This is a genomic window from Bradyrhizobium sp. IC3195, assembly GCF_020193585.1.
Lineage (GTDB): Bacteria > Pseudomonadota > Alphaproteobacteria > Rhizobiales > Xanthobacteraceae > Bradyrhizobium > Bradyrhizobium yuanmingense.
The window spans coordinates 1-57,671 of the sequence record NZ_JADYVG010000010.1 but is presented as its reverse complement, the minus strand read 5'-3'; the positions used below and the strand labels follow the sequence as shown (position 1 = coordinate 57,671).

45 protein-coding genes, 1 tRNA gene and 1 pseudogene (1 of these 47 running past the window's edge) are annotated in these 57,671 nt (G+C 65.1%); 15 read left to right on the top strand and 32 right to left on the bottom strand.

Going from position 1 to position 57,671, the window contains the following annotated elements:
• The 4 genes in view from I6F09_RS20265 to I6F09_RS20250 are tightly spaced (at most 37 nt apart) and all read right to left on the bottom strand, a layout consistent with a single transcriptional unit that may run on beyond the window.
• Positions 1–821, bottom strand: the start of a protein-coding gene (locus I6F09_RS20265) for an efflux RND transporter permease subunit (protein WP_225188876.1). It extends 2,281 nt beyond the left edge of the window; 821 of the gene's 3,102 nt are visible here — the first part of the coding sequence; its start codon is at positions 819–821; the stop codon falls past the left edge of the window.
• On the bottom strand, positions 821–3,970 hold the full coding sequence (locus tag I6F09_RS20260) for an efflux RND transporter permease subunit (RefSeq protein WP_225125456.1): 3,150 nt from the start codon (positions 3,968–3,970) through the stop codon (positions 821–823). Before I6F09_RS20260 ends, I6F09_RS20265 begins: the two co-directional genes overlap by 1 nt.
• A gap of 37 nt (positions 3,971–4,007) precedes the next feature.
• Positions 4,008–5,411 carry an efflux RND transporter periplasmic adaptor subunit gene (locus I6F09_RS20255; RefSeq protein ID WP_225188875.1) on the bottom strand — a complete coding sequence of 468 codons (1,404 nt, stop codon included), beginning with the start codon at positions 5,409–5,411 and terminating at the stop codon, positions 4,008–4,010.
• Complete coding sequence (locus I6F09_RS20250; RefSeq protein WP_225188874.1) at positions 5,401–6,885, bottom strand: efflux transporter outer membrane subunit; 1,485 nt, start codon at positions 6,883–6,885, stop codon at positions 5,401–5,403. The genes I6F09_RS20255 and I6F09_RS20250 overlap by 11 nt, the downstream gene beginning before the upstream one ends.
• Positions 6,886–7,524: 639 nt before the next feature.
• Here I6F09_RS20250 and I6F09_RS20245 point away from each other — a divergent pair.
• Entirely contained in the window at positions 7,525–8,559 is a 1,035-nt protein-coding gene (locus I6F09_RS20245) for a cysteine synthase A (protein WP_035999544.1), read from the top strand.
• Between the two features lie 61 nt (positions 8,560–8,620).
• Here the strand turns inward: I6F09_RS20245 and I6F09_RS20240 are convergent, their stop codons facing one another.
• The 7 genes from I6F09_RS20240 to I6F09_RS20210 form a co-directional block, all read right to left on the bottom strand.
• Complete coding sequence (locus I6F09_RS20240; protein ID WP_225188873.1) at positions 8,621–10,858, bottom strand: tetratricopeptide repeat protein; 2,238 nt, start codon at positions 10,856–10,858, stop codon at positions 8,621–8,623.
• Between the two features lie 118 nt (positions 10,859–10,976).
• The gene (locus I6F09_RS20235) at positions 10,977–13,247 is read right to left on the bottom strand and encodes a tetratricopeptide repeat protein (RefSeq protein ID WP_225188872.1); all 2,271 of its coding nucleotides are present in this window, start codon (positions 13,245–13,247) and stop codon (positions 10,977–10,979) included.
• A 112-nt stretch (positions 13,248–13,359) separates the two neighbouring features.
• Positions 13,360–15,591 carry a tetratricopeptide repeat protein gene (locus I6F09_RS20230; RefSeq protein WP_225188871.1) on the bottom strand — a complete coding sequence of 744 codons (2,232 nt, stop codon included), beginning with the start codon at positions 15,589–15,591 and terminating at the stop codon, positions 13,360–13,362.
• Positions 15,592–15,683: 92 nt separating this feature from the next.
• The gene (locus I6F09_RS20225) at positions 15,684–16,421 is read right to left on the bottom strand and encodes an amino acid ABC transporter ATP-binding protein (protein WP_035999552.1); all 738 of its coding nucleotides are present in this window, start codon (positions 16,419–16,421) and stop codon (positions 15,684–15,686) included.
• Positions 16,422–16,432: 11 nt separating this feature from the next.
• Complete coding sequence (locus I6F09_RS20220) at positions 16,433–17,953, bottom strand: amino acid ABC transporter permease (protein ID WP_057029156.1); 1,521 nt, start codon at positions 17,951–17,953, stop codon at positions 16,433–16,435.
• The gene (locus I6F09_RS20215; RefSeq protein WP_225188870.1) at positions 17,950–19,155 is read right to left on the bottom strand and encodes an ABC transporter permease subunit; all 1,206 of its coding nucleotides are present in this window, start codon (positions 19,153–19,155) and stop codon (positions 17,950–17,952) included. Before I6F09_RS20215 ends, I6F09_RS20220 begins: the two co-directional genes overlap by 4 nt.
• Before the next feature lie 25 nt (positions 19,156–19,180).
• Positions 19,181–20,197: an amino acid ABC transporter substrate-binding protein gene (locus I6F09_RS20210; RefSeq protein ID WP_035999559.1), complete on the bottom strand. Its 1,017-nt coding sequence runs from the start codon at positions 20,195–20,197 to the stop codon at positions 19,181–19,183.
• A gap of 397 nt (positions 20,198–20,594) precedes the next feature.
• On the opposite strand from I6F09_RS20210, the gene metC reads away from it, so the two are divergent.
• Complete coding sequence (gene metC / locus I6F09_RS20205) at positions 20,595–21,779, top strand: cystathionine beta-lyase (protein WP_036039383.1); 1,185 nt, start codon at positions 20,595–20,597, stop codon at positions 21,777–21,779.
• A gap of 65 nt (positions 21,780–21,844) precedes the next feature.
• Here metC and I6F09_RS20200 read toward each other — a convergent pair whose 3' ends face one another.
• From I6F09_RS20200 to I6F09_RS20175, 6 genes are all read right to left on the bottom strand, one after another.
• Complete coding sequence (locus I6F09_RS20200) at positions 21,845–22,183, bottom strand: lipid-A-disaccharide synthase N-terminal domain-containing protein (protein ID WP_025036223.1); 339 nt, start codon at positions 22,181–22,183, stop codon at positions 21,845–21,847.
• Positions 22,180–22,917, bottom strand: a complete 738-nt coding sequence (locus tag I6F09_RS20195) for a glycosyltransferase family 2 protein (RefSeq protein ID WP_225136762.1) — start codon at positions 22,915–22,917, stop codon at positions 22,180–22,182. Before I6F09_RS20195 ends, I6F09_RS20200 begins: the two co-directional genes overlap by 4 nt.
• A gap of 64 nt (positions 22,918–22,981) precedes the next feature.
• Positions 22,982–23,827, bottom strand: a complete 846-nt coding sequence (locus I6F09_RS20190; RefSeq protein ID WP_225112825.1) for a phosphatase PAP2 family protein — start codon at positions 23,825–23,827, stop codon at positions 22,982–22,984.
• 1 nt (position 23,828) lies between these two features.
• The gene (locus I6F09_RS20185) at positions 23,829–25,571 is read right to left on the bottom strand and encodes a glycosyltransferase family 39 protein (protein WP_225140773.1); all 1,743 of its coding nucleotides are present in this window, start codon (positions 25,569–25,571) and stop codon (positions 23,829–23,831) included.
• A gap of 50 nt (positions 25,572–25,621) precedes the next feature.
• On the bottom strand, positions 25,622–27,793 hold the full coding sequence (gene pbpC, locus I6F09_RS20180) for a penicillin-binding protein 1C (RefSeq protein ID WP_225188869.1): 2,172 nt from the start codon (positions 27,791–27,793) through the stop codon (positions 25,622–25,624).
• A 5-nt stretch (positions 27,794–27,798) separates the two neighbouring features.
• Positions 27,799–32,994 carry an alpha-2-macroglobulin gene (locus I6F09_RS20175; RefSeq protein WP_225188868.1) on the bottom strand — a complete coding sequence of 1,732 codons (5,196 nt, stop codon included), beginning with the start codon at positions 32,992–32,994 and terminating at the stop codon, positions 27,799–27,801.
• 420 nt (positions 32,995–33,414) lie between these two features.
• On the opposite strand from I6F09_RS20175, the gene I6F09_RS20170 reads away from it, so the two are divergent.
• Positions 33,415–33,491: transfer RNA gene (locus tag I6F09_RS20170), tRNA-Arg, on the top strand.
• Positions 33,492–33,573: 82 nt separating this feature from the next.
• Here the strand turns inward: I6F09_RS20170 and I6F09_RS20165 are convergent.
• Positions 33,574–33,750 carry a hypothetical protein gene (locus I6F09_RS20165; protein ID WP_225188867.1) on the bottom strand — a complete coding sequence of 59 codons (177 nt, stop codon included), beginning with the start codon at positions 33,748–33,750 and terminating at the stop codon, positions 33,574–33,576.
• A gap of 60 nt (positions 33,751–33,810) precedes the next feature.
• Positions 33,811–35,157 (bottom strand): hypothetical protein, encoded by a 1,347-nt coding sequence (locus tag I6F09_RS20160; RefSeq protein WP_225188866.1) that lies wholly within the window; start codon positions 35,155–35,157, stop codon positions 33,811–33,813.
• 114 nt (positions 35,158–35,271) lie between these two features.
• On the opposite strand from I6F09_RS20160, the gene I6F09_RS20155 reads away from it, so the two are divergent.
• The gene (locus tag I6F09_RS20155; RefSeq protein ID WP_025036201.1) at positions 35,272–35,499 is read left to right on the top strand and encodes a DUF2171 domain-containing protein; all 228 of its coding nucleotides are present in this window, start codon (positions 35,272–35,274) and stop codon (positions 35,497–35,499) included.
• A 282-nt stretch (positions 35,500–35,781) separates the two neighbouring features.
• Here the strand turns inward: I6F09_RS20155 and I6F09_RS20150 are convergent, their stop codons facing one another.
• Positions 35,782–35,973 carry a hypothetical protein gene (locus I6F09_RS20150; RefSeq protein ID WP_081494453.1) on the bottom strand — a complete coding sequence of 64 codons (192 nt, stop codon included), beginning with the start codon at positions 35,971–35,973 and terminating at the stop codon, positions 35,782–35,784.
• Positions 35,974–36,136: 163 nt separating this feature from the next.
• Here I6F09_RS20150 and I6F09_RS20145 point away from each other — a divergent pair, with 163 nt between their 5' ends.
• Positions 36,137–36,298, top strand: coding sequence for a hypothetical protein (locus tag I6F09_RS20145; RefSeq protein ID WP_035999590.1), 162 nt, complete (start codon positions 36,137–36,139; stop codon positions 36,296–36,298).
• A 285-nt stretch (positions 36,299–36,583) separates the two neighbouring features.
• On the opposite strand, the gene I6F09_RS20140 is transcribed toward I6F09_RS20145, so the two are convergent.
• The 3 genes from I6F09_RS20140 to I6F09_RS20130 all read right to left on the bottom strand — a co-directional run bounded on the left by I6F09_RS20140 (position 36,584) and on the right by I6F09_RS20130 (position 38,067).
• Positions 36,584–37,345, bottom strand: coding sequence for a hypothetical protein (locus I6F09_RS20140; RefSeq protein WP_036028017.1), 762 nt, complete (start codon positions 37,343–37,345; stop codon positions 36,584–36,586).
• 172 nt (positions 37,346–37,517) lie between these two features.
• Positions 37,518–37,754, bottom strand: a complete 237-nt coding sequence (locus tag I6F09_RS20135; RefSeq protein WP_225112820.1) for a hypothetical protein — start codon at positions 37,752–37,754, stop codon at positions 37,518–37,520.
• Between the two features lie 76 nt (positions 37,755–37,830).
• Entirely contained in the window at positions 37,831–38,067 is a 237-nt protein-coding gene (locus I6F09_RS20130; RefSeq protein ID WP_128261777.1) for a hypothetical protein, read from the bottom strand.
• Positions 38,068–38,331: 264 nt separating this feature from the next.
• Here I6F09_RS20130 and I6F09_RS20125 point away from each other — a divergent pair, with 264 nt between their 5' ends.
• Positions 38,332–38,679, top strand: coding sequence for a DUF6481 family protein (locus I6F09_RS20125; RefSeq protein ID WP_036027966.1), 348 nt, complete (start codon positions 38,332–38,334; stop codon positions 38,677–38,679).
• A gap of 119 nt (positions 38,680–38,798) precedes the next feature.
• Here I6F09_RS20125 and I6F09_RS20120 read toward each other — a convergent pair whose 3' ends face one another.
• The gene (locus tag I6F09_RS20120) at positions 38,799–39,044 is read right to left on the bottom strand and encodes a pentapeptide MXKDX repeat protein (protein ID WP_225112819.1); all 246 of its coding nucleotides are present in this window, start codon (positions 39,042–39,044) and stop codon (positions 38,799–38,801) included.
• Positions 39,045–39,370: 326 nt separating this feature from the next.
• On the opposite strand from I6F09_RS20120, the gene dctP reads away from it, so the two are divergent.
• The 3 genes from dctP to I6F09_RS20105 are packed head-to-tail and all read left to right on the top strand — an operon-like array spanning position 39,371 to position 42,299.
• Positions 39,371–40,393 (top strand): TRAP transporter substrate-binding protein DctP, encoded by a 1,023-nt coding sequence (gene dctP, locus I6F09_RS20115; RefSeq protein WP_035999613.1) that lies wholly within the window; start codon positions 39,371–39,373, stop codon positions 40,391–40,393.
• A complete protein-coding gene (locus I6F09_RS20110; RefSeq protein WP_225188865.1) occupies positions 40,390–40,944 on the top strand; it encodes a TRAP transporter small permease in 555 nt (184 codons plus the stop codon). The genes dctP and I6F09_RS20110 overlap by 4 nt, the downstream gene beginning before the upstream one ends.
• Positions 40,941–42,299 (top strand): TRAP transporter large permease, encoded by a 1,359-nt coding sequence (locus I6F09_RS20105; RefSeq protein WP_036045577.1) that lies wholly within the window; start codon positions 40,941–40,943, stop codon positions 42,297–42,299. Before I6F09_RS20110 ends, I6F09_RS20105 begins: the two co-directional genes overlap by 4 nt.
• A gap of 103 nt (positions 42,300–42,402) precedes the next feature.
• On the opposite strand, the gene I6F09_RS20100 is transcribed toward I6F09_RS20105, so the two are convergent.
• Complete coding sequence (locus I6F09_RS20100) at positions 42,403–43,086, bottom strand: GntR family transcriptional regulator (protein WP_035999625.1); 684 nt, start codon at positions 43,084–43,086, stop codon at positions 42,403–42,405.
• A gap of 230 nt (positions 43,087–43,316) precedes the next feature.
• Here I6F09_RS20100 and I6F09_RS20095 point away from each other — a divergent pair, with 230 nt between their 5' ends.
• The 4 genes and pseudogenes from I6F09_RS20095 to I6F09_RS20080 all read left to right on the top strand — a co-directional run bounded on the left by I6F09_RS20095 (position 43,317) and on the right by I6F09_RS20080 (position 47,191).
• Positions 43,317–43,925: a TRAP transporter small permease gene (locus I6F09_RS20095; RefSeq protein WP_225151157.1), complete on the top strand. Its 609-nt coding sequence runs from the start codon at positions 43,317–43,319 to the stop codon at positions 43,923–43,925.
• Positions 43,925–45,190 carry a TRAP transporter large permease gene (locus I6F09_RS20090; RefSeq protein ID WP_225188864.1) on the top strand — a complete coding sequence of 422 codons (1,266 nt, stop codon included), beginning with the start codon at positions 43,925–43,927 and terminating at the stop codon, positions 45,188–45,190. Before I6F09_RS20095 ends, I6F09_RS20090 begins: the two co-directional genes overlap by 1 nt.
• An 18-nt stretch (positions 45,191–45,208) precedes the next feature.
• Positions 45,209–46,192 (top strand): TRAP transporter substrate-binding protein, encoded by a 984-nt coding sequence (locus tag I6F09_RS20085; RefSeq protein WP_225188863.1) that lies wholly within the window; start codon positions 45,209–45,211, stop codon positions 46,190–46,192.
• Positions 46,193–46,265: 73 nt separating this feature from the next.
• A pseudogene (locus I6F09_RS20080) lies at positions 46,266–47,191 on the top strand (dihydrodipicolinate synthase family protein).
• A 105-nt stretch (positions 47,192–47,296) separates the two neighbouring features.
• On the opposite strand, the gene I6F09_RS20075 reads toward I6F09_RS20080, so the two are convergent.
• The 4 genes from I6F09_RS20075 to I6F09_RS20060 are packed head-to-tail and all read right to left on the bottom strand — an operon-like array spanning position 47,297 to position 53,019.
• Complete coding sequence (locus I6F09_RS20075; RefSeq protein WP_225147919.1) at positions 47,297–48,208, bottom strand: hydroxymethylglutaryl-CoA lyase; 912 nt, start codon at positions 48,206–48,208, stop codon at positions 47,297–47,299.
• A gap of 1 nt (position 48,209) precedes the next feature.
• Positions 48,210–50,213 (bottom strand): acetyl/propionyl/methylcrotonyl-CoA carboxylase subunit alpha, encoded by a 2,004-nt coding sequence (locus I6F09_RS20070; protein WP_225188862.1) that lies wholly within the window; start codon positions 50,211–50,213, stop codon positions 48,210–48,212.
• 4 nt (positions 50,214–50,217) lie between these two features.
• Positions 50,218–51,822 (bottom strand): carboxyl transferase domain-containing protein, encoded by a 1,605-nt coding sequence (locus I6F09_RS20065; protein WP_225171183.1) that lies wholly within the window; start codon positions 51,820–51,822, stop codon positions 50,218–50,220.
• A 24-nt stretch (positions 51,823–51,846) separates the two neighbouring features.
• Positions 51,847–53,019, bottom strand: coding sequence for an isovaleryl-CoA dehydrogenase (locus I6F09_RS20060; protein WP_225186360.1), 1,173 nt, complete (start codon positions 53,017–53,019; stop codon positions 51,847–51,849).
• 111 nt (positions 53,020–53,130) lie between these two features.
• Between I6F09_RS20060 and I6F09_RS20055 the strand changes: the two genes are divergently transcribed.
• Entirely contained in the window at positions 53,131–54,159 is a 1,029-nt protein-coding gene (locus I6F09_RS20055; RefSeq protein ID WP_225188861.1) for an AraC family transcriptional regulator, read from the top strand.
• Positions 54,160–54,204: 45 nt separating this feature from the next.
• On the opposite strand, the gene I6F09_RS20050 is transcribed toward I6F09_RS20055, so the two are convergent.
• On the bottom strand, positions 54,205–54,699 hold the full coding sequence (locus I6F09_RS20050) for an Lrp/AsnC family transcriptional regulator (protein ID WP_035999653.1): 495 nt from the start codon (positions 54,697–54,699) through the stop codon (positions 54,205–54,207).
• Positions 54,700–54,912: 213 nt separating this feature from the next.
• Positions 54,913–55,218, bottom strand: coding sequence for an ETC complex I subunit (locus I6F09_RS20045; RefSeq protein ID WP_024337795.1), 306 nt, complete (start codon positions 55,216–55,218; stop codon positions 54,913–54,915).
• Positions 55,219–55,471: 253 nt separating this feature from the next.
• Here I6F09_RS20045 and I6F09_RS20040 point away from each other — a divergent pair, with 253 nt between their 5' ends.
• Complete coding sequence (locus tag I6F09_RS20040; protein WP_036027956.1) at positions 55,472–56,644, top strand: OpgC domain-containing protein; 1,173 nt, start codon at positions 55,472–55,474, stop codon at positions 56,642–56,644.
• Positions 56,645–56,656: 12 nt separating this feature from the next.
• Here the strand turns inward: I6F09_RS20040 and I6F09_RS20035 are convergent, their stop codons facing one another.
• Positions 56,657–56,851: a hypothetical protein gene (locus I6F09_RS20035; RefSeq protein ID WP_036027955.1), complete on the bottom strand. Its 195-nt coding sequence runs from the start codon at positions 56,849–56,851 to the stop codon at positions 56,657–56,659.
• Positions 56,852–57,671 lie beyond the last annotated feature (820 nt).

Genomic DNA, 57,671 nt, shown 5'->3' with positions numbered 1-57,671 from the left:
GCGATCGAGCGGACGTTGCGGACGGAATCCTCGATGTCGGCGACGTCCGACAGCCGCACGAAATTATTGCCCGAGCTCTTGATGACGATGTCGCGGAACTCCTTCGCCGTGCGCATCTGCTTGTTCAGCGACAGCGTCTCGCTCTGGCGCTCGCCTTCGAAGATGCCGACGGGGCCGAGCGCGTTGGCGGCGATGATCGCGGTTCGCACGTCGTCAGTGGCGATTCCAGCATTGGACAGCGCAACCGGGTTGAGCTGCACGCGCACGGCCGGCTGGTCGGCGCCGGAGATCGACACGTTGCCGACGCCCGGCACCTGCGAGATGCGTTGCGCCAACACGCTATCCGCGACGTCGTAGATCGCCGACGGAGAGATCGTCTTGGAGGTCAACGCCAGCACGAAGATGGGTGCGCCGGCCGTGTTCGCCTTGCGGAAACGCGGCAGCGTGGGCAGGTCGCTCGGCAGGTCGACCATCGCGGCGTTGATGGCCGCCTGCACGTCGCGCGCGGCCTTGTCGATGTTGCGGCCGATGTCGAACTGAAGCTGGATGCTGGTCGTGCCGAGGCTCGAGGTCGAGGTGATCTGGTTGATGCCGGCGATCTCTCCCAACCGCCGCTCAAGTGGCGACGCCACCGTCGCCGCCATCACGGACGGATCGGCGCCGGGCCGGCTGGCGGAGACGAAGATGGCGGGAAAGTCGACGTTCGGGACCGAGGCGACCGGCAGGAACCGGTAGGCGACCACACCCAGCAGGAACAGCCCGATCGACAGCAGCGTGGTCGCGACCGGGCGGCGGATGAAGGGCTCCGAGATCGATGCCATCACTGCATCCCCTCGGTCGCGCCGGCGACCGGCGGGCCGCCGGATCCAGCCGGCGGCAGTGCCTGCTCGAACCGGCGGTTGATGCGGTCGAGCGCCAGGTAGATCACGGGCGTCGTGTAAAGTGTCAGGAGCTGGCTGAGCAGCAGGCCGCCGATGATGGAGATGCCGAGCGGAAAGCGCAGCTCGGCGCCGGTGCCGCTTTCGATCGCGAGCGGCAGCGCCCCGAACAGCGCCGCCAGCGTCGTCATCATGATCGGACGGAAGCGCAACAGACAGGCCTGCACGATGGCTTCACTGGGCGACATGCCCCGCCCGCGCTCGGCCTCGAGCGCAAAGTCGATCATCATGATCGCGTTTTTCTTGACGATGCCCATCAAGAGGATGATGCCAATCAGGCCGATCACCGAGAGATCCTGTCCGCACAGCATCAGTGCCAGGATGGCGCCGACGCCGGCCGAGGGCAGCGTCGACAGGATCGTGATCGGATGGATATAGCTCTCGTAGAGCACCCCTAACACGATGTAGATCGTGATGACGGCGGCGAGCAGCAGCCAGGGCTGGCCGGCGAGTGCCTTGGCGAATTCGGCGGCATCGCCGGCATAGACGCCGACGATGCTGCCTGGCATGCCGATGCGGGTCTCGATCACCTTCACGGCTTCGACGGCATCGCCGAGCGCCGCGCCCGGCGCCAGGTTGAAGCTGAGCGACACCGACGGGAATTGCGCCTGATGCGAGATCGCGAGCGGCGCCGTGGTCCGCTTCAGCGTCGCCACGGCCGACAGCGGCACCTGGGCATTGGGCGCGCCCGCGGTGGCGCTCGCGGCACCCGGCAGATAGAGCTTCGACAGGATCGAGGGATCGCGCTGATACATCGGCAGCGCCTCCAGCACCACCCGATACTGGTTGGCCTGACCGTAGATGGTCGAGATCTGCCGCTGCGCGAAGGCGTCGTTCAGCGTGTCGGTGATTGCTTGCAGGCTCACGCCGAGCTGGCCGGCGCGCGTGCGGTCGACATCGAGCTGCGCCCGCAGGCCGCCCTCCTGCGCCTCGGAGGAGACGTCCCGGAACAAGGGATCGCGCCGCATCTCCGCAACCAGCTTGCGCGCCCATTCCGAGACCAGCGTCGCATCGGTGCCGGTCAGCGTGTACTGGTATTGCGAGCGGCTCGACTGGGTCGAGATCTGCACGTCCTGCACCGGCTGGAAATAGACGGTCATGCCGGGGATGCCGGAGACCCGCTCCTTCAACCGGGTCACGACCACGCTGACATCGTCGCGGCGCTCGCCGCGCGGCCGCAAGCTCATGACGAGGCGGCCGACATTGGTGGTCGGGTTGACGGAGCCCGCACCGATCACCGAGACGACGCCGACCACATCAGGGTCGGCCCTGATGGCCTCGGCCGCCTCGGCCTGCCGCCTCTTCATTTCCGCAAACGACACGTCGGGCCCCGCCTCCGTCACCGCCGTGATCGAAGCGGTGTCCTGCAGCGGCAGGAAGCCCTTGGGCGCGACGACATAGAGCACCAGCGTCGCGATCAGCGTAACGAAGGTCACGACCAGCGTGGCGCGCTGGCGCTCCAGCACCCACAACAGCGACCTGTGATAGGCATCGACCGTGCGGTCGATAAAGCGGCTGATCGCGGCCAGTCCCGGCACGGTCAGCTCCTCGTGCGCGTGCTTGAGCAGCCGCGAGCACATCATCGGCGTCAGCGTCAGCGAGACCACCGCCGAGGTTACGACCGCAATCGTCAAGGTCAGCGCGAATTCGCGGAACATGCGCCCGACCAGGCCCGACATGAACAGGAGCGGGATGAAGACCGCAATCAGCGACACCGTCAGCGAGATCACGGTGAAGCCGATCTCGCTGGCGCCCTTGCGCGAGGCTTCCATCGCGCCGTCGCCATTCTCCATGTGGCGCACGATGTTCTCGATCATCACGATGGCATCGTCGACAACGAATCCGGTGCCGATCGTGAGCGCCATCAGCGACAGATTGTCGAGGCTGAAGCCGGCAAAATACATGATGCCGAAGCTCGTGATCAGCGACAACGGCAGCGCCACGCCGGCGATCACGGTCGCGCGCAACGAACGCAGGAACAGCAGCACGACCAGCGTCACCAGCACGACGGCAAGGACCAGAGTGAATTGTACGTCGCGCACCGAGGCGCGGATGGTGACGGTGCGATCGGAGACGATGGTGAGATTCACGCCGGCCGGGATCGCGCGCTGCAGTTTCGGGATCTCGGCGCGGATCTGGCTGACGACGTCGATGACGTTGGCGCCGGGCTGGCGCTGGATGTCGAGGATGACCGCCGGCGTGCCCTGGTACCAGCCGCCGGTGCGGTCGTTCTCGAGGCCGTCGACGATCTGGGCGACGTCGGCAATGGTCACCGGCGAGCCGTTGCGATAGGCGATGATGACGGGCTTGTAGGCTTCAGCCGCCGCGATCTGGTCGTTGGCGGCGATGATGTAGGATTGCTGCGCGCCGTCGAGCGAGCCTTTCGGCCCCGAGACATTGGCATTGGCGATCGCGGTGCGCAGATCTTCCATCGCGATGCCGTAGGCTGCAAGGCGCGCCAGATCGGCCTGGATGCGCACGGCCGGCTTCAACCCGCCCAGCACGGACACGCGCCCGACGCCGGAGATCTGGCTCAAACGTTGCGCCAGAATGGTGTCGGCGATGTCGCTCATCACCCGCAGCGAGATCGTGTCCGAGCGCAGCGCCAGCGTCATCACCGGCGCATCCGCCGGGTTCACCTTGGCGTAGGTCGGCGGGTAAGGCAGCGTCCTCGGCAGCACGCCCGCGGCGGCATTGATCGCGGCCTGCACGTCCTGCGTCGCCCCGTCGATGTCGCGGTTGAGCTCGAACTGCAGCGAGATCTGGCTGACGCCGAACGAGCTCGTCGAGTTCATCGCCGAGAGCGACGGGATCTGCCCGAGCTGCCGCTCCAGCGGCGCGGTGATCAGCGAGGCGATCACGTCCGGACTCGCGCCCGGCAGCTGCGTCGTCACCTGCACGGTCGGGAAATCGACCTGCGGCAGCGCCGAGACCGGGAGTGCGAAATAGCCGAGCAGCCCGCCGATCAGAAGCGCGATGCCGAGCAGCGAGGTCGCGATCGGCCGGCGGATGAAGGGTTCGGAGACACCCATGGGTTATGCCTGCCGCTTCAAGCGGCTGTTGTCGGGATCATGGCTGCTTGGCTCCACTTTCCGATGCCCCCGGCCCCGGCGCCGGTCCCGTCTGCCCCTTCTGGTCGCCTTCACTGCTCTTGCGCTTGGCGCGCAACTCGCCGTCCTTGGCTTGGCTGTCCTTCTGCCCGTCCTTCTGGCCTTCGTTGGCACCATCCTTCTTCTGGGCGTCCGGTGCGCGCGAGCGCTTGCGTGGGGCAAGATCGGCCGACGGAGTCTGGTCATCGCGGCCGACGATCACCTTGGAGCCGTCGGACAGATTTGCGAAGCCCGTGGTGACCACCCTCTCGCTCGCCGACAGGCCGCTGGCGATCACGGCGTCATGCTCGTTCTGCTGGGTCACCGTCACGGGCTTGGCCGAGACGATGTTGTCCGCGCCGATGACGTAGCTGAAAGTGCCGATCGGGCCACGCTGCACCGCAGAGGTCGGCACCACCAGCGCCTGCGTCAAGGTCTCGACCTTGAGGCGGACATTGACGAACTGGCCCGGCCAGAGCTGGTAATTGGCATTGGGGAATTCGGCCTTGAGCTTGAGCGTGCCGGTGGTCTGGTCGACCTGGTTGTCGATGCCGGTGAGCTTGCCGGTATCGATCACCGTGATGCCGTCATTGCCGAACACGTCGACCGCGAGCGGCCCCTTCGCCGCCGCAGCGTTGACGCGCATGATCTGCTGTTGCGGCAGGCTGAACCACACCGCGATCGGCTGCAATTGCGTGATCACCACGAGGCCCGTGGTGTCGGAGGCATGGATGATGTTGCCCTGGTCGACCAGGCGCAGGCCGACGCGGCCCGAGATCGGCGCCACGATCTTGGTGTAGCTCAGCGTCGCCGCCGCGTTGTCGATCGCAGCCTGGTCGGCTTTGACGAGCGCCTCGGTCTGCGCGACCAGCGCACGCTGGGTGTCGGCCTGCTGCTTGGAGCCGGCGTTGGAGGCCGCGAGCTGCTCGTAGCGCGCGAGGTCGATGCGTTGGTTGGCGAGCTGGGCCTGATCCTGCGCCTTCTTGGCAACCGCCTGGTCGTACTGCGCCTGATAGATCGCCGGATCGATCTCGCCGAGCACGTCGCCCTTCTTGACGTCCTGACCTTCCGTGAAATTGACCGCGATCAGCTTGCCATCGACCTGCGAGCGCACGGTCACGGTGTTGAGCGCGCGGATCGCGCCGACGCCGTCGAGATAAACCGGCACGTCCTGGATGCGCGGGCTCGCCGCCAGCACCGGCACCGGCAGATCGGGGCGCTGATTGCGGTTGTTCGTCTGCTGCTGTTGCATGACGATCCAGCCGACATAGCCGAGGCCGGCGAGGATCGCGAGCGTGATCAGGGTCATGACGAAGCCGCGGCCGCGCGATCTCTTCGTCGTCCCCTCTCCCGCGCCCTGCTTGGTGTCCGGCTTAAAGAGCATTGACCGGTTTCTCCATTCGCGGCTCCCAGCCGCCGCCGAGCGCCTGGTACAGGCTGACGATGGCCAGAAGCCGTGCGAGTTGGGCCTGCGACAGCGCGTCTTCCGCCTGGAACAGGGTCAGTTGGGTGTTGAGCACGGTCACGATGTCGGCGGTGCCGGCGCGCAATTGCTGCTCGGAGAGATCGAAGGCGCGGCGCGAGGCGGCGACGACGTCGCGCTGCAATTGCAGCCTGATCGTGGTCTGCTTGATCGAGAACAGCGCGTTGTCGACGTCGGCAAAGGCCTGGATGATGGTCTTGCGATAGGTTTGCAGCAGCTCGTCCTGCCGCGCCTTGGCCAACTCGAAATTGCCGAGGATCCTGCCGCCGTCGAAGATCGGCTGTGTCGCGCTGCCGACGAGCTGGAAGAAGGCCGCATGCGGCTGGAACAGCGAGACCAGCGCCGAGCTCTGGTAGCCGCCATTGCCGGTGAGCTGGATGGTCGGAAAGAATTGTGCGCGAGCATTGCCGATGTTGGCGGTGGCCGAGGCGAGCTGCGCCTCCTGTCGGCGGATGTCCGGCCGCTGCGTCAGCAACTCCGATGGCAGGCCGGGCGTCACGCGCGGGCTCGCGATCCGGTCCAGAGAGCCGCCGTGCACGCGCACGCTCTCCGGCGGCCGCGACACCAGCACGGCGAGCGCGTTGACGTTCTGGTCCAGCGTCTGGCGCAACGGCGGCACCAGCGCCTTCTGGTTCGCCAGCACGCTCTCCTGCTGGGCGACGTCGAGATCGGTGCCGGTGCCGGCCCTGCGGCGCTCCCTCACCGCATCGAGGATGCGCTGCGCGCTTGCGATGTTGCGCTGTGAGGTCCTGATGCGGTCCTGCGAGGCCAGCACCTGGAAATAGGCGTTGGCGACGGCGGCGAGCGTGGTCAGCGCGACCGTGTCGCGATCGAAACGGTTGGCGTTCGCCGTCTCCTCTGCCGATTGCAGCGCGTCGCGGTTCTGGCCCCAGAAATCGAGCTGATAGCTCGCGCTCAGCGAGGCCGAATAATTGACGACCTCGCGTCCGCCGATGGACAGTCCCGAAGCGCTCGAGCCCGATGTGCGCGAATAGGTTTCGGATCCGCCTGTCGAGACACTCGGCAGCAGCGCCGCGCCGGCCTGCCGCGCCTGGGCGTCGGCCTGGACGATGCGCGCCACGGCCGCGGCGATGTCGAGATTGACGGTCTGCGCCTCCTCCATCAGCTGCGTCAGCTCCGCAGAGCGGAAGCCGCGCCACCAATCCAGCGACGGCGGCGCGTCGCCCTTCCCGGCATATTTGTAATGCGTGGGAACGTCGAGCGCGGGATCGGGAAGATCCTGGGTCAGCACGCAAGCCCCCGAAGCCGCGGCGAGGCACAGCACCGCAGTCCATCGCGCCGCGCGCAGCGTTCGGAGTGCAGAACCGCGAGACCGCCGCGAGGCGACCACTGGAACTTGCTGTGTCACATCCACCCCCCGCCGGGCAGATCAAGCCGCCGCAACGCTGCCGGATTAACCGATTCGCGGCAGGGTGGTCGGGAGGCTTTGGACGACGCGCTCACAGTGATGATGCTTTCTGCGGAACCTGAGCTTCATACTAGCCGGGCGCGGAACGGCGGGACAGTGCCGCAATTGCGAGATGCCCGTGCCAACGAGGCGGGAGCGAACTGACAAGAATGCGAAAAGCGCCTGTCTCGCAGAGACTTTCTTCATTGCGAAACATTGGGAAACGTAAGCAAGCTTACCAAGATTTCATGTGATATCGCGGCCACACCCGTTGCTGCAGGGTTCGCTTCGCCTCTCCCGCTGCGGCGGCTGAGGTTCTTACCACCGAGGGACAACCGCATTTCTAGACAATCCCCCGCGAACAGGACACGCGCCCTGTCGCGACCCGTTTCGCCCGTGGCAAGAATTGGTCGCAACAACGTTGATCGGGAGCGCAATCGTTTCGTGCACGGGCCGGGGTTGGGCCATTTCCTACTGCAGGCATATCACTGTTTCCGCGGGCGTTTCGGTCGGGTTCGCCGCAGCGCAAAAGCCTTCCCCTTTGGCCTCCCAAGCACTAGGTTCGGGCCAAAGCCGATCAACCCCTTGGTAGTGATTTTCCCCGACATGACCATTCGCAACGACGTTGTCGAAGCCATCGGCAACACCCCCCTGATCAAGCTCAAGCAGGCTTCGGAATTGACCGGCTGCACCATCCTGGGCAAAGCCGAGTTCATGAATCCCGGTCAGTCGGTGAAGGACCGCGCCGGGAAATGGATGATCCTGGAGGCCGAGAAGCGCGGCGAGCTGAAGCCCGGCGGGCTGGTGGTGGAAGCGACCGCCGGCAATACCGGTATCGGTCTTGCCGTGGTTGCGAGCGCGCGCGGCTACCGCACCCTGATCGTGATCCCGGAGACGCAGAGCCAGGAGAAGAAGGATTTCCTGAAGCTTTGCGGTGCCGAGCTGATCGAGGTGCCGGCCCTTCCCTACGCCAACCCCAACAACTACCAGCATGTCGGCCGGCGGCTCGCCGACGAGCTGCGCAAGACCGAGCCCAATGGCGTGCTGTTCGCCGACCAATGGAACAACCTGGACAACGCCAAGGCACATTACGAATCCACGGGGCCTGAGATCTGGGAGCAGACCGGCGGCAAGGTCGACGGCTTCGTCTGCTCGGTCGGCAGCGGCGGCACGCTGGCCGGCGTCAGCCGCTATTTGAAGGAGAAGAACAAGAACATCCGCATCGCCTGCGCCGATCCGCATGGCGCCGGCATGTACGAATATTTCAGGACCGGCGATCCCAAGGCGACGCCGGGCGGCTCGATCACGGAGGGCATCGGCCTCAACCGCGCCACCGCGATCGTCGAGACTGCCAAGGTCGACGATGCCTATCTCATTCCCGACACCGACGCCGTCAGTGCGATCTACGAACTGCTCCAGCATGAAGGTCTGTGCCTCGGCGGCTCGACGGGCATCAATGTCGTCGGCGCGATGCGGCTTGCGAAGCAGCTCGGGCCCGGCAAGACGATCGTCACCGTGCTGTGCGATTCCGGCAGCCGCTATCTGTCGAAGCTGTTTAACGCCGACTTCATGCGCGCCAAGAACCTGCCGGTGCCGGAATGGCTGGAGAAGCGCAGCAACATCAAGCCGCCCTTCGTCTGATCGTCACGCGCATCCTCGGGCCGAAGGCGCAGATCCACAAAATCTGCGCGGTTCGGCCGGCTTAAGCGACCTCCCCGCTTTCCGAGGCCGCGGCACAATAGTCGCGCCAGAACTTGCGGTAGCCCTCCTCGACCCTGCGCGTGTAGGTTTCGACATTACCCGCGGCCGACGCCGCGATCCGGGCCGGCAATTCCGCGCGCAGCCTTGCCAGATGCGCGGGCTGGGCAGCGAATTTGCACGCGATGGCGGCGTAGCCCTCGTCGTCCTCGGCCACCCAGTCGTCGAGACCGACGGCGGCCACGATGGAGCCGCCGGCGCGCGAGGATGCGCCGTGGCCGAGCTTGGCGACGACCGGAACGCCCGCATAGAGGGCTTCCCAGGTGCTGACGCCGCCGTTCTGCGGAAACGGATCGAGCGAAATATCGACCAGCGCGAAGGCTCGCAGATGATCGGCGCGCTCGGACGAGCCGAGACAAGTGATCCTCTCCTCGGCAATCCCGTGGGCGACAAAGCGCGCGAGCAGGCCGTCGCGCACCAGGGGATCGTCGAGCAGCGTATGCTTGATGATGATCTTCGATCCGGCCACCTCCCGCATCACGTTCGACCACACGCGAATGGCCTCGTCGGAGATCTTGTTGACGCGGTTGAATACGCCGAAGGTGACGTAGCCGTTGCGGAGCATGGGAAGCTCCGAAGGCGGCACATCGAGGATGGGATCGATCGTGATCAGGCACGGCAGGTCATAAACCTTTTCGGTCAGCAGATGCCGTGCCGATTGCGGAATGAAGACCGGGTCCGCGAGCACGTAATCCATCGTCCGGAGACCGGTACCGGTCGCGTGTCCGAAGCCCGTGACCTGGATGGGAGCCGGCTTGCGGGCGAAGATCTGAAGCCTGTTGCCCGACGAGTGCCCGGACACGTCGATCAGGATATCGACCTTGTCGGCCTCGATACGATCGGCCAGTTCGTCGTCGAACATCTGCCAGGCATCGACCCAGCCGTCGGCCGCCGACTTGAATTCGGCTGTGATCGCATCTCGTGTCGGCGAACACGAATAGCAGACGACCTCGAAGCTGGCGTGATCGTGATGGCGCAGCACCGGCAGCAAGCCGAACGCCGCCGAATGATACCAGAATTCGGCGGAAACATAGCCGATCACGATCCGCCTGTCGGGATCGAGCTGCCGGGGGGCGAGCTTCCTCTGCGGCACGCGGGCACCGATCGCTTCGCCCCAGGACCGTCGCGTCGCCTGCTGGATCGTGAAATCGGCGTCGGGGAGAAAGTCAAGATAGTAGATCTTCCGCGCCATCAAGTCTGGATCCGGAGAGATCGCCAGCGCGGCGTCGAGATGTTCGATTGCGGACGCGATTTCTCCCTGATTTGCAAAACAGGAGCTCAGCAACGCCAATGCGATCGTGGAACGTGGATTCTGCTCGAGCAAGGTCGTGCAGGCCAGGATCGCCTGTGCGGTGTTTCCCAGGCTGAGCGAGACCTCCGCCTTGCCCCGCAAGGCCATCTCGAACCGGGGTGAAAGCGCAAGTGCCGCATCGAAGTCCGCCGCCGCCTGTTCCAGCCGCGACAGCGCCGAGTTGAGGCGTCCGCGCTGCGCCAGGATCTTCGCCGAATCGGGCTTGATCGCGAACGCCGCTGCGAGCGCAGCCTCCGCCTCATCGTAGCGCTTGAGCTCGAGGCTGACCACGCCCTTGCCGATGAGCGCTTCGACGTGGCGCGGCTGAAACAACAACGCGCGATCAAAGCTCTCCCTGGCGCGGTCAAACCGGAACAGCGCCAGCTGCGCCACGCCACGATTGCAAAGCGCGTCGGCGTAGTCGGGCTTCAGCTTGATGGCGCGATCGTAGACCTCGATGGCCTGTTCAGGCAGGTTCATCTGCAGCAAGGTGTTGCCGAGGCCGGCCAGGGCCGGCGTAAAATTCGGCTTCAGCGCGATCGCTTTCTCCTGACAGACGCGGGCCGCTTCAAATTTCTGAAGCACGAAGTAGAGGGCCGCGAGATTGCTCTGCGCCTCGTGCGAGCGCGGATCGATCGCAATCGCGCGCTCGAGCAGCTGTTGCGCCTCGTCGAGGCGCCCGCCCTGCTGCACGCTGAGGCCGAGCACGTGCGTGGCGTCGAAATGATCCGGAACGGCTTGCAGGATCTGGCGGCAGAGCGCCTCGCTCTCCGCATATCTGCCTTGACCATAGGCGCTCGCCGCGGCGGAGATGACGGCGTCGGCCTGCTTCTTCAATTTCTTCTGCAATCGCGCATTCTGGAATGCGCGCGCGCCGACGCTGCTCTGCAAGGTGTCTCTCCGGAAGATGGCCCAAGGCCGAGTCTAACTGATTCGCGCACCGACCCGGCCGGGCTGCCGGACCAGAAATCCGTCCGGGATATCCCGGGGGTCGCCTGCAGGATGCGGCTCAGGAGCCGCCAGGTGCGTCCGCCCCGCTGACCGCAGCGTCGCCGTGCTCGGCGGCAGCGGCACAATAGTCGCGCCAGAACTTTCGGTAACCCGCCTCGAGCTCACGCGTGTAGATCTCGACATTGCCGGCGGGCGAGGCTGCGATCTGGGCCGGTAAGCCCGCGCGCAACTTTGCCAGATATTCGGGCTGCGAGGCGAACTTGCGGGCGATCTCGACATAACCGTCATCATCCTCCGCGACCCAGTCGCCGAGGCCGACGGCCGCCACGATGGAGGCGCCAGCACGCGAGGAGGCTCCAATGCCGAGCTTGGCCACGACCGGAACGCCCTTGTAGAGGGATTCCCAGGTGCTGATGCCGCCGTTCTGCGGGAACGTGTCGAGGGAAATATCGATCTTGTCGAAGGCCATCAGATGGTCGTCACGCGAGGTGGTGCCGAGGCAAGTGATGTCCTCCTCCGCAATACCCTGTGCGATGAAGCGTGCGACCAGGCTATCGCGCAGCAGGGCATCGTCGAGCAAACCATGCTTGAGGATGATCTTCGATCCCGGCACTTCCCGCATGATGCGCGACCACACGCGGATCGCATCATCCGAGATCTTGTAGATGCGGTTGAACACACCAAAGGTGACGTAGCCGTTGCGGAGCATCGGCAGCTCGGAGGGCTTTAGATTGGTGACCGGCTCCATCGTGATCAGGCACGGCAGATCGTGGATCTTCTCGGGAAACAGATGCCGGGCCGATGGCGGAATGAAGATGGGATCGGCGAGCACGTAATCCATGGTCGGCATGCCCGTACCCGTCGCGTGTCCGAAGCCGGTGGCCTGGATCGGAGCCGGCTTCCGCGCGAAGCATTGCAGCCTGTTGCCGGTCGTGTGGCCGGAAACGTCGATCAGAATGTCGACATTGTCGGCCTGAATACGATCGGCGAGCTCGTCGTCCGACATCTGCCAAGCGTCGACCCAGACGTCCGCCATCTGCCTGAACATGGCGGTGTACTCGTCCGCCCCCGGCCAAGCGTAATAGCAGACGATCTTGAACTTGGCGTGATCATGATGGCGCAACACGGGCAGCAAGGTGAGTCCCGCCGAGTGTTGCCGGAATTCGGCCGCGACATATCCGACCACAATCTGCTTGTCCGGATCCAGCGGCCGCTTCGGCAGCGTCCTTTGCGGAATCCTCGAACCGATTGCATCCCACCAGGACTTTCGCACCGCCTGCTGGACCGCGAAATCCGCCTCCGCAAGGTAGTCCAGCAAGAAGATCTTGCCTCTGATCGCGTCTCCATAGTCCGGTCGGAGCGCCAGCGCGCGATCGAGATATTCAATCGCGGATTCCATGTCTCCCTGGTTCGAATAAGCGAAGCCCAGAAGCGCCAACCCCATCTCCGAGCGAGGATTTCGCTCGATCAAGGTCGTTGCGGCCGCCATCGCCTGCGCGGTCCTTCCCATGACGAGGCAGACCTGCGCCTTGCCCCGAAGGGCCAGCTCGAGCTTGGGCGAAATCGCAAGCGCCGCATCGAAATCCGCCAGCGCCTCCTGCAGGTGCTGCAGCTCGTAACTGAGCCGTCCGCGCTGGGCCAGAATTCGTGGCGCGCCTGGCTTGATTGCGAGGGCCTGAGTGAACTTGGCTGCGGCCTCCTCGTGGTGCCGCAGCTCCATGCTGACCATGCCGCTGCCGACGATGGCCTCGGCGTGACGCGGCTGAAACAGGAGGGCGCGATCGAAGCTCTCCTTGGCACGCATGATCTGCCCAAGCACGATCTCAACCATGCCGCGATTGCAGAGCGCATCGGCATAATCCGGTTTAATCTTGATGGCGCGCTCGTGCATCTCGAGCGCCTGTTCGTACAGCCCCATATGCATCAGCGTGTTGCCGAGGTTGGTCAGCGCCACCGCGAAATTCGGCTTGAGCGCGATCGCCCTCTCCTGGCAGCGCCGCGCCTCTTCGTAATTGCCGAGGTCGAAATGCACGGTCGCGAGGTTGTTGTGGGCATCGTGCAGGCGCGGATCGAGCGCGATCACGCGCTCGAGCAGCTCCCTCGCCTCTTCCAGGCGCCGGCCGTCATGGGCGCACATGCCGAGCAGGTGCATGGCATCGACATGATCCGGAAGGGCTTTCAGAATCTCGCGGCACAGCGCCTCGGTCTCGGCATATCGGCCCTGGCCATAGGCGTTCGCCGCAGCGGCAATGACGGCGTCGGCCTGCTTCATCAACTTCTTCTGCAATCGCGCATTCTGGAACGCGCGCGCGCCGCCGCTCTTCTGCAAAGTGTATCTCCGGAGGATGCCCTCAGCAGAGTCTAACTGATTCGCGAGCTTGGCCCGCCGGTCACCGGAGTCCTATCGCCTCCGGGATTTCCCGGGGCCCAGCGCAATCGTCCTACGCCACCTCCGAGGCGGCGGCGCAATAATCGCGCCAAAACCGGCGATAGGCCGCTTCGACCTCGCGCGTGTAAAATTCGACGTCGCCCGCCGGCGAGGCTGCGATCCGAGCCGGCAGATCCGCCCGCAGCTTTGCCAGGTAGGCCGGCTGCGCCGCGTAGTTGCACGCGATCGCGGCATAGCCCGCGTCATCCTCGGCGACCCAGTCCTCCAGGCCGACGGCGGCAACGATGGAGCCGCCGGCGCGCGACGAAGCGCCGCTGCCGAGCTTGGCGACCACGGGAACGCCGGCATAGAGGGACTCCCAGGTGCTGATGCCGCCGTTCTGCGGGAAGGTGTCGAGGGAAATGTCGACCATCGCGAAGGCCCGCAGATGCTCGGGACGCGAGGTCGAGCCCATGCAGACCACGTTCTCTTCGGCGATGCCCTGTGCCGCGAACCGCGCGATCAATCGATCGCGCAGCAATGGATCGTCAAGCAGCCCGTTCTTGACGATGATCTTCGATCCCCTCACCGCATGCATCACGTTCGACCACACCCGGATGGCCTCGTCCGAAATCTTGAAGATGCGGTTGAACACCCCGAAAGTGACGTAGCCGTTGCGGAGCATGGGTGGCTCTGAAGGCGGAATGTCCAGGATCGGATCGATCGTGATCAGGCACGGCAGGTCGTGCACCTTCTCGGCCAGGAGATGGCGCGCCGATTGCGGGATGAAGATCGGGTCCGCGAGCACGTAGTCCATGGTTTGAAGGCCCGTCCCCGTGGCATGCCCGAAGCCCGTCACCTGGATCGGCGCCGGCTTGCGGGCGAAGACATGAAGCCTGCTGCCGGTCGTGTGCCCGGAGACATCGATCAGAATATCGATGCCATCGGCCTGGATGCGGTCGGCCAGCTCGTCATCGGACAATTGTGCGGCATCGACGAAGACATCCGCGAGAGGCTTGAAGCTCTCCGTCATCTCGTCCTGCACCGGCCAGCAGGAATAGCAGACGACCTTGAACTGGGCGTGATCATGATTGCGCAGCACCGGCAACAGAGAGTATGCCGCCGAGTGGTTCCTGAATTCGGATGCGACGTATCCGATCACGATCCGCCGGTCAGGATCGAGTGGCCGCGGCGCCAGCGTCCTTTGCTGCAGCTTCGCGCCGATCGCGTCCCACCAGTATTTCCGCGCGGCCTGCTGGGCGGCGAAATCGGCCTCCGGCAGGTAGTCCAGCACGAAGATCTTGTATCCGATCGCCTCCGGAAAATCCGGCGCGATCTCGAGCGCGGCGTCGAGGTGCGCGAGCGCGGTCGCGATGTCTCCCTGGTTCACAAGGCACGCCGCCAAAAGCGCCAACCCCATCTCGGATTGCGGATTGACCTCGAGCAGCGTCTTGACGCCTGCCATCGCCCGCGCCGTGTTGCCCGCGAGAATGTCGATCTGCGCCCGCCAGCACAGCGCGAGCTCGAGCCGTGGCGATTGCGCCAGCGTCGCGTCGAGATCCGCGGCCGCCTGCACCAGCCGGGACAAACTTAGGTTGAGCCGTCCACGCTGCAGCAGAATCCGCGGCGAACCCGGCTTGATCGCGAGCGCGGCGTCGAAGGCGGCGCCCGCTTCCGCGAAGTGCCGAAGCTCGAGGCTGACCATCCCCCTGCCCGCGATCGCCTCGGCGTGAGATGGCTGAAATGTCAGGGCACGGTCGAAGCTCGCTTTGGCGCGCTCGAACTGGCCCGTCATCAATTCCGCCATGCCGCGGTTGCAAAACGCATCGGCATAATCCGGCTTCAGCCTGATCGCCCGCTCGTGCAGCCCGATCGCCTCGTTGCCGAGGCCGATGTGCAGCAGCGTATTGCCGAGATTGGTCAGGGTGATCGGACAATTCGGCTTGAGCGCGATGGCCTTCTCCTGGCAGGCGCGGGCGCCAGCGAATTTCTCCAGCGCGAAATAGACCGCCCCGAGATTGCCGTGCGCATCGGGCGAACGCGGCTCGAGTGCAATCGCACGCTCGAGCAGGAATTCCGCCTCGTCGAGCCGCCCGCCGTCGAACGCGCGCAGGCCGAGCAGGTGCGTGGCATGAAAATGATCCGGCACCTCCTTCAAGATCTCGCGGCAGAGCATCTCGGCCTCATCAGGCCTGCCCTGCCCGAGTGCCTCGATCGCGAAGGCCATGACGGCGTCCGCCTGCTTCTTCAGCTTCTTTTCCAGTCGCGCATTCTGGTATGCGCGCACGCCGGCACTGCTCTGCAAGGTCTCTCTCCGGAGATGGTCCGAAAAGAGGCAAGCCGATTCGGATGGTGCCAGGCTTGCGGTCAGACCGGCGAGGCCGCGGGTCGCCGGACTCAGCGCAGAATCTGGCTCAGGAACAGCTTGGTGCGGGCGTGCTGCGGGGCGGCGAAGAACTCGTTCGGAGTGTTGGCCTCGATGATCTGCCCGGCGTCCATGAACACGACGCGGTTGGCGACCTCGCGGGCAAAGCCCATCTCGTGAGTGACGACCAGCATGGTCATGCCTTCCTCGGCGAGGTCGACCATGGTGTCGAGCACCTCCTTGACCATCTCGGGGTCGAGCGCCGAGGTCGGCTCGTCGAACAGCATCACCTTCGGGTTCATGGTCAGGGCTCGCGCGATCGCGACGCGCTGCTGCTGGCCGCCGGACATCTGACCCGGAAACTTGTTGGCCTGGTGCGGGATCTTGACGCGCTCGAGGAACTTCATCGCCGTCACCTCGGCGTCCTTCTTGGGGATGTTGCGGACCCAGATCGGCGCCAACGTGCAATTGTCGAGCACGGTCAGATGCGGGAACAGGTTGAAGCTTTGGAACACCATGCCGACTTCACGGCGGACCGCGTCGACGTGCTTGAGGTTCGGCCCGAGCTCGATGCCGTCGACGACGATCTCGCCTTCCTGGAATTCCTCCAGCGCATTGATGCAGCGGATCAGCGTGGACTTGCCCGAGCCCGAGGGGCCGCAGATCACGATGCGTTCGCCCTTCTGCACCGCGAGATCGACGTCACGCAGGACGTGGAATTCGCCGTACCATTTGTTCAGGCCGGAAATCTTGACGATGGGCTCGGACATGGTGGCCTCGATCAGTTGCGGCGGTGGGCGTTGAGGCGGTGCTCGACGAACAAGGAATAGCGCGACATGCCAAAGCAGAACAGGAAGTAGATGATCCCGGCGAAGGCGAAGCCGGTGAACGCCGTCGACGGCGTCGACCATTTCGGATCCGCGAACGAGGCGCGCAGCGAGCCGAGCAGATCGAACAGCGCCACGATCGAGACCAGCGAGGTGTCCTTGAACAGCGAGATGAAGCTGTTGACGAGGTTCGGAATGACGTGCCGCAGCCCCTGCGGCAGCACGATCAGCGAGGTCGTCTTCCACCAGGACAGTCCGAGGGCGGCGGCCGCCTCGCTCTGCCCGCGCGGGATGGCCGCGAGCCCGCCGCGGACGTTCTCGGCCTGATAGGCGCCGGTGAACAGCGCGATGCCGATCAGCGCACGCACCAAGCCGTCGACGGTGAAATTGCCGGGAAGGAACAGCGGCAGCATGTAGGTTGCGAAGAACAGCACGGTGATCAGCGGCACGCCGCGCCAGAACTCGATGAAGGCGATCGAGAAGATCCGGATCAAGGGAATGGTCGAGCGGCGGCCGAGCGCGAGCGCGATGCCGATCGGCAGCGAGGTGACGATGCCGGTGACGGAGACCACCAGCGTCACCAGGAGGCCGCCCCACAGATTCGTCGTCACGATCGGCAATCCGCCGTGGTCGAGGTCCATCAGCCTGATGACGATGGCGATGGCAATGAAGGTGGCGATGCTCGATGCCAGAGCCCGCCCGCCGGTGCGAACACCACCGCCGAGAACGAAGGCGATCAGGCAGACGATCGCGCCCGTGACGGCGAAATCTGCCCAGACCGGCTGGCCCGTGCCCTGGATATAATCGCGCAGCCAGGTGAGCGGAAAGATCAGCCAATGGATCACCGTGCCGAGCAGCACGATGAGGCTCCCGAGCACCCACAGCAGCGGACCGACCGCGGAGGTCCTGCTCGAGGTGAGCAGCGCCTGTCCGGCACCGACGATGCTCTCGTCGAACAATTGCAGCAGGCCGGCCGTCCAGCTCAGCCCGAAGCCCTTGATGCCTCCGCCGTGCAGCAGGAAGAACGCCACCACCGGAAAGGCGACGAAGAACAGGCCGGCATTCAGGCTCTTCGCCGGCAGCCGCGGAATGAGCAGCGGCAACAGTAGGACCACTGCAAGCAACAGCGTCAAGTTCACCCGCCAACGCTCGGCCTCGGGATAGAAGCCGTAGATCAGTTGCGGGAGCTTCGCCTGGATGTAGGGCCAGCAGGCGCCGACCGCAAAGCCGGCGTTCTCGGCGAGGCACGCGGTGCGGTCCTTACCGCTCCAGACCGCATCGACCAACAGGAACTTGACGGAGGGAACAATGGTGAACCAGAGCAGCAAGGCGCCGACGATCGTCAGCAGGATGTTGGTCGGCGAGTTGAACAGGCGCGTGCGCATCAGGCCGATGAAGCCCGTGGTCTTCACCGGCGCCGGACGCTCGGCGAGCAGGTCCTGGCGGACGAAGCTGGACGAGATGACATCGCTCATGCGCCGAGGCTCCGGCTGACACGCCAACCGTAGACGCTCATGATCGCGCTGGTCAGGAGCGAGATCAGGAGATAGACGCCCATCGTCATGGCGATGATCTCGATCGCCTGCCCGGTCTGGCTCAGTGACGTGCCGGCAAACACCGACACCAGGTCAGGATAGCCGATCGCGACCGCCAGCGATGAGTTCTTGGTGAGATTGAGGTACTGGTTGGTCAGCGGCGGCACGATGACGCGCATGGCCTGCGGCACGACGATGAGGCGGAGCGTTGCGCCGCGGCTGAGGCCGAGCGAAGATCCCGCCTCCATCTGCCCCTTGTGAACGGACAGGATGCCAGCGCGCACGATCTCGGCGATGAAGGCGGCGGTATAGGTCGCCAGCGCCACCGTCAGCGCCACGAATTCCGGGATGATGCGTGAGCCGCCGGCGAAGTTGAACCCCCTCAGCTGCGGCAGCTCGAAGGTGAAAGGCAGACCGAAGACCAGCATCGTGGCCAGCGGAAGCGCGAACAGCAGGGCCAGCACGGAAGGCCAGATGCGGATCACCTGCCCGCGCTGAAACAGCGCTCGCCTTGCGTAGACGCGCAGCGCCAGTGAGGCGACGATGCCGAGCGCCAGCACCGCCAGGAACGGCGCGAGACCGCTCTGACCGATCGGGCTGGGAATGACGAGGCCTCGATTGCTGATGAAGGCAATGCCGAACAGGGAAATGCTCTGCCGCGGATTTGGCAGGGCCGCGAGCACCGCCAGGTACCAGAACAGGATCTGGAACAGCAGTGGCAGGTTGCGGATGACCTCGACATAGATCTCGCCGACCCGCGACAGCAGCCAATTGGGCGACAGCCGGCACAGCGCGACGATGAAGCCGATCACCGTGGCGAAGACAATGCCCACCACGGAGACCACGAGCGTATTCAACAGTCCGACCACGAACACGCGCAGGAACGTGTCCGAGCCGGTATAGGAGATCAGGGTCTGATTGACGTCGAAGCCGGCATTGTTCCTGAGGAAGCCGAAGCCGGCGGCGATATGCTGGTTCTCGAGATTGGCCCGCGCATTGGAGACGATCTCGTAGCCGATCCAGCCCAGGATCGCCGCGAAGGCAAACTGGACGGCAACGCCGTTCCAGCCTGCCTTGCCGCCCAGAATGCGCCGTATCTTCAGCGCGATCTGGGGCGGCGGTTTTCGAGCCTCGGTGCTCATGCCGCTGCCGGCCGATCAGGGCTGATCAGCGGATCGGCGGCGCGTACTGAAGACCGCCCTTGTTCCAGAGATTGTTGACACCGCGATTGATGCCGAGCGGCGAACCGGCGCCGACGGTGCGATCGAACACCTCACCGTAATTGCCGACGGTCTTGACGATCCGCACCACCCAATCCTTGGTCAGGCCGAGCTGTTCGCCGAAATTGCCGTCGCTGCCGAGCACGCGCTTCAGCTCGGGATTTTCCAGCTTCGCCTTCTCGTCGATGTTCTTCGAGGTCACGCCGAGCTCTTCGGCGGTGAGCATCGCGAACAGCGTCCATTTCACGATGTCGAACCACTGGTCGTCGCCGTGCCGCACCATCGGACCGAGCGGCTCCTTCGAGATGATCTCGGGCAGCACCATGTGGTCGTTGGGGCTGGCGAGCTTGAGGCGGTTGGCGTACAGGCCCGACTGGTCGGTGGTGAAGACGTCGCAGCGGCCGGCCTCATAGGCCTTGACGGTCTCGTCGTTGGTGGCGAACGCGATCACCTCGTACTTCATGTTGTTGGCCTTGAAGTAGTCGGCGAGATTCTGCTCAGTGGTGGTGCCGGTCTGCACGCAGACCGATGCACTGTTGAGCTCGAGCGCCGAATTCACCTTGAGCGACTTCTTCACCATGAAGCCCTGCCCGTCGTAATAGGTCACGCCGGTGAAATTGGCGCCGAGCGAGGTGTCGCGCGAGATGGTCCAGGTGGTGTTGCGCGAGAGCACGTCGACCTCGCCGGATTGCAGCGCGGTGAAGCGGTCCTTGGCGGACAGCGGCACGAACTTGACCTTGGTCGGATCGTTGAAGATGGCGCCGGCAATGGCGCGGCAGACGTCGACGTCGATGCCGGTCCAGTTGCCCTTGTCGTCGGGCGAGGAGAAGCCCGGCAGGCCCTGGCTGACGCCGCAGGACAGCATGCCCCGATCCTTGACGGTCTTGAGCGTTTGCGCATCGGCGGCTTGGGCGGTGAGGCCGGCGGCGAGAGCAAGGGAGAGAGCCAGGGTTACGCGTTTCATGGGCTTTGGGCCTTTCAAGGTCGTCTCAAGGTCAGGAATGTTGTCTTAGGATCGTCTCTGCCAAGCCAGGTCCTTCAAGAATCCGGCCTTGCAAGAGTCATGCTGGAAAACCTTGCCGAACACTCGCCGATCTCGGGAGGCCATACCTTCATCCCCGCCGCCGGCGCCCGCCATCTCTTGGCTGTGACGCGACGTCCGGTCAGGCAATGGATCGAAGGTCGCGGCAGGCCCCTCAACATGCGGCGACTGAATAGCACCTGCGCATCACAGAACGACTGGCGTTCCGGGTCAAGGGGTTGACGGGACTCTTCTGTGTTCTGTTATTAACGACCGCGGCCTTTCGGTCGGCCCAGGGGCGCGATGCGTCCGGTGGAAACGCGGTTTTGAAAGCAGGCGCATGGATTCTTCGTCCCCCCAAGAGCAGCACGCCGAGACCCGGCTGGTCACCTCCGGCCGCGACACCAAGGCGCAGAAGGGGTTCGTCAATCCGCCGGTCTTCCACGGCTCGACCGTGCTCTATCCGACCGCAGAGGACCTGCACGCCCATCGCGGCGAGTTCACCTACGGCCGTCACGGTTCCCCGACGACCAAGGCGTTCCAGGAGACGCTGATGGCGCTGGAGGGTCCGCAATGCGCCGGCGTCGGTATCGTGCCGTCGGGGCTGTCGGCGATTTCCACCACCCTGCTCTCGGTGCTCAAAGCCGGCGACCACATCCTGGTGGTCGACAACATCTATCGGCCCTCGCGCAATTTCTGCAACGGCATGCTCACGCGCTACGGCGTCGAGACCACCTATTTCGATCCGATGATCGGCGCGGGCATCGACAAGCTGTTCAAGCCCAACACCCGGGCCGTTCTGGTGGAGGCGCCGGGCTCGCAATCGTTCGAGATGCCCGACATCCGCGCCATCGCCGAAGTCGCACATGGGCGCGGCGCGCTCGTCATCGACGACAACACCTGGGCGACGCCGCTCTATCACCGCTCGCTGGACCAGGGCGTCGACATCAGCATGCAGGCCGCGACGAAATATATCGGCGGCCATTCCGACATCATGTTCGGCACCATCTCGGCCAACGCTAAGGCCTGGCCGATGATTGCCGAAGGCATCCGCTTGCTCGGCGTCTGTGCCGGCCCCGACGACGTCTTCCTGGCGCTGCGCGGCCTCCGCACGCTGTCGGTGCGGCTGGCGCAACATCATCGCTCCGGGCTCGAGATGGCGCGCTGGCTGGCGGCAAGGCCTGAGGTTGCGCGCGTGCTGCATCCCGGGCTGGAGACCGATCCCGGTCATGCGATCTGGAAGCGCGACTTCACCGGCGCCTCGGGCCTGTTCAGCATCGTGCTGAAGCCGGCGCCGCAGCAGGCGGTCGACACCATGCTCAATACGCTGAAGCTGTTCGGCATGGGCTTTTCCTGGGGCGGGTTCGAGAGCCTCGCGATTCCCTTCGATTGCGATGCCTATCGCACCGCGACCAAATGGGAGCCCGGCGGCCCGACGCTGCGTCTCCACATCGGGCTCGAGAGCACCGACGACCTCAAGGCCGATCTCGACCGCGGCTTCGCTGCCCTCAAAGCGGCCATGTGAGCATCAGGATTGGGCATCTCGCCTAGCAACGTGCCAGGCTTCAACAAGCGGAGCCGAACGCTGGATCAGCGGTCCAGCGTCTTCGAGGCGGTGCCGCGGTTCTTCCAGATCAGCATGATGTTTCTGATATAGATGATGGTCGCGAGCGACTGTCCGAGGATGATGACGGGCTCGCGCTTCACGACGCCATAGACCAGCGTCATCAGCCCGCCGCCCATCGAGCAGAACCAGAACGCCATCGGCACCACGCTGTTGCCGGCGCGCTCGCTCGCGATCCACTGCACCAGGAAGCGCGCCGTGAAGAACAGCTGCGCGACCAGGCCGAATGCCAGCCAGAAGTCGAACTTGGCGACGAAGACGTCATAGAGATAATTGCTCAGCGCCTGACCGTATTGAATGATCATGCGTTCACCTCGGTCACCTCAGGCGTCGGCTTCTTGCGGCGGATCAGCCACCAGACGCCGGCAAGATCCATGATGCCGATCCACAGCCGGTCGAAGAAACCATAGTTGGACACGCCGGAATGGCGCGGCCGGTCGATCACATCGACATAGGCGATGTCATAGCCTTCGCGGCGGACCAGGGCGGGGAGGAACCGATGCAGCCCGTCGAAATATGGAAGCATCAGGAAGACGTCGCGGCGGAACGCCTTCAGCCCGCAGCCGGTGTCGCGCGTGCCGTCCTTCAGGATGGCGTTGCGAACGCCGTTGGCGATGCGCGACTGGAATTTCTTGAAGCCGGTGTCCTTGCGCCCGATCCGCTGGCCGGCCGCTAGACCGACGCGCCCTGCCCCCTTCTCGACCGCCGCGATCAGGTCGGGCAGGAAGGCCGGATTGTTCTGGCCGTCACCATCGAGCGTCGCCACGATCTCTCCGCGCGCCGCGCGCACGCCGCTGCGCACGGCCGCCGACTGGCCGCCCGATCTTGCATGGCGAAGCTGACGCAGATTGCTCCGCTGCTTCATGATGGCGCCAAGCCGCTCGCCGGTGGCGTCGGTCGAGCCGTCGTTGACGTAGATGATCTCATAGGGCCAGCGGCCATCGAGTGCCGCGCCGATCTCCGCGATCAGCGGCGCGATGTTATCGGCTTCGTTGCGCACGGGAACAACGATGGAAACCGAAGGCTGGAACGTCGACAAATCGAGGCTCGTGGTTGGAATTGACCTGCCCAGAGGAACCGGCGGTCCCGGCAGGCAGCCGCTTTTATGGGGCGGATGCCCGGTGGGCAACCCTTTTAAGGCGGTCGGAAAACGTCCCTGAAAGCGGCACGATGGTGCCGTCGGCGCGGATGGCAAATCCGAGCTTTCGGGCCGCGAACCAGTAATGAACGGCCATGGCGCCCACCGTTCCGATCAGAGCGCCGGCGACCACGTCGCTCGGATGATGCGCCAGCAACACCAGGCGCGTCAGCACGATCACGATTGCGTAAGTGAACATGAAGACGCGCAGACGCGGCCACAATGCCGAGACGGCAAACGCCAGGGCGAACGCGGCCACGGCGTGGCCTGACGGCAGGCTGGCATAAGCCCCTGTCCCCTCGAACGGGACGAAGTTGAACGGATTGGCCTTGCCCCCGACGAACGGACGTCCGCGGCCGATGACATATTTCAGGATCTCGGCGACGAAGGCTGACACGGCAACCGACAGAAACAGGAATTGCAGCCGCGTGCCGAAGCCGAGCAGCAGCGCGCGGCGGCTCCCACGCAGCCCGGCCGCGACGAGCGCCAGCACCACCAGCGCAGCACCCAGCACCGAGAGGATATACTCGTCCTTGCCGAAATCGGTGAGGATGCGGATCGGCCACAGGCTCGGCGTGCCGCGCGGCGGCATCAGTAGGATCTCGGTCTGATCGAACGCGACCATCAGCACGATGACGAGCGCTGCACCCGCCGCGGCAAGCCACAGCGAATGCCGCGCCAGCTTCCGGGCGGCCTCGGCGCGGCGCGAGTGCGAGGGCGACCGCACGAGCTGCGCCAGCGCGCGCCAGGACACCGCTAGCAATTGCGCAGGATAGCCGGCATGCGCTGCAACGTCGGTCAGAGCCCGCATCCTATTCGGTACCTTCCGATCGGAAGATCGAGATCGAGATCGCGCGCCCTTGCGAGAAGTTATAGCCGTCGATGCGCGCGCCGACCTTGTAGCGCAGCCCGATCGCCTCGGCACGCTGCACGAAGCTGCGCTCCGAGCGCTGCTCGATCAGCGCGAAGCGGCAGCTGCCCTGCCGCAGGAAGTCCGCCGCACCGGAGCCGTCCGTGAGCAAGGTCCGGGTGCCCGCCAGGAAGACGAGGCTCGGCTCGTGATAACCGGCCGCAGCCGCCTTCGGTCCGACGCAGGTGACGTTGCGAAGCGCGCGCGCGATCTCGATGCTGGGAAACAGCGGGGTCAGCGACGGCAGCACGATGCCGTAAATCGTCACGGCGAGCATCAGGCCTGCGACCAGGGCGTTGAGAAACGAGCGCTCGGCGCGGTTGGTATCGAACAGCCACCAGGCGAACAGACCGAAGATCAGCGCGGCCGCGATGAACGGCCAAGCTACGAAAGCGGGCTGCCGCGTCAGTATCACCGAGCCGACCACCGCGATGATGGAGGCGGCTGCGGGGATCGCGAACCACCAGGCCGAGCCGCGCATCAGCCAGGAGCGCGACAGCACGCGCCGCTCCACCGCGCCGGCGGTGAGGATCGCGATCGCGGGATACAGCGGCAGCACGTAATGCGGCAGCTTGGTCAGCACCGCCTCGAACACGATCCAGGACGGGATCAGCCAGGCCAGCAGGAACTGCGCACCGGGCTCGCGGCGGGCCCGCCACACCGCGGGCGCCGCCATCGCCGCCAGCGGCGCACCCGGCCAGAACGTGATCCAGAACAGCGCCAGGTAAAGTCCGGGCGGTGCGCCGTGGGATTCCTGGGCGCCAAGCTTGCTCAGCATGTCGCCGCCGACGGAGGTGGTGAAGAAGGTCTCGCCCGCGCGCCAGAAGATCGCGACGAACCAGGGCAGCACCAGCACCAGCATCCACATCAGGCCCCAGACAGGCCGCAGCTTCCACAGCCAGGAGGCGTCGCGGTCCTGGATCGCGAGCGCGACGATGGTCAGGCCTGCGAACATCAGGATCAGCGGCCCCTTGATCAGGATGCCCGCAGCAAGCGCGGTCCAGAAGATCGCGGGCCAGCTCCAGGGCGGATGCGTCTCGTCCTCGGCGCGCTGCCAGGACAGATAGGCCCGCGCCATCGCGCCCATCGCGGCAACCACGCAGAGCAGCAGCACGGCGTCGGTCTTGGCCAGGCGCGCCTCGACGCCGAGTAGCACGGAGGCGCACATCATCAGCGCCGCCAGCACCGCGGCGCGCCGCGTGACGAAGCCGAGCGCGGCCCAATAGGTCATCAGCACGGCGCCGATCGCCCCCATCAGCGACGGCAGGCGGTAGACCCAGATCCGCAATTCGGCCTTCGGCAGCTTGAGCATCGAGGCGGCCTCGACGGTCGCCGATTGCAACCAGTAGATGCCGACCGGCTTCTTGTAGCGGACGTCCTCCTGAAAGCGGATGTCGACATAGTCGCCGCTCTCGACCATCTGCTTGGTGGCCTGGGCAAACCGCGCCTCGTCGCGGTCGATCGGCGGGATGGTGAAGAAGCCCGGCAGGAACAGCAGCAGCGCGCACAGCACCAGGAAGCCGACTGCGCGCGGGTGGCTGGCCGTGACGATGTCGAGCATGCGCACGAGCCCACTGCCCGGATTTGTGGGCGATTTCGACTCGCGGGGGGCACCAAAACGGGGGCTGGGGTAGGTGTCGGCCATTGGTTCCGCTTACGCTGAAACCGCCATGGCGACAACCGCTTAAGGCAGGGTCATTGAATTCGAATGACGACTGTGTCCGCGGCGCCCGTGGCGTCGATCACGGTGAGCCGTGCAAAGCCCGGGCCGGGCGGATCGATCAGCCGCTGACGGCGGCCGTCGATCTCGCCGAGCGCGGTGCCGTTAACCATGACGGTCATGGGCAGCACGCCGCCGGCGACCTTGACTGGCATCGCCGCGCTCTCCCGGCCACCCGATCGATCGACGTCGATCCGCGAGCCGTTCAGCGGAAACTGGATGTGCAGCGGCTGCTCGCCCCCGCTTCGCACCAGTTCGCCGACCGGACGGAACCGCTTCAAGGGCAGCGGCAGCTTCGCGTTGCTTGCGACCAGGGTTCCCTTGGGCGGCTTCGGCAAGGCGGTCAGCGTCTTGCCGCTGCGGGCGAAGGCATCGAACAGGATGGGCGCGGCGGCAACGCGTCCGATCAGGCCGGGAACCGGCGCTCCGTCCGGACGGCCAACCCAGACGCCGATGGTCATGCGACCGTCGAAGCCGACCGACCAGGCGTCGCGATAGCCGTAGGAGGTGCCGGTCTTGAAGGCGATGCGGTTGTGGGCGGCGTTCTCCGGCGGTGGCGTGCCGAGCAGGACGTTGCCGACCTGCCAGGCTGCGACCTGATCCAGCAGCCGCAGCGGCTCCCGATCGTCCTTGGCCGTCACGATCTCGCGCAGCGGCTTGGTGGTCCCGAGGCGGGCAAAGCCGGCATAGAGCTGGGCGAGGTCCTGGAGCGTCACGCCGACGCCGCCGAGCCCCATGGCGAGGCCGGGCGCTTCGTCCTTGGGCAGGACGAGGTTGCCGCCGGCCTGCCGCAGCCGCGAGGTCAGCCGGCTCGAGCCGACGCGGTCGAGCAGCACGATGGCCGGCACGTTCAGCGACAGTTGCAGAGCCTTCCTCACCGGCACGGTGCCCTGGAAAGTCATGTCGAAATTTTCCGGCGCATAGGAGCCGAAGCGGACCGGGCGGTCGTCGATCAAGCTGTCGGGATGGACAAAGCCGTCCTCGAAGGCGAGCCCGTAGATGAAGGGCTTGAGCGTCGAGCCGGGCGAGCGGATGGCGCGGGTCATGTCGACCTGCCCTGCCCGGCTCTCGTCGAAATAATCGGCCGAGCCGACACGCGCGAGCACGTCGCCGCTCTCATTGTCGACCACGACGATGCCGACCGAGATGTTCGGACCCAGCGCAATTGCGCGGTCGCGCGCCAGCGGCTCCAGCACCTTCTGCAAGGTCGCATCGAGCGTCAGCTTGATGATCGGCGCGTCCTTGACCGTCGACTGCGCGGCGTCGGAGGCATGCGGCGCCAGGATCGGCATCGGCCTGCGCAGTTTCGGCACCGGCATCGCCTTGGCCTGATTGGCGTCGTCGGCGCTGACCACGTGCTCCTCGACCATGCGGTCGAGCACGCGGTCGCGCGCCTTGCGGGCTGCCTCCGGATAGCGATCCAGCCGGCGCGTCTCCGGCGATTGCGGCAGCGCGACCAGCAACGCGGCCTCCGCCAGCGACAGCCGCTTCGGCTCCTTGCCGAGGTAGGAGATCGACGCCGCGCGGATGCCTTCGAGATTGCCGCCATAGGGCGCCAGCGCCAGATAGAGATCGAGGATCTGCTCCTTGCTCATGCTGCGCTCGATCTCGATGGCACGCACGATCTGCCGCAATTTTGCGTAAAGCGAGCGCTGCCGCCGCGGCTCCATCAGACGGGCCAGCTGCATCGTGATGGTCGAGCCGCCCGAGACGATGTGGCCGCGCGTTCCCAGCTGCAACGCGGCGCGCCCCAGCGCCAACGGATCGATGCCGCCATGGGCGTAGAAGCGCTGGTCCTCATAGGCGAACAGCAGTTTCAGGTAGGTCGGATCGACATTGGTCCTGGTATCGACCGGCAACCGCCAGCGCCCATCCGCCATTGCATAGGCGCGCAGCAGTTTGCCGTTGCGATCGACGATGGTGGTTGAGACCTGGCGGGCTTCGTCGAGCGGAAGCGGGCCGAGCGAATAGACCCAGCCAACGAAGCCGATGATGGCGAGGATAAAGGTGAGCGCGGCTGCGGAGAGAAGGCGAAAGGCGATCCGCCCCCTCCGTCCGTCATGGCCGGGCTTGACCCGGCCATCCACGCCAACACCCACCGCCGGCGCGGCCGTGGATGCCCGTGTATGTGGCTCAGCCTCGCTCATCTCACTCACTTCGCCGCCCGCACCTCGACACTGCCCGTGCCGGTCCGACCATAGCGCGAGGGATTGTACATGTCCTCGACATAGGCCTGCGGCAGCACGTATTTGCCGGGCGAGACCGCGCGCACGACATAGGCGAGCGTGAAGACCGACTTGGAATCCGAGGCCCGGTCGACGGCCGCGGTGAAGCGGTCGTCGCGGAATTCGGTATGTTCAGGCTCCTCGCCGTCCTCGATCCAGTCCAGCGTGCCGCTGTCGCCCGACGACACCAGGTTCGGATTGTCGATCTCCAGACCCGCCGGCAGATAGTCGGACACCATGATGTGGCCGTACTCGGGCTTGGCCTCAGTGATCTTCAGCACGACTGCAAAGCGCTGGTTCTGCTTGACCTTGCTGATGTCGGCGGGCTTGCCGTCGAGCGTATAGTAGCCGCGCTCGATCTTGAAGCCGTTTGACGCCGCCGGCTCCGGCGCGACCGGCGAGCCCGACACCGAGACGACCGCCTGCACCGGCGCATCGCCGGTGTTGGTGATCTTCAGCGGTTTGCCGCCCAGCGTGTCCGCCTTGTAGCTGCGATACAAGGCGGTCTTGACCGGCTGGCCGTCGACCTCAATCGACATGTTCTCCTTGGCGAGCGCCCGCGCCGCCAGCACCAGCCACGCATTCTCCTGCGTGGAGGTGTAGGGCGTCAGCCCGCGGGCGGTCTCGACCCGCGACACCGCCTGCGTCAGCGTCGCCCTCGGCGCGTTGCCTTCACTGGCGAGCGACACCAATGCGGCGGCGTCGCGCAGCTGCGAGCCGTAATCGGTGCGGCCGAATTCCAGCGCGGGTTTTGGCGCAAGGCTGTCGAGCGCGGCGCCATAGACCCGCTCGGCGCGGTTGCGGTCGCCGACCAGGGCGAGCGCCGCCGCAAGCTGCGATTTCGCGATTGGGGTCGCGAGGTTGGCGAGCTTGGTATCGGCGAGATAGCGGAGATCGCCAATCGGAGCTGCGCCGTTACGCGCCAGCACGTAGAGGCCGTAGGCGAGATCGCGGCCGCCATCCTTCTCCGGCTCGTTGGCATTGACGACCGAGTTGCGGATACGGTCGAGCGCGTTCTTGAACAGCACGTCCGGCACCGCAAAGCCCTTCTCGCGGGCTCGCGTGAGGAAGTCCGTGACGTAGGCATCGAGCCAGGCATCATCGCCGCCGGCCAACCACAGGCCGAACGAGCCGTTCGAGCCCTGGCGGGCCAACAGCCGCTCGATGGCGTCGCGGATGCGCTGGTCGACCTCGGTGTCCATGGCAAGATGCGCGCCGGCCGCGAGCTCGTTGACATAGAGCAGCGGCATCGCCCGGCTCGTGATCTGCTCTGAGCAGCCGTGGGGATAGCGGTCGAGCGCCTTGAGGATCGTCGCTGCATCGAGCGCGGTCGACAGGCTCGCCGAGACCGAGACGCTGCCGGTGCCCGGCACGAGGTCGGAGAACATGTCCGAGGTCAGCGTCAGGCTTTCGCCCTTCGCCAGGGTCCGGATCGAGCGGCGCGCAAGCACCTGCGTCGCCGCCTTGACGTCGAAGGCATAGTGACGCGCCAGCGAAAGGCCATTCGGCCCCTTGATGTCGACGTCGAGCGTCGCCTGACCCGTCGCGGTCGCATCGATTGCAAGCGAGAACGCATTGCGCTGCTTGGCCGCGAGCTTCACTGTGGTTGCGGGATTGCCGGTCATCTTCACCGGGCCGCCCGCCTTCACATTGATGACGTAGTCGCCGGCCTGGCCCTCGACATTGTCGATCTCGAGATTGACCGTGCCGTGGTCGCCATTGAGCAGGAAGCGCGGCAGCGTCGTCGTCAGCACCACGGGATCGCGGATCACGACGTCGGTGTTGGCGCGGCCGAGCTTGGTCGCGGTCCACGCCACCGCCATCACGCGCGCGGTTCCCGCGAACTCCGGAACATCGAAGCTCACTTCGGCCGAGCCGTCGGCGGCGACCGTGACGATGCCGGAATAGAGCGCGAGCGGCTTCTGCGTGGGCGGCGAGCCCTGGAGCTCGCCACCGGCGTCGCCGCCGGACTTGATCTGGCCGCGCGTGCCCGACATGCCGTCGATCAGCTGGCCGTAGAGGTCGCGGATCTCGGCGCTGAGGCGGCGCTGGCCGAGATAATAATCGTCCGGCGCCGGCGGCTTGTAATTGGTGAGATTGAGGATGCCGACGTCGACCGCGGCGATGACGACCTTGGCGTCCTCGCCCGGATTGAGCCCATCGAGCTTGACGGGGATCTTCAGCGTCGAATTCGGCCGGATCAGCGAAGGCGGCGACAGCTTGACCTGCAAGGTGCGAGCCTGCTTGTCGATGCCGAACCATTTCAGCCCGATCGCACGGCCAGGCATGCGCTGGGCGGCGGCATCGAGCGGACGGCGCAGCGTCGCCACCACATAGGCGCCGGTGCCCCAATCCTTGCCGATCGGGAGCTTGACCTGCGCGGTGCCTTCCTTGACGTCGATGGTCTGCGTCGTCAGCAGCCGCTCGCCGAGCACGTTGATGGTGAGCTTGCCGGCGCTGCGGACGTTGACGGACACCGTCATGGTGTCGCCGGAGGCGTATTGCGGCTTGTCGATCGAGGTCTCCAGCAGGTCCGGCGTGTCGGCGCTGCCGTCCGAGTACCAGCCGACGTCGAACTGCACCGAGGTCACCGGGCCGTCGGCCTCGTTCGACTTGACGTCGAGCCGGTAGCGGCCGGGCTGCGGCGTGAGCGAGATCCGCGTCGGCTTGTCGACCGTAACAGTGACGTCGCCGTCGGCGACGCGCGAGGTCGACTTGACCGGCTCGTACTCCCAGTAATTGTTCTGGCGGTACCACTGGTAGCGCGACTCGATCTTCAGGAGCTCGTAGCGCAGACCGTCGCGACGCAGCTTCTCGCCGTCCGGCGAGACGAACACGACGTCGAACTCGGCCTTGTCGCCCTCCGTGACGTTCTTGTCGCCGAACAGCGGCTTGATGCCGATCTGCGCCGTGGCGGGCGCGACCGGCAGCACGATCTTGCGCTCGACGGCGCGGCCGCCGGTCTCGACCATGCGGACGAAGATCTGCGCCTCCTGCGGACGCGTCGAGGCCGGCTGCTTGTCCAGCGTCACCGGGAAGATCGCAACGCCCTTGGCGTCGGCCTCGGGCAGGTTCTCCAGCGGCGTGCGCTCGTTCGAGGTGGTCTCCTCGTCGTCGAAGCCGAACTTGTAGCCGGCAAAGCCGGGCCGCTCGGCCGCGGGCGCAATCAGCATGTCGCCTTCGAGCTGCAGGCCCGAGGCCGGTGCGCCATAGAGGAAATGACCGTCGGCCTTAAGCTCCACTGGAGAATTAGCTTTGATCAGCTTGTCCTTGGCAGACAAGTCGAATTCGATCCGATCGGGAACGTAATCCTCGACCATGAAGGTGGTCTCGCCGACCGAAGCTCCCTTCGGATCGGTGAAGGCGCGCACCCGCCACGTGCCGGTCGGGACGGCCGAGTTGAGCGGCACGGACAGCGTGCGGCCGCCAGCGCCCTGATCCGCCAGCACGGCGCGACGATATTCGACGCCGTCGGGGCGCTCGACCACCAGGGTCATCGGCCCGCCGGTGACGGCATTGCCCTGGCCGTCCCGCAGCAGCGCGGTGAGGAAGACGGTCTCGCTGGAGCGGTAGACGCCACGCTCGGCATAGACGAAGGCATCGGCGCCTGCGGGCACCGCGCGCCCCGAAACGCCGCGGTCGGACAGGTCGAAGGCCGAGGTCTTCAGGCTCAGGAAGGCATAGTCAGCCTTCTCGCCGGTGACCGTGAGCATCGCCGGCGACAATCCGCCCTCGCCGCGCGCAAGGCCGGCCTCGAACAGCACGTGACCGGCATCGTCGGTCTTGCGGGTCGCCAGGATCTCGTTGTTGCGCGCGACCAGCCGCACCTCGGCCTTGCCGACCGGATCGGTCGACGCCAGCGAGTTGACGAAGACATGGATGCCGTCATTGCCGGAATAAGCGGCGATGCCGAGGTCGGAGACGATGAACCATTGCGTGGCGAGCTGGTAGTCTTCGTCCGAGGCCCTCGCCGCGGCCGTCATGACGTAGACACCGGGCTGGAGCTCGCCGAGCGCCTGGTCGACCGGGAACGCCGTGGTGACGTCCTGGTTCAGCGTCGTCGCAGTCGCAAGCTCGCCGGTCCAGACCTTGACGCCGCGCTCGTCGCCGAGCTCGCTGAGCTGATACTTGGACAGCGTCCTCTGGAAGTCGCTGTCGACCACCGTGTTAATCAGGTTGCGGTCACCGATCCGGAAGACGTTGATGCTGACCGCGGGCGTGTTGACGCTGACGACGGGAATGCCGCGCTGACCGGTCCGCGGCAGCACGTAGGCGCGGCTGGTGAAGCGCACGAACGGCTTGCGGTCGCGCACATAGATGTTGAACTCGGCCGATTTCGGCAGCCCCTCCTTCACGGTCGACGGCAGACCGGCCCGCAGGTTGATGTTGTAGCGCTCGCCGTGCTTCAGCCCGTCGACGCAGAGCTGCTTGCCTTCGGCCGTCAGCGCCGGCTTGTCCTGCCCGGCGAGCGCTAGGAACGGCGCGAAATCGGTGCGCTTGGCCAATTCCTCGGAGAACTGGAAGCAGGCGCGCGGGCTCGCCGAGTCCGAATCCACGGTATAGTCGAGCAGCCGGAAGCCGTGCTCGTCGCGCATCCTCTCATATTGGCCGCGGACGTCGGCGACCTCGCGCATGTCGAGCGACAGCCGCAGCGCATCCAGTGCCGGCCGCCACAGCTTGCGATCGGCCAGCGCCTTGCCGAGCACGGCGAGCGCGTCGGCCTCCTCGCCCGGATTGCCGGCGCGCATGTAAGCGATATAGGCCGCCGTCGAGGCGCGCTCCAAAAGGAAGGTCTGCTCGCTCGAGCTCTTCGGCGAAATCTGGAAGATGACCTTGGCGAGCCGCAGCCAGTTGCCGGCATCCTCGGGCGTGGTCGCGGCAATCTGGCCGAGCACCGAAAGGCCGGTGCGATAATCATTGCGCCGGAAGGCGGCGTCGGCGTCCGTCTTCAGCGTCGCATTGGACTTGGCGACCGGCCCCGCCTCGCTCTTGATCTGGGCCTCCAGCTTGATCGCGGAATCGACGAGGTCGTCGCGTTTGAACGCCTTGTCGGCGGCCTGCGCAGCGACGAGGCCGAGCGCCAGCGTGGCGCAGATTGTGACGGCGCGAACAAGACCGATCATGGAGGACTCCCGGAAAGCGCGGACGAACGCCGCGGCGGCAAATGAAATGCGCGGAAAGGTGACGGACTCAAGGCGATGGAACCAGAAGGTGCAAAGCGTCGCTTTCGCCATGACAGAGGCAAGCCCAGAGGAAACCGGCCGAGATATTGCCGCGCACGCCGTCCTGATGGCGCAGCACTACCTGACCAGTCGACCGGCGGCCGTGTCCCGGAAGCTGTTCAGCGTTCCCGGCGATGTGATCCATCGTCCAGTCCGCTGCCGCTCAACCCGGCACCCTGACACCCCACCGTTCCGCTTTGTCGCCGCACTGAGGAAAACGGTTCGGTTCAGACTTGGCGAAACACCAGTTTTTTCATATTGGCATGCTACATGAACGGCCAGCCACCCAATCCGGGCGGCCCAAACCGGCCGGCTCAAGACGGTCCCGTAGCTCAACTGGATAGAGTAGCGGATTTCTACTCCGCGGGTTGCAGGTTCGAGTCCTGCCGGGATCGCCATTCACCATTTGCAAAGTCGGCGCCCATCACGAACGCGTGGGTAACCATATGCCGGCCTTTGAACGGCGCCGATCGCCCCTATCTAAGCGCCGGGTGAGACGCGCCCGATAGGTTTGGGAATGCAGCAATCCGAATTGACGAGAATGGCGATCGCATCTGCGGTCGCGGTCGTTGCGATCTCGTATTTGGCGGTCGACGCAGGCGTGGTGAACACCAATGTGGTCACGAGACCCATCAAGGTGGTCCAGGCCTCGATCATTGGCGCCGCAATGGGACAACGTCAGCCTGCATTTGCAGTTGAGGACTGGGCGCACCGCGGTCACGAGAAGCCGCGACTCGAATATTGCCTGGCGGTCGACTGATCGACGCGCCCGCCCTCCGGTCTATCCACAGCCTGCCGCTGATGACCCCACCACCACCGCGCAATGGAAGCGGTGAGATCGTCCCACACCTCCGTCGGCAGGTCCGGCACCGCCACCCGGACGCTGTACTGGTCCGTCGTCGCGTCGTGAAACCATTCGGTCGCGGCGAAGTCGAAGCCGAAGCTGCCGGCGTGGCGGATGGGAAAGCCCTCGCGGCGCAATTCGCAGCTCATGTCCTCGGCAGCCTGCCGCGCTGCCGCCTCGTCGAGCGCGCGCCTTCCGCGAAGAGTCACGTAGAGACCGTGGGCGAAGCGAAGCTGAGCCGAGAGCGCCGGGATCTCGGCGGCAAAGTATCGCGCCGAGCTTCGGCCGTTGCGCAAGATCGCCGCCACGCGCCGCTTCGTCAGCGCCCAATACGCCGCGCTGCCCGCGAAGGGCGGGAAGTGGGCCGGCAAGGCCGCGCCGCCGAGCAGCCGCACTGCGTTGCGCGTTTCGAACGCCAGACGTGACCATTCAGCGTCCCCTGCCCGCAGCGGACGCTCATGCCCGCGCACGAAGACGGCCGAGCCGAGGCGGCCATATTCCGCTCCGAGCGAATCGAGCTTGTTGTGGCTTCGCACCAGCACCAGCGCAATTCCGTGTCGCCTGGCCCACCCCACGACGCGCCTGATGCGGCCCGACCTGCCGGCGAAGCACGTCGTATCGAAAATCAGGAGATCGAGGCCCGAGCCGTCACAGCGCAGCACCGCCTCGATGGCGCCGGCGACGGAGCAGGAATCCAGCAGCAGGATCCGCGGCGAGCTCACCCGTGCAAGCGCATCGCCGAGCGGCAGCGGCAAGGGTTCGATCCGCAAATCCGGCATGAAGCTTCGGATCAGCTCCAGCGTCTCGCCATAGCAGCCTGGCAGCACCAGGATATCCGCCTTCGCGACGATCCGCGCGGAGGCGAGCAGCACCGCGGAGATCGCCGCCATCCCCGAGGCAGTGTAGATCGCCGTGCTCGTGCAGCCGCCGTCGAGCTCGTAGAACGACGGACCGCGTACCGTGAGATCGGCCCGCTGGTAGTCGTAACTGAACTCGAACGGCCCGCTGGCGGGATCGGCCGTGTGCGACCAGGCGGTCTCGGTCGCCTTCCACTCGTGTAATTCATGCTCCGCCCTGAGCGCGGCAGTGATCTGGAATTTGGACCTGACGACGTCATCGACGGAACGCGGCGACGCCAAATCGAGCGGGTTTCTCAGGCCGTCGTTCAACAGCCTGAGTTCCCAGTGCTTGCGTTCCAGATAGGCCCGAACGGTCTCCATCGCGCTTCTTGACAGATCCAATCAGGCGTCAACGTCCGGAAATCCCAACGGGTCCAACGTGCCTGCTGCAACGAACCGGCGCCTTCGCAGTTGAAGCCATGCAAGGAGGACAGCATGGCTGACATCAGAGAGCACATGAAGATCATCGGCAAGGACGGCGCACATGTCGGCACCGTCGATCGTCTCGAGGGCAACCGCATCAAGCTGACGCGCAAGGACAGCCCGGAAGGTCACAAGGACCATCATCACTACATCGACACGAAATATGTCGGCGCCGTCGAAGGCGACGTGGTCAAGCTGTCGGTGAATGCCGACGCCGTCCCGAAGACCGAAGCTGCGTAAAACACTGAGCCCCTGCGGGGGCTTTTTGTTTGTTCACGGTCCGACTCCGCTTCGTTCGCGAGTACGAATCGCGACTGCAATTCGATTGCGCGGAGCATTCGTTAACGATGACTTTCTGCGGAAGGTCGCTGCAATGCGATCGGATTTCAGCGCTGCGGATTGACCGGGAACGAATGCGCGATCCGCGCGTTGGATGACCGAACTGAGTGGTGCCGACCCGCCAGCCCCGGTCGGCTTTGAAGGACCCCGTGCTTGTCCCCCGAGCACGGGGTTTTTCTCATCTCAGCGCTCTCGGGCCAAAGGCCTGCGCCCGGCTCGATGCGAGGGGCCGGCTTGCTCATCGTGCAGATCGCGGGCGAGCTCGTGCCATGCCAGGGCCAGCTGGATCAGCCGTTGCCTGTCGGCACCCTCGGCCTCCGCGGCGCGCTTCATAGCGGCCTCGGCCTCATGTTGCGGATCGTACTCGGTGTACATGCGCAGACTCTAGCCGGCCATCTGGACGAGTGCGTGGCAATTTCGTCCGTATGATTGCGGGGTAACGACCAGCCTTCCTGCACCGGTCTGTGAACCACGTCACAGCCTGTCCGCGACATCTCCGCTAAACTACGTGTCCAGGCTTCATGGGTGATGTCCGGTCATGACACGCAAAGCAGCAACCGAAGTCATCGTCCCGAGGCAGCGACATCGCGCGGACCTGCTCGGCATCGCCTATCTCGGCACCATCGGCGTCGTCATGGTGGCCTGGATCGCGGGCCTGGTCTGGGCCTCGATCGCATTCTTCGATTGGCTCGTGTCCTGACCGACCAAGGCATTGGCCTGCCAGCTGATCGCCGTTTTAGAGCAGGTAGGGCAACGCCTGCGAGAGTTTAATTCCGCCGCAAACGATCATGGCCCAGAGCGCCACGCTGATCTGGATGGCATCGAGCATGCACCACATCCCCCGCGAATCATCCCGTCATTTTTCTTTGAAATTGACGTGAGGGGGCGACGAGCACCAGAGCCAATTCATAGCAACCGCCGGCGTGCAAAAGGATGAGGCGGGCCCGAAGGCCAGCCTCCAATGGTCCGATCCTGCCTGCAAAACTCAATAGCAGGCGCGGGGATCGGCCTGCACATATTGGCCGTTCGGATAGCGGTAGTAGCAGGTGCCCTGCGCCCAGTAATAGCCGGGCTGGGACGCCGCGGTCGCGCCAGCAATCGCGCCCGTCGCGCCGCCAAGAACCGCGCCTGCGGCGGCCCCGGTTGCATTGCCCGAGATCAGTCCGCCCAGCAGGCCGCCGACGAGCGCGCCGCCGAGCGCGCTGGCGCCGGGATCGGCCGGCGGTGGCGGCGGCGGAGGTGGCGGCGCATAGGCCACCGGAGGCCGGGCGTAGACCACCGGCACGTCGTCGATATAGTCCTCTGAAATGTAGGCGGGCGGGCCGGCCATACGCTGCGGATAATAATACCAGACGCCGCCAACGTCCCACCACCAGCCGGATCGGCCATGGCGGACGTCGTGGCGCCAGCGTCCACCCTCCCAGGCAAGGTTGCCGCGATAGGTGTGCCCACCCCAATCACGTGTGGGAGCAGGACCGCGCGCGACGTGACGTCCGGGCGGCGGGCCCCCGGCGTTGTGACCCGCATGGGGCTGACCGCCGGGCTGCGCAGGCCTGGTCGCTTGCTGCGGCGGAGGGCCCTTGCGCATGGGCGGATTGGCCTGTGGCGGCGCGCCTGCTGCCGGCCCGGCCGGCGGTTGGACGACCTCTTGCCGGGACCTGGCCTCTTGCGCCTGCGCCGACAGCGCGAGCAGCGACGTGGCCGAAACCAAGGGAATGAAGATCTTCAGATGTTTGGACGCACTCATGCGTGCTCGCCCCCTGCTCTCATGGCCGTGAATCCCGGGCGCGATCGGCGAATCGCCGCGCGCCGGGCTGATGCCGGCCGAAATCACTGCCCTGCTTGATCGGCTAAGTCCCGTTACAAATGATTAAGATCAGGGCATTTTTTCGGCCCCATGGCCATGGTGTGGAGCGCGCCTAGCGAGCCGGCTCGATCACATTGCAATTGCTTCGCCCGGACATCAGACAATCCTGCATCTTGCTGGCTGCCGTCAGATCCCGGGCAAGCCACCAGCCGACGCCGAGGATCACGACCGCGATGATCAATCCTGCCAGCGCGCCGCGGCGGTCGCCGCCGGACGGAGGCTTGGGCTGACGGTTCGGTCGAGGATGGGGCTCCTCGCCCAGTTCGGATCTGGACTCTGGCTTCGACATGGCCGCCTGGTCACGCTGGCGCGCTGGCTTTACCACCTCTGCGGCGTCGCGTCACATCCCGATCGTCCGGCCCAATTCAGCCCCGGGTCTGCTGGATTGCATCCTTGCGCAAGGTTTCGACCGCCGGAATTGCCTCCTGAACGCGCGGTGCGCAGCTCGTGAGCACGAATGCGGTCTGGGTGCATTCCCAATCCGCTCCCAGGACCGCACTTTCAACCGGCTGCGGACGAGCCAGCAGCAGCGCGGCGCCGGCCACGCCTGCCAGGGCGACGGCAATCGCGAGCGCCTTCAGGCTTGGTCTTGAGATCGTCATGCCCGTGCTCCGTCTCGTACGGGGCGGACGCTAGGCGTCGCCCATGTGCTCCCTTATGAGGGACATCACAATTCGGCAGTTTTTTCGGGCTACGAGAGATCGTCGGGGGGCGATTTTTCGTTGACCTGATCGGCTGCGATTATGGGTGGCTTCGCGACGCGCGCCGATGTACACGCTTCTGCGTCGCGTGGCGCCTGCTATGCCCAGCCGACTTACCAACAGGCACCGATGTAGGATCGAAAGCGAGGAAGACAAGGCTCGTCGATGAGTGGATTCAGGGAACCCGGCTTTGCAGACCGGCAAAAGGCGGCGCAGGACGCCCGCAAAAATCTTTTGAACAAGTTCAAGTCGCAGCCGGGGCCCGATGATCCCGCGGTGGCGGCGAAGCGCGCCGAGCGTGAGGCCCTCGCGGCCAAGCGCGCCGAGGCAAAGGCCGCGCGCGAGGCCGAAAAGGCTGAGCAGAAGCGCCTCGAGGAAGAGGCCAAGGCAGCCGAAGCTGCGCGGATCGCGCGGGAAGCCGAGGAAGCCGCCGAGAAGCAGGCTGCGCTCGAGGCCGAGCAGAAGGCCAAGCGCGATGCGCGCTACGCCGCCCGCAAGGCTAAGCGCAAGTAAAACGCGCTGGTCACGTTCAATTGAACTTGAACTGAGCCATCATTCCGGCGGCCTCAAATGCCGCCGGAATTCGAGAGGACGCGCCCGCCCAAGGGGCGTTGCGCGATGACGACCCGGGATCAGTTCTTCTTCATCATCCCGTCGTCCTTTTTCATGCCGTCCTTCGACATGTGATCCTTCTTCATGCCGTCGTCCTTGGACATGTGGTCCTTCTTCATCATGCCGTCCTTGGACATCGTGTCCTTTTTCATCATGCCATCATCCTTGCCCATCTTGTCCTGAGCAAAGGCGGCCGGCGCAAACGCGAGGCTTAGCGAGAGAGCGGCAGCCGAGACGCCGAGCACGATGCGGGTGCGAATGGTCATGGTTCATCTTCCTTCGTGATTTGTTTGTCAGCGACGGACGCCGCTATCCTGTCTCGACGGATAGCCGTGTGGCGTTGTTACGCTGACCATCGATAAATTTCTGCAGCCAGCCGCCCTCGTTGATTGGCGAGCCCGCATGGATCGGATGTGCTGCAGCGCAGCACAACCGGCACTTGCCGCGGCACTCTGTCTCGAACTATCAGATGAAGACCATCGGATGGAGACCGGCTTGGATTGGCCCCGCGGTCGCGAAGAACCCAGTTCAAATCACCTCTGCCAAAAACACTCCGAGAAACGCCCAAAGAAACGCCCAAGGGGATTACATCATGTTCACGCGCCGCCATCTGCTCGCGACCGCCGTCGCGGCACCTGCCATTCTCCGCTTCGGCACCGGCACCGCGCAGGCCGCGACCACGCTGAAGATCTCGCATCAGTTCCCAGGCGGCACTATCGACAAGGGCGATTTCCGCGACCGGCTGTGCCGCATGTTCGCCGCCGAAGTGAATAAGCGCAGCAATGGCGACATTGCCGCCGAGATCTATCCGAACTCCTCGCTGATCAAGACCAACGCGCAGTTCTCCGCCATGCGCAAGGGTGCGCTCGACATCAGCCTCTATCCGATGCCCTATGCCGGCGGCGAAGTGCCGGAGACCAATATCGGCCTGATGCCGGGCCTCGTGACCAACTACGACCAGGGTCTGCGCTGGAAGAAGGAGCCCGTCGGCAAGGCGCTGACCGACTTCCTGGCCGACAAGGGCATCATCCTGCTCACCTGGGTCTGGCAGGCCGGCGGCGTTGCCAGCCGTTCCAAGCCGATCGTCGCCCCGGAGGACGCCAAGGGCCTCAAGGTGCGCGGCGGCTCGCGCGAGATGGACATGGTGCTGCAGACCGCCGGCGCCTCGGTGTTGTCGGTCCCGTCGAACGAGATCTACGCGGCGATGCAGACCGGCGCCTGCGATGCCGGCATCACCTCCTCGACGAGCCTGATCTCGTTCCGCCTCGAAGAGGTCGCGAAGTCGCTGACCTCGGGCGCGGGCGCCTCCTATTGGTTCATGCTCGAGCCGCTGATGATGTCGAAGGCGATCTTCGACAAGCTGCCGAAGAACCATCAGGACATCCTGCTCGCGGTCGGCACCGAGCTCGAAGCCTTCGGCCGCAAGGGCGCGCAGGATGACGACGTCGAGGTCGCCAAGGTCTATGAGAAGGCCGGGGCCAAGGTCTCGGCGCTCGACGCCGCCACCGTCGGAAAATGGCGCGACATCGCCCGCGACACCGCGTGGAAGGACTACAGCGCCAAGACCGCGACCGCCGCAAACCTGCTCAAGCTCGCCATCGACGTCGCAGCATGAGCCACGGTCCGCTTCCGGATCGTGACGACCGGACGAGCGCTGCCGCGGGGACCGGCCCTGCGGCGGCGATCGATCGCGGTCTCGCCGTCCTCAACAGCATCATCGTCGTGTTCGCCGCGATCGCACTTGTCGCGGCCTGTGCAATCCTGAGCTACAGCGTGCTCAGCCGCGCGCTGTACAAGGCCGCGAACTATTGGCAGGACGAAGCCGCCGTGTTCCTGCTGGTCGGCGCGACCTTCATGACGGCGGCCTATGTGCAGCAGAACCGCGGTCATATCGGCATCGAGGCCTTCGTCGGCCTGCTCTCGCCATTCGCGAACCAGGTCCGGCTCTGGCTGGTCGATGCCGCCACGTTCCTGTTCTGCGCCTTCTTCACCTGGAAGTCGTGGACACTGGCGCACGAAGCCTATGTCGACGGCCAGGTCTCCAACTCGATGTGGTCGCCACCGCTCGCCATCCCCTACTCGCTGATGGCGCTTGGGATGAGCCTGCTCTGCCTCCAGATCCTCGTGCAGCTTGCGCTGCCCTTCACCGGAGCCAAGCGGCCATGAGCGTTTTCGGCATCGGCCTCGCCTACGGCATCGTGACGCTGCTCGTGATGTTCTCGGGCATGCCCATTGCGTTCGCGCTCGGCGCGGTCGCGGTGGTGTTCATGGCCATCTTCATGCCCTCGGCCTCGCTCGATACGGTGACGCAGAACGTCTACGAGGAGATGGCCTCGATCACGCTGTTGTCGATCCCGCTCTTCATCCTGAAGGGCGCGGCGATTGGCAAGTCGCGCGCGGGCCAGGACCTCTATTCGGCGCTGCATGCCTGGCTGCATCGCGTGCCCGGCGGGCTCGGCGTCGCCAACGTGTTCGCCTGCGCGCTGTTCGCGGCGATGGCGGGCTCGAGCCCAGCGACCTGCTCGGCCATCGGCTCGGCCGGTATCCCCGAGATGCGCAAGCGCGGCTATTCCGGCGGCTTTGCCGCTGGCATCATCGCCGCCGGCGGCACGCTCGGCATCCTGCTTCCGCCCTCCATCACGATGATCCTGTTCGCGGTCGCCGCCGAAAAGTCGCTGGGACGGCTGTTCCTCGCCGGCATCGGACCGGGCCTGCTGCTGGTCACGCTGTTCGGCATCTATGCCGTCATCCGCTTCCGCCAGGAATATGCGGCGGCCGAAGCGGTCTACAAGAACGGCGGGCCGGAGGCTGCGATCCTGACCCGCGACGAGTATACGCTGGCCGAGCGCTTCAGCGTGCTGCCGCGCGTGATCCCCTTCGTGCTGCTGCTCACCGGCGTCATGGTCGCGCTCTATGGCGGCTACGCCACGCCGTCGGAGACCGCGGGCCTCGGCGGCCTCCTGGCGCTGGCGCTGATCGCTGCAATTTACAGCGTATGGCGGCCGAGCGACCTCGCGCCGATCATGAAGTCGACGATCCGGGAATCGACCATGCTGATGATGATCATCGGCATGTCGCTGCTCTATTCCTACGTGATGAGCTATCTGCACATCTCGCAATCGGTCGCCGAATCCATCGTCGCGATGCATCTGCCGCGCTGGGAGCTGCTGTTCGCGATCCTCGTCATGGTCGTGGTGCTCGGCTTCTTCCTGCCGCCGGTCTCGATCATCCTGATGACGGCACCGATCATCCTGCCGCCGCTCCGCGCCGCCAATTTCGACATCATCTGGTTCGGCGTCGTCATGACCATCGTGATGGAGATGGGGCTGATCCACCCGCCGGTCGGCCTCAACATCTTCGTCATCCGCAACGTCGCGCCCGATATTCCCCTGCGCGAGGTGATCTGGGGTACGCTGCCCTTCGTGCTCTTGATGATGCTTGCAGTGCTGCTGCTGTGCCTGGTGCCGGGGATTTCGACCTGGCTGCCGGACCTCGTGATGGGGCCGGACGGGAGCAGGTAGAAGCGATCGCCGGCCTGTAGGGTGGATTAGCCGAAGGCGTAATCCACGTCTTCTGTCGCAGCGGAGACGAACAGCGGTGGGTTACGACTTCGGCTAACCCACCCTACGATTTCTCCTTCCGCCGCGACTTCGGCGCGTTCGCCACCACCTGCAGCAGGTCTTTGCGCACGGCCTCGATGTGCCGCTCCAGGAAGCGGCAGGCCTCCTCTACTTTCTGCGCACGACAGAGCGCGATCAGATGGGCGTGCTCCTTCTCGGCAATGCCCATCGACTTGGTGTTGGAGAGTTGTAGCCGCGTGTAGCGGTCGCTGGTCTGCAGCAGCGACAGCACGATCGCGCGCGTGCGCGGCTGCGGGGCGTGGACGTAGAGCGCCATGTGGAAGTCGGCATTGAGCTGGCCCCACTCACTGACGTTGCGCGCCTTGATCGCCTTCTCGAAGCTCCGGTGGATGTCGTCGAGCCCATCGAAATCCTGCGTGGCGAAGTGCGGCGCCGACTGCGCCAGCAGTCGCGGCTCCAGGATACGACGGAGGTCGAACACGTCGTTGATCTCGTCCAACGACAGCTCCGAGACGATGGCGCCCTTCTGCGGCACGATCCGCACCAAGCCTTCCGCCTCGAGCTGGAACAGCGCCTCGCGCACCGGGATGCGGCTGACGCCATAGGCTTCGCCCAACGCGTCCTGGCGCAGCTGCGATCCGGCCGGATAAGTGCCGTCGAGAATTGCCTGGCGGAGCTGGTCGACGATCGCGGCCGACAGGGTGCGATGCTTCAGAGGCTGTTTCATCTGATCGTCCGTTGTCCTTCCCGACTCGTGCGGCCGACGCGGTCCCTGTCTTGCATGTCGAGCTGTCCGGATAAAGCCGGGCGCCACAAACCTAATGCTCAGCAAACGCGCGCCCTGCCGCCGAAATGACCGCAAACTCCGTTTGACTCCCAAAATGTATAAATTATACATTTGGCGACCGCACGACAAATCTTCAGGGGGTTGGGGCCTCTTTCATGATCGAGCAGACCATGCCGGCCACGCGCGCACTCAGCCTCCGACGCATGATCGTCCGGATGTCGAGCGCCCTGCTCGCCTGCGAGCGGCTCGCGCTGATGGGCCTTATGTACCTGCTCACCGGCCTGATCCTGGTGAACGTCGTCACCCGCTACTCGCATTTCCCGATCTACTGGATCGATGAATCCGCCGTCTATTGCGTGGTCTGGCTGACCTTCATCGGGGCATCCGCGATGACGCGGCTGCGGCTCGATTTTGCGGTGACGATGCTGACGGAGCGATTGTCCGCTCAGCACCAGAAATTTGCAAAAGTGATCTCGACCGGCCTCGTCGTGGTGTTCGGCGTCGCCCTGATCGTCACCTGCGTGCTCTGGATGGACCCGGTGGGCCTCGCCCGCGCCGGCTTCGACGGGCGTAAGCTCGCTGCCGAGACCTTCAACTTCCTCTACACCGAGCGCACGCAGACGCTGAACTGGCCGACCTGGGTGCTCTATCTGACGCTGCCGATCTTCGCGGTGTCGATGACCGTACATGGTCTCGCCAACCTGCTGGAAGATCTCGAGCTGGTCCCGCGCACGCCGCCGAAGGGCTTCCAGCTCTCCGAGCTCGACGGGGTCAATTGATGATCACGTCAGCAGCCTTCATGGCCTTCATGCTGGTCGGCGTGCCGATCGGCCTCTGCCTCTGCCTCGCCGGCCTCGTCTACATCGCCGCCTCGGGCAACCCGGTGCTGTTCCAGTCCTATCCGCTGCAGCTGTTCGGCGGCGTCGACAGCTACGGCCTGATCGCAATCCCGCTCTTCATCCTGATCGGCGAGATCATGAATGGCGGCGGCATCACGCGGCGCATCGTCGACATGGCGATGGCCTTCGTCGGCTCGCTCAAGGGTGGGCTCGCCTACGTCAACATCCTCGCCAACATGTTCATCTCGTCCATCCTGGGATCGGCGACCGCACAGGTCGCGATCATGGCGCAGATCATGGTCCCCGAGATGGAGAAGAAGGGCTACGACAAGACCTTCGCGGCCGGCCTGACCGCCTATGGCGGCATGCTCGGCCCGATCATCCCACCCTCGGTGATGTTCGTGGTCTACAGCGTGCTGGCGCAGGTCTCGGTCAGCGACATGCTGATCGCCGGCATCGTCCCGGGCGTCATCCTCACCGTGATGTTCTGCCTCGTCATCGCGCTGATGGGCTACATCTACAACTATCCGCGCGCGGACTACCAGACGCCGCGCCAGCGCGTGATGACCATCCTGCGGACCTCGCCGACGCTGCTGATCCCGATCGTCATCGTCGGCACTATTCTCGGCGGCCTCGCCAACGCCACGGAATCCGCGGCCGTCGGCGCCGTGGCCGCGGCCCTGGTCGGAAAGTTTTGGACCAAGGAGTTCAAGTTCTCGCAGCTGCCGCAGATGATGCTGCGCAGTGCGATCTATTCGGCGATCGTGCTGTTCCTGGTGGCAGCCGCCGCGGTGTTCTCGTGGGTGCTGATCTTCGGCAAGGTGCCGCAGGAGACAGCCGCCTGGATCCAGACCGTCGCCAAGGACCCGGTCAGCTTCATGCTGATCTGCAACGTCATCCTGCTGCTGATCGGCACTGTGATGGACGGCATTCCCGGCTTGATCATGACGGTGCCGATCCTGCTGCCGGTCGCAACCGAGATCTATCACATCGACCCCCGGCAATTCGGCGTCGTCGTGGTGATCAACCTCGTGCTCGGCCTTTTGTCGCCGCCGGTCGGGCTTTGCTTCTTCGTCGCGGCCGCCGTCACCGGCGCCAAGCCCGGCAGGATGTTCATGGTGACGCTGCCCTTCTTCGTCATCGCCTGCATCCTCCTGGTGCTGCTCTCGCTGTACCCATCGCTCTCGCTGATCCTCGTCAAATAGGCCCAAAGGAGTCCCATGATGCCGCTTTCACGCCGCCACTTTCTCGCCGCCAGTGCCGCCGCCTCGGTGTTCGCCCCGTCGCTGGCGCTCGCCCAGGCCAAGGAATTCCGTCTCGGCCTGATCACGCCGAACGGCCATTCCTGGAACAAGGCCGCGCTCAAATTCGGTGACGAGCTCAAGGCCGCCACCAACGGCCGCCTGACCTTGACCGTCTTCCACGCCGGCCAGCTCGGCAACGAGACCGCGATGATGCAGCAATTGCAGTCCGGCGCGCTCGACATGGGCTTCATCCAGGCCGCCGAGCTCGGCTCGCGCGTGCCGCACATCGCCGCGATCAACGCGCCTTACATTGTGCGCTCGACGCCGGCGGTGGCAAAGTTCGTGCGGCATCCGGCGGCGGTGAAGTTGTTCGAGGTGCTGCCGCAGGAGACCGGCACGATCGGGCTCGGCTGGGGCATCACCGGCATGCGCGCGGTGTTCTCCTCCAAGGACCTGAACACGCTCGCCGACGTCAAGGGCATGAAGCTGCGCATCAACCCGACGCCGGTCTATCGCGACTTCTATTCCTCGCTCGGCGCGGCGCCGACGCCGATCCCGACGCCGCAGGTGTTCGACGCCATGGCCAACGGCCAGGTCGACGGCCTCGAAGCCGATCTCGAATTCTCCTGGAACCAGCGCTTCGACAAGGTGTCGAAGGTGATCCTGCAGATGAACGCCGTCTTCATGCCGATGGCCGCGGTCGTCTCCGGCCGCGTCTGGCAATCGCTGCCCGCCGCCGATCGCGAGCTGGTCACGAAAACGATCAAGACGACGCTGGACGCGCAGATCGACGAGCTCGCCGGCAACGAGCCCACGCTGATCGAGAATTTCAAGAAAGCACCAATCCCGATCCGCCAGGTCGACGCCAAGGACACCGAGGCCGTCATCGCCGAGTTCGACAAGATCTGGCTGCCCAAGGCCCCCGTCCTCGCCGAGCTGCGCAAGGTCGGCGCGACGCTCTGATCCCGTTCCCCATCCCTTTCACAAAAGCCGGCGGCTCCAGCCCCCCGCCGGCACATACCCCTGGAGTCAAACCATGAGCCGCCGCGTTGCCTGGGAAGGCGTCTTCCCGGCCGTCACCACCCAATTCCACGACGATCTCTCGCTCGACATCGACGCAACCGCCAAGGTGATGGACGGATTGATCCGCGACGGCGTCTCCGGCCTGATCGTCTGCGGCTCGGTCGGCGAGAACACCTCGCTCGAGCGCAAGGAGAAGGTCGCGATCATGGAAGCGGCGAAGTCGGTCGCGAAGGGCCGCGTGCCCGTGCTGTGCGGCATCGCCGAATTCACCACGGCGTTTGCGGTGGAGACCGCGAAGGAAGCCGCACGCGTCGGCATCGACGGCGTCATGGTGATGCCGGCGCTGGTCTATTCCTCCAAGCCGCACGAGACCGCCGCGCATTTCCGCGCCGTTGCCTCCGCGACTGACCTTCCCGTGATGCTCTACAACAACCCGCCGATCTACAAGAACGACGTTACGCCCGATATCCTGGCCTCGCTCGCCGACGTCGAGACCGTGGTCTGCTTCAAGGATTCCTCCGGCGATACGCGGCGGTTCATCGACACCCGCAACATGGTCGGCGACCGCTTCGTGCTGTTCGCAGGTCTCGACGACGTCATCGTCGAGAGCGTCGCCATGGGCGCCGTCGGCTGGGTCTCCGGCATGTCCAACGCCTTCCCGCGCGAGGGTGAGACGCTGTTCCGCCTCGCCAAGGCCGGGCGCTTCGCCGAGGCGATGCCGCTCTACGAATGGTTCATGCCGCTCCTGCACCTCGATGCGCGCCCGGACCTCGTCCAGTGCATCAAGCTGTGCGAGCACATCATGGGCCGCGGCACCGCCCTGACCCGCCGCCCCGCCTGGCACTGCTGCCGCAGGAAAAGGCCGAGGTCGAGGCCCTGATGGCCAAGGCGCTGAAGAACCGCCCGCGCCTGCCGGATGTCGGGCTGAAGGCGGCTTGAAAACTCTCTCGGTCGTCATTGCGAGGAGCCCTTGCGACGAAGCAATCCAGACCGCCTCAGCGGAAAGACTCTGGATTGCTTCGCTTCGCTCGCAATGACGGAGAACTAGGAAACCGCCCGCTTCTTCCTCGCGTTCAGCGCCGACGCCACGCGGCTCACGGGCGGCTTGCCCAGCACGCCGCTCATCGCGTTCGTCGCCGCCAGCAGCTTCTCCATATCGATACCCGTCCTGACGCCCATGCCCTCCAGCATGTAAACGACGTCCTCGGTCGCAACATTGCCGGTCGCGCCCGGCGCATAGGGGCAGCCGCCGAGCCCGCCGGCGGCGGCGTCGATGACCCGGACGCCCTCCTCCAGTCCGGCATAGAGGTTGGCGAGCGCCTGGCCGTAAGTGTCATGGAAATGCATCGCGAGCCTAGCTGCGGGAATGTTGGCGGCCACGGCGCGCAGCATCTCCTTGGCCTTGGCTGGCGTGCCGACACCGATGGTGTCGCCGAGCGAGATCTCGTAACAACCGAGCTCGAACAGCGTGCGCGCAAGATCCGCCACCGCCTTCGGCTTGATCTCGCCATCGAACGGACAGCCCAGCACACAGGAGATATAGCCGCGCACCTTGACGCCATCCTCCCTGGCGCGCGCCAGCACCGGCTTGAAGCGCTCGATGGACTCCGCAATCGTGCAGTTGATGTTCGCCCGGGAAAACCCCTCGGAGGCCGCCGCGAACACGGAGACCACTTTCGCGCCCGCGGCACGCGCGGCGTCATAGCCTTTCTCGTTCGGCACCAGCACGTGGAATTCGGCGCCCTTCACATGCGCGACGCCGCGCAGCACGGCATCCGAGCTTGCCATCTGCGGGATAGCCTTGGGCGAGACGAAGGCGCCGACCTCCACGGTATCCAGCCCGGCCGCCACGAGCGCCTCGATGAAGGCGATGCGCGCCTCGACGCTGACGGACGTCTTCTCGTTCTGAAGGCCGTCGCGCGGCCCCATTTCGATGATGCGGACCGGATCGCTCATCTCATTCCCCTGCAGGTTCGACCATAGCGAGCTCGACGCCCTCCTGCACGATGTCGCCGACCTTGCACTTGATGGATTTCAGCACGCCGGCATAGGGCGCGCGCAGCGTCTGCTCCATCTTCATCACTTCCAGCGTGAGGATCGGCGCGCCCTTCTCCAGCTTGGTCCCCTCCTCTGCCAGCACGGCAACCACCGTGCCGGGCAAGGGCGCTGCGATCTTGTCCTCGCCGACATGCTCCTCGCTCTCGCCGCCGAACGGATCGACCCAATGCAGGTCGAAGCGGCCGTTGCGCGTGCGCAGGTACAGCTCATGGCCATCGATGACCGCTGCCACTGACGATTTGACGCCGTCGAGCGTCAGGTCGAAGCCGCCATCCTTCGCAGCGATCGTGAACGCCAGCTCGCGCTCGCCGATCACCAGCGTCGACGGTCCGCTGCCGTAGTTCAGCGTGATCTTCTGCTCCGGACCATGGCCGACACGGAAGGCAAAGCTGCGCTGGCGGCGACCGACCGGCTGCCAGCCGAAGGTCTGCCAGGGCGAACTCGCCTCCGCATGCGCGGTCTGCCGCTCCTCGTTGACGATGGCGGCAACTGCGGCGCAGAGCTCGAGCTCTCCGGGCGCCGGCGCCGCGGCGGTCAGCACCGCCAGCTCGCGCTCGATGAAGCCGGTGTCGATCGCATTCGCCCGCACCTTCGGATGCGTCATCAGCGCCGACAGGAACGGGATGTTGGTGACGATGCCGCGGACGTCGGACTCCTCCAGCCCGCGGTTCAGCCGCTCGATCGCGACGTCCCGCGTCGGCGCCCACGCGATCACCTTGGCGAGCATGGCGTCATAATACGGCGAGACCGTATCGCCCTCGCGATAGCCAGCGTCGATACGCAGGCCGCCCGTCTCGGCCGGCAGTCGCCAGGTCGAGATCCTGCCGACCGACGGCATGAAGTTCTTGGTCGGGTTCTCGGCGTAGACGCGCGCCTCGACGGCATGGCCGTTGAGCCTGATCTCATCCTGCTTGAGCGGCAGCGCCTCGCCGAAGGCAACGCGCAGCTGCCACTCGACCAGGTCGATGCCGGTGATCAGCTCGGTGACGGGATGCTCGACCTGCAGGCGCGTATTCATCTCGATGAAGAACACGTCCTTGCCGTCGGAGACGAACTCGATGGTGCCGGCACCGACATAGTTCACCGCGCCCGCCGCTTTTCGCGCGGCGGCGCAGACGGTTTCGCGCTGCGCAGCATTGAGCGTCGGTGATGGCGCCTCCTCGATCACCTTCTGATGCCGGCGCTGGAGCGTGCATTCGCGCTCGAACAGCGAGAGCAGATTGCCATGGCTGTCGCCGATGATCTGCACCTCGATATGCCGGGGATTATCGACATACTTTTCAATCAACATGCGGTCGTCGCCGAAGGCGGCCTTGGCCTCGCGCTTGGCGCTGACGATCGCCGGCGCCAACTCATCGGCGGACCGCACGATGCGCATGCCGCGCCCGCCGCCACCGGCGGAGGCCTTCACCAGCACGGGAAAGCCGATCTTGTCCGCCGCCTTGGCGAGCGTCGCCTCGTCCTGGGCCTCGCCGTGATAGCCTGATACCAGCGGCACGCCGGCCTTCTCCATCAGCTCTTTCGAGCCGGATTTCGAGCCCATTGCCGTCATCATCCCGGCGGTCGGCCCGACGAAGACGAGGCCGGCGTCATAACAAGCCTGCGCGAACTCGGCATTCTCGGAGAGGAAGCCGTAGCCGGGATGCACGGCTTCCGCTCCGGTCTTGCGCGCGGCCTCGATCAAGCGCTCGATATTGAGATAGCTGTCGCGGGCGCGGGCGGGCCCGAGCAATACGGCCTCATCGGCGAGCGCGACATGCATCGCCTCGCGATCGGCCTCGGAATAGATCGCGACCGTGCGCAGGCCCATCGCACGGGCGGTGCGGATAACGCGGCAGGCGATCTCGCCGCGGTTGGCGATCAGGAGCGTGCGGAAACGCCGGTAGAGTTTTGAGCGGTCCATCACATCACATCCTGAACAGGCCGAATTTCGTCGGCTCGAGCGGCGCATTCGATGCCGCCGAGAGGCCAAGGCCGAGCACGAGACGCGTGTCGGCCGGATCGATCACGCCGTCGTCCCACAGACGCGCGGTCGCGTAGTACGGGTGGCCCTGGCTCTCATATTGCGCGCGAATGGGCTCGCGGAACTTGTCTTCCTCTTCCCTGGACCAGCTGTCGCCCTTGGCCTCGATATTATCGCGTCGGACCTGGCTCAGCACCATCGAGGCCTGCTCGCCGCCCATCACCGAGATGCGCGCGTTCGGCCACATCCAGAGGAAGCGCGGCGCGTAGGCACGGCCGCACATGCCATAATTGCCGGCGCCGTAGGAGCCGCCGATCACGACGGTGAATTTCGGCACCGACGCCGTCGCAACCGCCGTGACGAGCTTGGCGCCGTCGCGCGCGATGCCGCCCGCCTCGTACTTCTTGCCGACCATGAAACCGGTGATGTTCTGCAGGAATACCAGGGGAATGCCGCGCTGACAGCACAGCTCGATGAAATGCGCACCCTTCAGCGAACTCTCGCTGAAGAGAATGCCGTTGTTGGCGATGATGCCGACCGGATAGCCCCAGATATGGGCGAATCCGCACACCAGCGTCGTGCCATAGAGTTTCTTGAACTCGTCGAACTCCGAGCCGTCGACGATGCGCGCGATGATATCGCGCACGTCGAACGGCTTGCGGCCGTCGACCGGCACCACGCCGTAGATTTCCTCCGCCGCGAACAGCGGATCGCGCGGCTTATGCATGTTCAGGTTCGGCCGCACGGAAGGCTTGAGCGTGCCGACGATACGCCGGGCGATGCCGATCGCATGCGCATCGTTCTGGGCGTAGTGATCGGTCACGCCGGATTGCCGCGAATGCACGTCGGCCCCGCCGAGCTCCTCCGCACTCACGACCTCGCCGGTCGCGGCCTTCACCAGCGGCGGGCCGCCGAGGAAGATGGTACCCTGGTTGCGCACGATGATACTCTCGTCCGACATCGCCGGCACATAGGCGCCGCCAGCGGTGCAGGAGCCCATCACGATCGCGATCTGCGGAATCCCCTGCGACGACATCTGCGCCTGATTGTAGAAGATGCGGCCGAAGTGCCGCTCGTCCGGAAAGATCTCGTCCTGCAGCGGCAGGAAGGCGCCGCCGGAATCCACCATGTAGACGCAGGGCAGATTGTTCTGCCGCGCAATGTCCTGCGCGCGCAGATGCTTCTTCACCGTCATCGGGTAGTAGGTGCCGCCCTTGATGGTGGCATCGTTGGCGACGATCACGCATTCGCGGCCCGAGATGCGCCCAACGCCAGTGACGACGCTGGCCGAATGCACGTCACCGCCATAGAGGCCATAGGCTGCGAGCGGCGACAGCTCCAGGAACGAGGTGCCGGGATCGACCAACAGGTCGACCCGCTCACGCGCCAGCATCTTGCCGCGCGCGGTGTGGCGCTTGCGCGAGGCTTCGCCGCCGCCGCCGGCGACTTGGGCAAGCTTTTCGCGCAAATCGACGACGAGGCCGCGCATGGCCTCGGAATTGCGCGCAAAATCTGATGAAGACGGATCGATGCTGGAATGGAGCGGCATGATGATTCCAATGAGATGAAGGACTTAAGCCGTCTCGGCCATCAGCTCGCGGCCGATCAGCATGCGGCGCACCTCAGAGGTGCCCGCGCCAATCTCGTAGAGCTTTGCATCGCGCCACAGGCGCCCGACCGGGAATTCGGAGGTATAGCCGACCCCGCCCAGCGCCTGGATTGCTTCGCCCGCCATCCACGTTGCCTTCTCCGCGGAATAGAGGATCGCAGCAGCCGCGTCCTTGCGCAGGGTGCGCGCGTGGTCGGCGCGGTCGCAGGCGCGGCCCACCGCATAGACATAGGCGCGCGTGGCCTGCCAGGTCGCATACATGTCGGCGAGCTTGCCCTGCATCAGCTGGAAGTCGCCGATCGGCTGGCCGAACTGCTTGCGCTCGTGCATGTAGGGCACCACCGCATCCATGCAGGCCGCCATGATGCCGAGCGGGCCACCCGAGAGCACCGCGCGCTCATAATCGAGGCCGGACATCAGCACCTTGACGCCCTCGCCCACCTTGCCCATCACATTCTCCTCCGGCACCTCGCAATCGTCGAAGAACAGCGGATAGGTGTTGGACCCGCGCATGCCGAGCTTGTCCAGATGCTGGCCGTGTGTGAAGCCCTTAAAACCCTTCTCGACCAGGAACGCGGTCATGCCGCGCGGCCCGGCCTCCGGATCGGTCTTGGCATAGACCACCAGCACGTCGGCATCGCCGCCGTTTGTGATCCACATCTTGGAGCCGTTGAGCACGTAGCGGTCGCCGCGCTTGTCGGCGCGCAGCTTCATCGAGACCACGTCGGAGCCGGCGCCCGGCTCGGACATCGCGAGCGCACCGACGTATTCGCCTGAGATCAGCTTCGGCAGATAACGCTGCCGCTGCGCGTCATTGCCGTTGCGGCGGATCTGGTTGACGCAGAGATTGGAATGGGCGCCGTAGGACAGGGCCACGGCCGCCGAACCGCGCGAGATTTCCTCCATGGCGACGATATGGGCGAGATAGCCCATATTGGAGCCGCCATATTGCTCCGGCGCGGTCATGCCGAGCAGGCCGAGGTCGCCGAAGCGCTTCCAGAGATCTGCGGGGAAAAGATTAGCCTTTTCGATCTCGGCGGCACGCGGGGTGATCTCCGCCTCCACGAACGAACGAACGGTGTCGCGCAGCAGGCTGATGTCTTCGCCCAGATCGAAATCGATGCTCGGGATGTTCAAGGCGAGTCCTCCGTATTTTGGGCTCCGAAACTAGCCCGGTCCCGGCCCTCTTGCAGTCGAAAAGGTTGCATTTTCCGCCAAACTTGGCGAGGATTTCCGAAAGGAATTCCGATGCCTTTTCAAGCCGCCACCGCGATTCCGCGCCGCGCCGTCACGCCCGCCGCCTTCGTCCGCGGCGTGGTGGCCGCGTACGAGCATTACGGCCGCGATCCCGCCGAAGCCTTGAGCCGGGGTCAGGTCGCGCCGGAGCTTGTGAATTCTCCTGATGGGCGTGTGACCGCGGCCCAGTTCGAAGCGCTGGCGGGCCATGCCATGCGCGAGCTCGATGACGAGGCGCTTGGCTGGTTCTCGCGCCGGCTGCCATGGGGCACCTACGGCATGCTGTGCCGGGCCTCGATCACCGCACCGACGCTGGAGGTCGCGCTCAAGCGCTGGTGCCGGCATCACCGCTTGGTCACAGAGGATGTGCTGCTCGATCTCGAGGTTGGCGAAGAGACCGCCGTCGTGTCGATCCGTCAGCTCCGTGACCTCGGGCCCTTCCGCGAGTTCTGCCTCGTCACGCTGTTCCGCTACGTCCTCGGCTTCTCATGCTGGGCTGTCGACTCCCAGATCGCGCTCCGCGCGGCTGAGTTTCCTTACTCAGAGCCCGGCCACGTCTCGGTCTATCCGACCATCTTTTGCCGGACCGTCCGCTTCGATGCGGACCGCGCGGCCATCGTCTTCGACAAGCACTATCTGTCGCTGCCGCTGACGCGCAGCGCGGCCGATCTCGACAACATGCTCAAGGGCGCGCTCCGGCTCACCGTGCTGCCGTACCGGCGCGACCGCCTGCTGGTCGAGCGCGTCCGCCGCGTGCTGCGAGAAGCGCGCGGACGGGTCCTCGGCGCCGAGGACGTCGCGCGCGAGCTTGCGCTCTCCACCCGCACGATGCATCGCCGTCTGCGCGAGGAGTCCACCTCGCTGCGCGATCTCAAGGAGGAGACGAAATTCGAGCTGGCCAAACAGGAGCTGATGCGCGGCCGCACGCCGATCAAGCGCATCGCCGAGATCGCCGGCTTCCGCAACGAGAAGAGCTTTTCGCGGGCCTTTCGGACCTGGACCGGCACCTCCCCGCGCGAGTTTCGGGGGCGGTATCGCTGAGGCGCTTTTCTGAGATTCAGACTTGATCGTGGAATATTCGGAGCCCTACCCCGCCGGCACTGCCACCGCGACCTCCTGCAATGGCAGCGGCACGTCCTTGGCAACCCCGAGCACGGGGAAGCTGCGCACGTTCTTGACGTTAGGCATCGCGGCGAAATGCAGGAGCTGCTGCCGCATACTCTCGACACTCGGGGCCACGCATTTGAGCAGATAGTCGGTGTCGCCGGAAATCCGCCAGCATTGCTGGATGCGCGGGATTGCGGCGATCGAGCTCTCGAACGCCTCCAGCACCGGCTGGGCCTGGCTGCCGAGCTGGATCGAGACGAACGACACCACCTCGTAGCCGAGCAGCCGCTCGTCGATCACGGCGCGAACCGCCCGGATCACGCCGCGGCTGAACAGCGACTTCAGCCGCCGCAGGCAGTTCGGCGCGGAAACGCCGACGCGCAGCGCCAGCTCGTTGTTGCGAACCCGCCCGTCCTGCTGCAGTTCGGATAGGATTTTCAGATCGACGCCGTCGAGCTGGTCACGCCCCGCCATCCCCCACCTCGTCCTGGTCGTGTCATGCGAGGCAGCGAAGCACGGGGCGGAATTGGTGCCAAGGGTTCTCAGGCGCGGGCGACCAGCCGCTCCCTTCTTCATGGCCGGGCTCGTCCCGGCCATCCACGTTCTTCGTCTACCGCCAAAAACGTGGATGCCCGGGACAAGCCCGGGCATGACGGCACTTTGGATGCTTCGGGTGAGAATGGCCCCTCAATGCGTCCAGGGCTCGCCGCGGCGGAACGAGAAATTGTCGGCATAGGCAACCGGCCGGCGGATCGACTCCTTGGGCTCGATCACCTGATAGGCGATGCCCTTGCGCTCGCAATAGGCGATCGCCTCTTCCTTGCTGTGGAAGCGCAGCGTTATTTGCTGCTTCATGTCGGCCGACGAGGTCCAGCCCATCAGCGGCTCGACCGACCGCGGCTGCTCCGGCTCGTAATCGAGCTGCCATTCCCTGGTCTTGGACCGGCCGGATTGCATCGCGTTTTTGGCGGGCTTGAAAATGCGTGCGGTCATGACTGGTCCGGGCCTCTTGGTCTTTCCGTTCGATTTCGATGCGTCACGGTGGCAGTTGGTGGAAATCTCGGGGATAGTATAGAGAAGCCGGTTGGGAACTGATCCTGATTCCGGGCCCGGCAACCCTCGCCAACGGTATAGTCATTATGCTGCACCGTGACAATTGCGTACCCGCGTTTCATCCTGGGACCCCGTTTGGCGGCCCGGTTTCATCGATCTCCGTGCTTCTGTCCTCTCTGAAAGCTCCCGACGCATGGCCTTCCTGAACGTCAGCGCCACACTTCCCGACAAGGGTCGCGACCTCCGGCTCGACCTGTTTCGCGGTGTCGCAAACTGGGCGATCTTTCTCGACCATATCCCCGACAACGTCGTGAACTGGATCACGACCCGCAACTACGGCTTTTCCGACGCGGCCGACCTGTTCGTCTTCATCTCCGGCTACACCGCCTCCTTCGTCTATGCACGGATGATGCTGGACCGCGGCTTCATCGTCGGTGCCACGCGGCTGACCAAGCGGGTCTGGCAGCTCTATGTCGCCCACATCATCCTGTTCGTGATCTACATCGCATCAATCAGCTATCTCGCGCTGCGCTTCGGCGATTCCGAGATGATCAACGAGTTCAACGTCGCCGGCCTCGTCGACAACGCCACCGAGACGCTGCGCCAGGGCCTGTTCCTGCGCTTCAAGCCGCTCAACCTCGACGTGCTGCCGCTTTACATCGTGCTGATGGGCCTGTTTCCGCCGGTGCTGTGGTTTATGCTGCGCAAGCCCGATTTGACGATGATCCTGTCGATCGTGCTGTGGCTCGCCGCGCGCCATTACGGCTGGAACCTGAACGCCTATCCGGCCGGCCAGTGGTACTTCAACCCCTATTGCTGGCAGGTGCTGTTCGTGTTCGGCGCCTGGTGCTCGATGGGCGGCGCGCGGCGCTCGGCAACGCTGATCAATTCGCCTGTTACGCTGTGGGTCTGCCTCGGTTATCTCCTGTTCGCGCTGGTCATGACCATGGCCGGCCGTTTCCCCACCTTCGGCGGCATGTTCCCGGAATGGCTGTTCTCGGCCTTCAACCCCAATGACAAGACCAACCTCGCACCGTATCGCTTCCTCCACTTCGTGGTGATCGTGATCCTGGTGATCCGCTTCGTGCCGAAGGAGTGGCCGGGGCTGGAGTGGAAGGTGTTCGACCCCTTGATCGTCTGTGGCCAGCAGTCGCTCGCCGTGTTCTGCGTCGGCGTGTTCCTGTCCTTCGTCGGTCATTTCGAGCTGTCGATGAGCTCAGGGTCGCTGCTCGCGCAGATCTTCGTCAGCGTCGCCGGCATCGCGATCATGACGACGGTGGCTTATTACATCTCGTGGTCGAAGAAGCAGGACAAGCCGCTGAAGCCGCCGCCGGCCAAGCCGGCTGCGGAAGCGAAGGCGGCCTGAGAGAGGCGGCAGTTAGGCCGCCTCTTCGCCGTCGAACTCGGTGAACTTCTTGTAGATCCAGTCGCGGCCGTCATGGCGGCGCCAGACCTTGCCGAGCACGAACTGCCCGTTGATGGAGCGGCGCGGCACGATCACCGTCCAGAGGTGCCAGATCTCGGTCCAGTTTGACTGCGGACCGATGGTCCCGATGTTGCGGTCAATAGACATGGCAGAACTCGCTGGCGCAGAACTCAGGCTGATCCGCGCGCCGCGACGAACAGTCATCTGTGGTGGCACAGAGTGGACAGCCCATCGCGAGCCGGGACCGATCTGATAGCAGCCAGCCAAACGGCCGCAACAGCCGCTCGCCTTTAACCTTGCCAATCAACCTTACTTCTTGGGATGGAGCGGCGCGTTTGGTTGAAAGCCCGCGCCGGTTTTTCTAGAATGCCCGTGATTTGAGGACGGGCGCGCCGTTTCGGCGCAGGGCGATTTTAAGACTGAACTTTGCAGACGATCGGACGTTTGGAAGCAAGTAGATTGCTGGGGGGACGACAATGATGAAATTGCAATGTGCGCGTCTGCGCCTCGCGTTGCGCGTGATCCCGCCCGCGCCAATCGTGAGCATGGCGTCGCAACGGCCGCCGCAAGCCGCCAACGACAATCAGATGGCCTGGCCGTACGTGCCATTTCCGCCCGGCTGGTACGCCTCGAACTGACGAGCGCGCCGGGCAAAGCGCAACGCCGCACAAGCGGAACATTCATCGCTTGGCGGCGTCCGTTTAGGCATTGGGCGCTGAAATCCCCAACACGGATTTGTCTATCGCGACGGGCGAAGGTTCGATGAGGCTTTGCTGATTTCCAGGCGAAGCGGAGGCCGGACGCGTGGGTGCCTGGCCATGCCGGTTGGATGCTGACCTCTAGCAGGCTGTTGAAGAACTCAGCCGCGTTCGCAAACGAAGGCTGAATCGTCGCCATTGTGTATGTAGAAGTGGCCGACGAGCCTGCCGGCAGTGCCGATCATGGCCCATCCGCGACCGCAGGTGGG

What these genes read in the sequence shown, in the direction of transcription:
- I6F09_RS20090 (WP_225188864.1), top strand. Translation starts at nt 43,925, where the DNA reads ATGATCACGTCAGCAGCCTTCATGGCCTTCATGCTGGTCGGCGTGCCG.
- I6F09_RS20140 (WP_036028017.1), bottom strand. Translation starts at nt 37,345, where the DNA reads ATGAGTGCGTCCAAACATCTGAAGATCTTCATTCCCTTGGTTTCGGCC.
- pbpC (WP_225188869.1), bottom strand. Translation starts at nt 27,793, where the DNA reads ATGAGCGAGGCTGAGCCACATACACGGGCATCCACGGCCGCGCCGGCG.
- I6F09_RS20200 (WP_025036223.1), bottom strand. Translation starts at nt 22,183, where the DNA reads ATGATCATTCAATACGGTCAGGCGCTGAGCAATTATCTCTATGACGTC.
- I6F09_RS20210 (WP_035999559.1), bottom strand. Translation starts at nt 20,197, where the DNA reads ATGAAACGCGTAACCCTGGCTCTCTCCCTTGCTCTCGCCGCCGGCCTC.
- I6F09_RS20095 (WP_225151157.1), top strand. Translation starts at nt 43,317, where the DNA reads ATGCCGGCCACGCGCGCACTCAGCCTCCGACGCATGATCGTCCGGATG.
- I6F09_RS20105 (WP_036045577.1), top strand. Translation starts at nt 40,941, where the DNA reads ATGAGCGTTTTCGGCATCGGCCTCGCCTACGGCATCGTGACGCTGCTC.
- I6F09_RS20255 (WP_225188875.1), bottom strand. Translation starts at nt 5,411, where the DNA reads ATGCTCTTTAAGCCGGACACCAAGCAGGGCGCGGGAGAGGGGACGACG.
- I6F09_RS20040 (WP_036027956.1), top strand. Translation starts at nt 55,472, where the DNA reads ATGGCCTTCCTGAACGTCAGCGCCACACTTCCCGACAAGGGTCGCGAC.
- I6F09_RS20160 (WP_225188866.1), bottom strand. Translation starts at nt 35,157, where the DNA reads ATGGAGACCGTTCGGGCCTATCTGGAACGCAAGCACTGGGAACTCAGG.
- I6F09_RS20260 (WP_225125456.1), bottom strand. Translation starts at nt 3,970, where the DNA reads ATGGGTGTCTCCGAACCCTTCATCCGCCGGCCGATCGCGACCTCGCTG.
- I6F09_RS20120 (WP_225112819.1), bottom strand. Translation starts at nt 39,044, where the DNA reads ATGACCATTCGCACCCGCATCGTGCTCGGCGTCTCGGCTGCCGCTCTC.
- I6F09_RS20070 (WP_225188862.1), bottom strand. Translation starts at nt 50,213, where the DNA reads ATGGACCGCTCAAAACTCTACCGGCGTTTCCGCACGCTCCTGATCGCC.
- I6F09_RS20110 (WP_225188865.1), top strand. Translation starts at nt 40,390, where the DNA reads ATGAGCCACGGTCCGCTTCCGGATCGTGACGACCGGACGAGCGCTGCC.
- I6F09_RS20155 (WP_025036201.1), top strand. Translation starts at nt 35,272, where the DNA reads ATGGCTGACATCAGAGAGCACATGAAGATCATCGGCAAGGACGGCGCA.
- I6F09_RS20130 (WP_128261777.1), bottom strand. Translation starts at nt 38,067, where the DNA reads ATGACGATCTCAAGACCAAGCCTGAAGGCGCTCGCGATTGCCGTCGCC.
- I6F09_RS20125 (WP_036027966.1), top strand. Translation starts at nt 38,332, where the DNA reads ATGAGTGGATTCAGGGAACCCGGCTTTGCAGACCGGCAAAAGGCGGCG.
- I6F09_RS20190 (WP_225112825.1), bottom strand. Translation starts at nt 23,827, where the DNA reads ATGCGGGCTCTGACCGACGTTGCAGCGCATGCCGGCTATCCTGCGCAA.
- I6F09_RS20085 (WP_225188863.1), top strand. Translation starts at nt 45,209, where the DNA reads ATGCCGCTTTCACGCCGCCACTTTCTCGCCGCCAGTGCCGCCGCCTCG.
- I6F09_RS20185 (WP_225140773.1), bottom strand. Translation starts at nt 25,571, where the DNA reads ATGGCCGACACCTACCCCAGCCCCCGTTTTGGTGCCCCCCGCGAGTCG.
- I6F09_RS20225 (WP_035999552.1), bottom strand. Translation starts at nt 16,421, where the DNA reads ATGTCCGAGCCCATCGTCAAGATTTCCGGCCTGAACAAATGGTACGGC.
- dctP (WP_035999613.1), top strand. Translation starts at nt 39,371, where the DNA reads ATGTTCACGCGCCGCCATCTGCTCGCGACCGCCGTCGCGGCACCTGCC.
- I6F09_RS20135 (WP_225112820.1), bottom strand. Translation starts at nt 37,754, where the DNA reads ATGTCGAAGCCAGAGTCCAGATCCGAACTGGGCGAGGAGCCCCATCCT.
- I6F09_RS20150 (WP_081494453.1), bottom strand. Translation starts at nt 35,973, where the DNA reads ATGTACACCGAGTACGATCCGCAACATGAGGCCGAGGCCGCTATGAAG.
- I6F09_RS20220 (WP_057029156.1), bottom strand. Translation starts at nt 17,953, where the DNA reads ATGAGCGATGTCATCTCGTCCAGCTTCGTCCGCCAGGACCTGCTCGCC.
- I6F09_RS20065 (WP_225171183.1), bottom strand. Translation starts at nt 51,822, where the DNA reads ATGCCGCTCCATTCCAGCATCGATCCGTCTTCATCAGATTTTGCGCGC.
- I6F09_RS20055 (WP_225188861.1), top strand. Translation starts at nt 53,131, where the DNA reads ATGCCTTTTCAAGCCGCCACCGCGATTCCGCGCCGCGCCGTCACGCCC.
- I6F09_RS20100 (WP_035999625.1), bottom strand. Translation starts at nt 43,086, where the DNA reads ATGAAACAGCCTCTGAAGCATCGCACCCTGTCGGCCGCGATCGTCGAC.
- I6F09_RS20145 (WP_035999590.1), top strand. Translation starts at nt 36,137, where the DNA reads ATGACACGCAAAGCAGCAACCGAAGTCATCGTCCCGAGGCAGCGACAT.
- I6F09_RS20245 (WP_035999544.1), top strand. Translation starts at nt 7,525, where the DNA reads ATGACCATTCGCAACGACGTTGTCGAAGCCATCGGCAACACCCCCCTG.
- I6F09_RS20165 (WP_225188867.1), bottom strand. Translation starts at nt 33,750, where the DNA reads ATGATCGAGGCCTGGACCACCTTGATGGGTCTCGTGACCACATTGGTG.
- I6F09_RS20050 (WP_035999653.1), bottom strand. Translation starts at nt 54,699, where the DNA reads ATGGCGGGGCGTGACCAGCTCGACGGCGTCGATCTGAAAATCCTATCC.
- I6F09_RS20035 (WP_036027955.1), bottom strand. Translation starts at nt 56,851, where the DNA reads ATGTCTATTGACCGCAACATCGGGACCATCGGTCCGCAGTCAAACTGG.
- I6F09_RS20075 (WP_225147919.1), bottom strand. Translation starts at nt 48,208, where the DNA reads ATGAGCGATCCGGTCCGCATCATCGAAATGGGGCCGCGCGACGGCCTT.
- metC (WP_036039383.1), top strand. Translation starts at nt 20,595, where the DNA reads ATGGATTCTTCGTCCCCCCAAGAGCAGCACGCCGAGACCCGGCTGGTC.
- I6F09_RS20215 (WP_225188870.1), bottom strand. Translation starts at nt 19,155, where the DNA reads ATGAGCACCGAGGCTCGAAAACCGCCGCCCCAGATCGCGCTGAAGATA.
- I6F09_RS20175 (WP_225188868.1), bottom strand. Translation starts at nt 32,994, where the DNA reads ATGATCGGTCTTGTTCGCGCCGTCACAATCTGCGCCACGCTGGCGCTC.
- I6F09_RS20045 (WP_024337795.1), bottom strand. Translation starts at nt 55,218, where the DNA reads ATGACCGCACGCATTTTCAAGCCCGCCAAAAACGCGATGCAATCCGGC.